Annotated in this window: 44 protein-coding genes, 1 tRNA gene, 1 other RNA gene and 5 pseudogenes; 24 read left to right on the top strand and 27 right to left on the bottom strand. The window is 64.5% G+C overall.

From position 1 onward, the window contains the following. Together BLS91_RS18075 and BLS91_RS18070 are read right to left on the bottom strand one after the other, a co-directional pair. Positions 1–558 (bottom strand): annotated as a pseudogene (locus BLS91_RS18075) (transposase); the annotation flags it as partial. Positions 559–572: 14 nt separating this feature from the next. Then, complete coding sequence (locus BLS91_RS18070) at positions 573–1,493, bottom strand: LCP family protein (RefSeq protein ID WP_159433904.1); 921 nt, start codon at positions 1,491–1,493, stop codon at positions 573–575. 308 nt (positions 1,494–1,801) lie between these two features. Between BLS91_RS18070 and BLS91_RS21070 the strand changes: the two genes are divergently transcribed. Together BLS91_RS21070 and BLS91_RS21065 are read left to right on the top strand one after the other, a co-directional pair. Then, on the top strand, positions 1,802–1,969 hold the full coding sequence (locus tag BLS91_RS21070; protein WP_338061608.1) for a VOC family protein: 168 nt from the start codon (positions 1,802–1,804) through the stop codon (positions 1,967–1,969). Positions 1,970–2,019: 50 nt separating this feature from the next. Beyond that, positions 2,020–2,208 carry a VOC family protein gene (locus BLS91_RS21065; protein ID WP_338061607.1) on the top strand — a complete coding sequence of 63 codons (189 nt, stop codon included), beginning with the start codon at positions 2,020–2,022 and terminating at the stop codon, positions 2,206–2,208. A 52-nt stretch (positions 2,209–2,260) separates the two neighbouring features. Here BLS91_RS21065 and BLS91_RS18060 read toward each other — a convergent pair whose 3' ends face one another. Next, positions 2,261–3,316, bottom strand: a complete 1,056-nt coding sequence (locus tag BLS91_RS18060; RefSeq protein ID WP_092342259.1) for a hypothetical protein — start codon at positions 3,314–3,316, stop codon at positions 2,261–2,263. A gap of 102 nt (positions 3,317–3,418) precedes the next feature. Next, the gene (locus BLS91_RS18055) at positions 3,419–4,333 is read right to left on the bottom strand and encodes a DUF808 domain-containing protein (protein WP_092342257.1); all 915 of its coding nucleotides are present in this window, start codon (positions 4,331–4,333) and stop codon (positions 3,419–3,421) included. A gap of 281 nt (positions 4,334–4,614) precedes the next feature. On the opposite strand from BLS91_RS18055, the gene BLS91_RS20835 reads away from it, so the two are divergent. The 3 genes and pseudogenes from BLS91_RS20835 (at position 4,615) to BLS91_RS18045 (ending at position 5,650) form a co-directional block, all read left to right on the top strand. Then, the gene (locus tag BLS91_RS20835; protein WP_241983143.1) at positions 4,615–4,905 is read left to right on the top strand and encodes a hypothetical protein; all 291 of its coding nucleotides are present in this window, start codon (positions 4,615–4,617) and stop codon (positions 4,903–4,905) included. A gap of 57 nt (positions 4,906–4,962) precedes the next feature. Next, positions 4,963–5,175: pseudogene (locus BLS91_RS20830) on the top strand (dienelactone hydrolase family protein); the annotation flags it as partial. Positions 5,176–5,239: 64 nt separating this feature from the next. Next, the gene (locus BLS91_RS18045) at positions 5,240–5,650 is read left to right on the top strand and encodes a hypothetical protein (RefSeq protein ID WP_092342255.1); all 411 of its coding nucleotides are present in this window, start codon (positions 5,240–5,242) and stop codon (positions 5,648–5,650) included. A 136-nt stretch (positions 5,651–5,786) separates the two neighbouring features. Here BLS91_RS18045 and BLS91_RS18040 read toward each other — a convergent pair whose 3' ends face one another. Then, positions 5,787–6,230 carry a YdeI/OmpD-associated family protein gene (locus tag BLS91_RS18040; protein ID WP_092342253.1) on the bottom strand — a complete coding sequence of 148 codons (444 nt, stop codon included), beginning with the start codon at positions 6,228–6,230 and terminating at the stop codon, positions 5,787–5,789. A gap of 94 nt (positions 6,231–6,324) precedes the next feature. Here BLS91_RS18040 and BLS91_RS18035 point away from each other — a divergent pair, with 94 nt between their 5' ends. After that, positions 6,325–6,966 (top strand): NADPH-dependent F420 reductase, encoded by a 642-nt coding sequence (locus BLS91_RS18035; protein ID WP_092342251.1) that lies wholly within the window; start codon positions 6,325–6,327, stop codon positions 6,964–6,966. 9 nt (positions 6,967–6,975) lie between these two features. Next, positions 6,976–7,548: pseudogene (locus tag BLS91_RS20825) on the top strand (hypothetical protein); the annotation flags it as partial. Here the strand turns inward: BLS91_RS20825 and BLS91_RS18030 are convergent. The 4 genes and pseudogenes from BLS91_RS18030 to BLS91_RS18015 all read right to left on the bottom strand — a co-directional run bounded on the left by BLS91_RS18030 (position 7,512) and on the right by BLS91_RS18015 (position 9,698). Next, complete coding sequence (locus BLS91_RS18030) at positions 7,512–8,222, bottom strand: response regulator transcription factor (RefSeq protein WP_092342249.1); 711 nt, start codon at positions 8,220–8,222, stop codon at positions 7,512–7,514. The pseudogene BLS91_RS20825 and the gene BLS91_RS18030 overlap by 37 nt on opposite strands. Then, a pseudogene (locus BLS91_RS18025) lies at positions 8,219–8,938 on the bottom strand (sensor histidine kinase); the annotation flags it as partial. The gene BLS91_RS18030 and the pseudogene BLS91_RS18025, both read right to left, overlap by 4 nt. Continuing rightward, a pseudogene (locus BLS91_RS18020) lies at positions 8,938–9,609 on the bottom strand (potassium-transporting ATPase subunit KdpA); the annotation flags it as partial. The pseudogenes BLS91_RS18020 and BLS91_RS18025, both read right to left, overlap by 1 nt. Further along, positions 9,609–9,698, bottom strand: coding sequence for a potassium-transporting ATPase subunit F (locus tag BLS91_RS18015; protein WP_092342245.1), 90 nt, complete (start codon positions 9,696–9,698; stop codon positions 9,609–9,611). The gene BLS91_RS18015 and the pseudogene BLS91_RS18020, both read right to left, overlap by 1 nt. Before the next feature lie 399 nt (positions 9,699–10,097). On the opposite strand from BLS91_RS18015, the gene BLS91_RS18010 reads away from it, so the two are divergent. Both BLS91_RS18010 and BLS91_RS18005 read left to right on the top strand, forming a co-directional pair. Further along, a complete protein-coding gene (locus tag BLS91_RS18010) occupies positions 10,098–10,598 on the top strand; it encodes a COG4315 family predicted lipoprotein (RefSeq protein WP_092342267.1) in 501 nt (166 codons plus the stop codon). Between the two features lie 94 nt (positions 10,599–10,692). Further along, entirely contained in the window at positions 10,693–12,558 is a 1,866-nt protein-coding gene (locus BLS91_RS18005) for a bifunctional 3'-5' exonuclease/DNA polymerase (protein WP_241983141.1), read from the top strand. A 139-nt stretch (positions 12,559–12,697) separates the two neighbouring features. Here the strand turns inward: BLS91_RS18005 and BLS91_RS21005 are convergent, their stop codons facing one another. Then, on the bottom strand, positions 12,698–13,987 hold the full coding sequence (locus BLS91_RS21005) for a hypothetical protein (RefSeq protein ID WP_092342241.1): 1,290 nt from the start codon (positions 13,985–13,987) through the stop codon (positions 12,698–12,700). 527 nt (positions 13,988–14,514) lie between these two features. Between BLS91_RS21005 and BLS91_RS17995 the strand changes: the two genes are divergently transcribed. Further along, positions 14,515–15,036 carry a DUF3145 domain-containing protein gene (locus tag BLS91_RS17995; protein ID WP_092342239.1) on the top strand — a complete coding sequence of 174 codons (522 nt, stop codon included), beginning with the start codon at positions 14,515–14,517 and terminating at the stop codon, positions 15,034–15,036. Positions 15,037–15,218: 182 nt separating this feature from the next. Here BLS91_RS17995 and BLS91_RS17990 read toward each other — a convergent pair whose 3' ends face one another. The 6 genes from BLS91_RS17990 to aceE form a co-directional block, all read right to left on the bottom strand. Beyond that, positions 15,219–16,454: a beta-ketoacyl-[acyl-carrier-protein] synthase family protein gene (locus BLS91_RS17990; protein WP_092342238.1), complete on the bottom strand. Its 1,236-nt coding sequence runs from the start codon at positions 16,452–16,454 to the stop codon at positions 15,219–15,221. A 104-nt stretch (positions 16,455–16,558) separates the two neighbouring features. Next, complete coding sequence (locus BLS91_RS17985; protein WP_092108059.1) at positions 16,559–16,807, bottom strand: acyl carrier protein; 249 nt, start codon at positions 16,805–16,807, stop codon at positions 16,559–16,561. Positions 16,808–16,866: 59 nt separating this feature from the next. Next, positions 16,867–17,871, bottom strand: coding sequence for a beta-ketoacyl-ACP synthase III (locus tag BLS91_RS17980; RefSeq protein WP_092342236.1), 1,005 nt, complete (start codon positions 17,869–17,871; stop codon positions 16,867–16,869). A 46-nt stretch (positions 17,872–17,917) separates the two neighbouring features. Then, positions 17,918–18,838 (bottom strand): ACP S-malonyltransferase, encoded by a 921-nt coding sequence (locus tag BLS91_RS17975; protein WP_092342234.1) that lies wholly within the window; start codon positions 18,836–18,838, stop codon positions 17,918–17,920. 106 nt (positions 18,839–18,944) lie between these two features. Beyond that, the gene (locus BLS91_RS17970; protein WP_092342232.1) at positions 18,945–20,147 is read right to left on the bottom strand and encodes a PucR family transcriptional regulator; all 1,203 of its coding nucleotides are present in this window, start codon (positions 20,145–20,147) and stop codon (positions 18,945–18,947) included. A gap of 6 nt (positions 20,148–20,153) precedes the next feature. After that, on the bottom strand, positions 20,154–22,880 hold the full coding sequence (aceE, locus tag BLS91_RS17965) for a pyruvate dehydrogenase (acetyl-transferring), homodimeric type (RefSeq protein WP_092342230.1): 2,727 nt from the start codon (positions 22,878–22,880) through the stop codon (positions 20,154–20,156). Between the two features lie 274 nt (positions 22,881–23,154). Here aceE and BLS91_RS17960 point away from each other — a divergent pair, with 274 nt between their 5' ends. The 8 genes from BLS91_RS17960 (at position 23,155) to rnpB (ending at position 27,893) form a co-directional block, all read left to right on the top strand. Beyond that, the gene (locus tag BLS91_RS17960) at positions 23,155–23,625 is read left to right on the top strand and encodes a peroxiredoxin (protein ID WP_092342228.1); all 471 of its coding nucleotides are present in this window, start codon (positions 23,155–23,157) and stop codon (positions 23,623–23,625) included. A gap of 71 nt (positions 23,626–23,696) precedes the next feature. Then, positions 23,697–23,769, top strand: a tRNA-Val gene (locus tag BLS91_RS17955). Positions 23,770–23,850: 81 nt separating this feature from the next. Further along, on the top strand, positions 23,851–24,552 hold the full coding sequence (locus tag BLS91_RS17950) for a GAF and ANTAR domain-containing protein (protein WP_092342226.1): 702 nt from the start codon (positions 23,851–23,853) through the stop codon (positions 24,550–24,552). 9 nt (positions 24,553–24,561) lie between these two features. Continuing rightward, positions 24,562–25,275: a GAF and ANTAR domain-containing protein gene (locus BLS91_RS17945; protein WP_174774985.1), complete on the top strand. Its 714-nt coding sequence runs from the start codon at positions 24,562–24,564 to the stop codon at positions 25,273–25,275. Positions 25,276–25,407: 132 nt separating this feature from the next. Beyond that, positions 25,408–25,743, top strand: coding sequence for a hypothetical protein (locus tag BLS91_RS17940; RefSeq protein ID WP_092342224.1), 336 nt, complete (start codon positions 25,408–25,410; stop codon positions 25,741–25,743). A gap of 81 nt (positions 25,744–25,824) precedes the next feature. Continuing rightward, the gene (locus BLS91_RS17935) at positions 25,825–26,643 is read left to right on the top strand and encodes a Nif3-like dinuclear metal center hexameric protein (RefSeq protein WP_092342222.1); all 819 of its coding nucleotides are present in this window, start codon (positions 25,825–25,827) and stop codon (positions 26,641–26,643) included. A gap of 73 nt (positions 26,644–26,716) precedes the next feature. After that, the gene (locus BLS91_RS17930) at positions 26,717–27,454 is read left to right on the top strand and encodes a zinc ribbon domain-containing protein (RefSeq protein ID WP_092342220.1); all 738 of its coding nucleotides are present in this window, start codon (positions 26,717–26,719) and stop codon (positions 27,452–27,454) included. A 59-nt stretch (positions 27,455–27,513) separates the two neighbouring features. After that, positions 27,514–27,893, top strand: an RNA gene (gene rnpB, locus BLS91_RS17925) — RNase P RNA component class A. Positions 27,894–27,918: 25 nt separating this feature from the next. Here the strand turns inward: rnpB and BLS91_RS17920 are convergent. Genes BLS91_RS17920 through BLS91_RS20815 form a run of 3 tightly spaced genes read right to left on the bottom strand, consistent with a single transcriptional unit; the run spans position 27,919 to position 29,136 of the window. Beyond that, complete coding sequence (locus tag BLS91_RS17920) at positions 27,919–28,488, bottom strand: response regulator (protein WP_134505313.1); 570 nt, start codon at positions 28,486–28,488, stop codon at positions 27,919–27,921. After that, complete coding sequence (locus tag BLS91_RS17915; RefSeq protein WP_092342216.1) at positions 28,473–28,721, bottom strand: hypothetical protein; 249 nt, start codon at positions 28,719–28,721, stop codon at positions 28,473–28,475. Before BLS91_RS17915 ends, BLS91_RS17920 begins: the two co-directional genes overlap by 16 nt. Then, the gene (locus BLS91_RS20815) at positions 28,669–29,136 is read right to left on the bottom strand and encodes a hypothetical protein (RefSeq protein WP_241983140.1); all 468 of its coding nucleotides are present in this window, start codon (positions 29,134–29,136) and stop codon (positions 28,669–28,671) included. The genes BLS91_RS17915 and BLS91_RS20815 overlap by 53 nt, the downstream gene beginning before the upstream one ends. Between BLS91_RS20815 and BLS91_RS20810 the strand changes: the two genes are divergently transcribed. Then, positions 29,123–29,593 (top strand): tripartite tricarboxylate transporter permease, encoded by a 471-nt coding sequence (locus tag BLS91_RS20810; protein ID WP_233206219.1) that lies wholly within the window; start codon positions 29,123–29,125, stop codon positions 29,591–29,593. The two genes, BLS91_RS20815 and BLS91_RS20810, sit on opposite strands and share 14 nt — an antisense overlap. A gap of 76 nt (positions 29,594–29,669) precedes the next feature. On the opposite strand, the gene ppgK is transcribed toward BLS91_RS20810, so the two are convergent. Together ppgK and map are read right to left on the bottom strand one after the other, a co-directional pair. After that, positions 29,670–30,428: a polyphosphate--glucose phosphotransferase gene (ppgK, locus tag BLS91_RS17905; protein ID WP_092342212.1), complete on the bottom strand. Its 759-nt coding sequence runs from the start codon at positions 30,426–30,428 to the stop codon at positions 29,670–29,672. A gap of 32 nt (positions 30,429–30,460) precedes the next feature. Beyond that, positions 30,461–31,324: a type I methionyl aminopeptidase gene (map, locus tag BLS91_RS17900; protein ID WP_092342210.1), complete on the bottom strand. Its 864-nt coding sequence runs from the start codon at positions 31,322–31,324 to the stop codon at positions 30,461–30,463. Between the two features lie 12 nt (positions 31,325–31,336). Between map and BLS91_RS17895 the strand changes: the two genes are divergently transcribed. Then, positions 31,337–31,525 carry an SPOR domain-containing protein gene (locus BLS91_RS17895; RefSeq protein ID WP_092342208.1) on the top strand — a complete coding sequence of 63 codons (189 nt, stop codon included), beginning with the start codon at positions 31,337–31,339 and terminating at the stop codon, positions 31,523–31,525. Positions 31,526–31,530: 5 nt separating this feature from the next. Here the strand turns inward: BLS91_RS17895 and panB are convergent, their stop codons facing one another. Beyond that, the gene (gene panB, locus BLS91_RS17890) at positions 31,531–32,415 is read right to left on the bottom strand and encodes a 3-methyl-2-oxobutanoate hydroxymethyltransferase (RefSeq protein ID WP_092342206.1); all 885 of its coding nucleotides are present in this window, start codon (positions 32,413–32,415) and stop codon (positions 31,531–31,533) included. Between the two features lie 115 nt (positions 32,416–32,530). On the opposite strand from panB, the gene BLS91_RS17885 reads away from it, so the two are divergent. Continuing rightward, entirely contained in the window at positions 32,531–33,868 is a 1,338-nt protein-coding gene (locus BLS91_RS17885) for a glutamine synthetase family protein (protein ID WP_092342204.1), read from the top strand. A 36-nt stretch (positions 33,869–33,904) separates the two neighbouring features. Next, entirely contained in the window at positions 33,905–36,988 is a 3,084-nt protein-coding gene (locus BLS91_RS17880; protein WP_092342203.1) for a bifunctional [glutamine synthetase] adenylyltransferase/[glutamine synthetase]-adenylyl-L-tyrosine phosphorylase, read from the top strand. 146 nt (positions 36,989–37,134) lie between these two features. Here BLS91_RS17880 and glnA read toward each other — a convergent pair whose 3' ends face one another. Beyond that, on the bottom strand, positions 37,135–38,559 hold the full coding sequence (gene glnA, locus BLS91_RS17875; RefSeq protein WP_092342201.1) for a type I glutamate--ammonia ligase: 1,425 nt from the start codon (positions 38,557–38,559) through the stop codon (positions 37,135–37,137). Between the two features lie 144 nt (positions 38,560–38,703). Between glnA and BLS91_RS17870 the strand changes: the two genes are divergently transcribed. Continuing rightward, positions 38,704–39,132 carry an RDD family protein gene (locus BLS91_RS17870; RefSeq protein ID WP_233197526.1) on the top strand — a complete coding sequence of 143 codons (429 nt, stop codon included), beginning with the start codon at positions 38,704–38,706 and terminating at the stop codon, positions 39,130–39,132. 64 nt (positions 39,133–39,196) lie between these two features. Here the strand turns inward: BLS91_RS17870 and BLS91_RS17865 are convergent, their stop codons facing one another. The 3 genes from BLS91_RS17865 to lipB are packed head-to-tail and all read right to left on the bottom strand — an operon-like array spanning position 39,197 to position 41,646. Next, positions 39,197–39,904 (bottom strand): DUF4191 domain-containing protein, encoded by a 708-nt coding sequence (locus BLS91_RS17865; protein WP_092342197.1) that lies wholly within the window; start codon positions 39,902–39,904, stop codon positions 39,197–39,199. Positions 39,905–39,964: 60 nt separating this feature from the next. After that, positions 39,965–40,954: a lipoyl synthase gene (lipA, locus tag BLS91_RS17860; RefSeq protein WP_092342195.1), complete on the bottom strand. Its 990-nt coding sequence runs from the start codon at positions 40,952–40,954 to the stop codon at positions 39,965–39,967. Beyond that, on the bottom strand, positions 40,951–41,646 hold the full coding sequence (gene lipB / locus BLS91_RS17855) for a lipoyl(octanoyl) transferase LipB (RefSeq protein ID WP_092342193.1): 696 nt from the start codon (positions 41,644–41,646) through the stop codon (positions 40,951–40,953). Before lipB ends, lipA begins: the two co-directional genes overlap by 4 nt. 185 nt (positions 41,647–41,831) lie before the next feature. Here lipB and BLS91_RS17850 point away from each other — a divergent pair, with 185 nt between their 5' ends. Further along, positions 41,832–43,619: a protein kinase domain-containing protein gene (locus BLS91_RS17850; protein WP_159433903.1), complete on the top strand. Its 1,788-nt coding sequence runs from the start codon at positions 41,832–41,834 to the stop codon at positions 43,617–43,619. A 36-nt stretch (positions 43,620–43,655) separates the two neighbouring features. On the opposite strand, the gene BLS91_RS17845 is transcribed toward BLS91_RS17850, so the two are convergent. Next, positions 43,656–45,074: 2-oxo acid dehydrogenase subunit E2 (locus tag BLS91_RS17845; RefSeq protein ID WP_139165829.1), on the bottom strand; the 1,419-nt coding region annotated here is incomplete at its 5' end.

Raw genomic sequence — 45,074 nt, 5'->3', positions numbered from 1 at the left:
GCCGCACCAGCTCGGGCGAGCACTCGGTCTGCTCGGCACCCAGGTCGGCGTGGATCCGGCGGTATCCGTAGGTGCCGTCGGACTCCTCGAAGAAGTACTGAATCCGGGCGATCAGGGCCTCTCGGCGGGCCGCGGTCGCGGACTGCGGCCGCATTGCCCAGTGGTAGAAACCGGACGTGGAGACGGCCAACCAGAGGCACATTTTCACGACCGAATTCTGGTTGGCGGGGTCCGATTTTTGGGAGTCGATGTATTCGTACTTGCTCACTACCGCTGCTCCCGCGCGAAGTAAGCGCTGGCTTTTTTCAAGAATGCGGTCTCCGCCCGCAGCTCCTGAACTTCCCGCTCGAGCTCCTTAAGTCGGGCCCGTTCCGAGACGGTCAGGTCCGCTTCGGTACCGCCGTTCTCCTCGCGGTATTTGTTGAGCCAGTTCCGAAGAGACTCAGCGCCGACGCCATACGCGGTGGCGACGTCCTTGATCGGTTTGGAGGTGTTGATCACCTCACGGCACAGCTCGTCCTTGAACTCCTGAGTGAAACGCCTACGTGCTGCGGTCATGCTGATCTCTACTTTCAGTGATCCCTCATTTTAAGAGGGCCCACTGTCCGAGATATCCGCAGCAGGTCAGTGGTGCCGGGATATTGCACGAACAGCAGTCGGTCCAGATCGATGTCCTTAAGCGCCAGGGCCATCGATACCATCGTGTCGATGTCGGCCAACGAGGTCGACAACTGAATGTTGGTGGCTGCAGCATTGGCTAGTCTGACCAGGGTGGGGATGCTGGTCAGGGTTCCGTTGCCCTGCACGGTGCGCATGAGTGAGGCCATGTAGATTTGCTGCGAGGAGATTCGTGCCAGATCGCTGCGGTCGCCGACGCCCTTGCGGCTGCGCAGGAACGCGAGCGCGGTGTCTCCGGCGACGATGCTGGTGCCCGAGGGCAGGTCCAGTCCCGCAGCGGGGTCGTTGATGGCTGCATTCAGGCAGATGGGAACGCCGCCGACGGCGTCGCTCATCTGCACGACCCCGTCGAACGAGATCAGCCCGGCGTAGGGGATGGTCAGCCCGGTCAACTCGGACACTGTTTTGACCACGCAGGGGAGTCCGCCACGAGACATCGCCTCGTTGACGGGCCGTGCGGCCATCGCCGAAAACTCGGTGCCGCTCGCGGCATCCGTGCAGGCGGGGTGCGCCACGATGAGATCGCGGGGGATGCTCACAACGACCGCGTTGCTGTGGTCGGCAGACACGTGCACGAGAATGTTCACATCGTTGAGAGTGCCGTCACGTTCACCGTACGCCGCGCTTTGCGTTGCATCGTTGTCGATGCCGACCAGGAGAATGTTGAAACCGTTTTCGTAGCTTTCGAGCTGTGGCACGGGCGCGGCCGTGTCACCCGTGGTGATGTCGATCGCGTTGTCGTCGACCGTCTTGCTGAAGCTCCACACCGCCACCGTAACCACCGCTGACGTGCTCGCTACGACAACGGCCAGCACGGTCGCCACCAGTCTGAGGGCGGCAGCATATGGATTCGAGCGTGTCAGCCGCCCGTGACGTGCTACTCCGACGATCCGCTTGCTTCGCCTGCCCGCGTCAACCACAGAGCTCCGTTCGTTGTATCCGATCAAGCCCCTCGACGTTGCGCTGGACCATTCCGAGGGTATCGCGCCTCCCGGGGATGACCGTGTTCACGCCCGCCCGGACTTCTGTGCGTCATGATTCCGCTGTAGGCTCCCTTCGTCTGTGCAGAAAGAACATCTGGAGGCTGCCCATGCCGCGAATCAAGCGGTTCGATCATGTTGGTGTGACCGTTCAGGATCTCGACCAGATGACGGCGTTCTTTGTTGGACTGGGCCTCGAGATCGAGGGCCGCACCTTCGTGGAGGGCAACTCTATATACATCGTCACCGCGATTCCCAACTCACGTTCAGAAATGGTCATGCTGAAGACGCCTGAGTGGGGACGGCGGTAGAGCTTTCCAGTTTTGTTCGACCGCATCCCGTACCGGGATCGCCCGACGCCATGGCCAACGAGCTCGGGCTCCGCAGCCTGTCGTTCGAAGTCGAGAATCTTCAAGCGCTGGTCGACCGGCTGGCCACGGAAGGGTACAGTCTGGTCGGCGGCATCGGCGAGTATGAGGGTGTCTGGCGCTTGGCGTACGTGCGAGGCCCGGAGGGAATCATTGTGGCTTTGGCGGAGCGGATGCGCTGACGCAGACGCGGCGTACCGGTTTACCGCGATAGCCAGCCAGCGGGCAGCTTGACTACGGTGCGACGTAGGCGGACACTGTTGGCACGTGCGGCGAGGTACTAGACATGACCATGCCGTCGGCCAACCATGTTGCCGTCAGATCGAGAAGCACGCGTGGCCCGGTCGCCTCGGGGTCGAGGGTACCCAAAACCACGGCGTTGAGGCGCAGGCCGTTCTCGGCAATCTCGCTGGCAGCCGCGCAGATACTCGTCGCGGTGAGGTCGACCTGTTGCACCACGAGGCAGTACGGGCCGGAACCGAGCCGGGCCAGGTAAATTCCGTAGGAGCCTCGAGGCGTGAGTCCGGAGGGTCGCACCATGCTGTAAGACGGTCCGAGGTCGGCCAATTCACCGGCCGAGGGGTCGACCGGTTGGTCGAAAAGCCCGGCAATGGCGCCGACCGCCGCTTCGTTCGGCAGCACGCCGGGTGTGTTCTCAGCTGAGCTGGGGCCGGCAGTGGCCGAAGAGCCGTTCTCGAACGTGGCCATGATGCCCTGCTGCAGCGCCTGGGCACCGAGCGTGCCCAAGACGCCAGCGGCCACCCCTGCGGCCAGCAAGATTGAACGCCAACGCACTCGGCCGGCCAGCGGCCGGTCATCGGTGACCGCGTTCGTGGATCCGTCGGCGGGTGGGGGAGCGGCGACACCGGACGCGAGATCCTTGGTGACCGCCATCGTGGTGGCACCCGCATCAGTCAGGTCGGTACCGAACCGTTCCAGCAACTGGGCGACGGCATCCGCGCGCGCAGCGAGGTGCACGGTGAGCTGCCGCAGTCGGTGCTCGCTGGCTGTCGCACGCACGGTCGATCCAGCCTCCGTGCGTTCGAGCTGCGGCTCGGGCATTGCTGCGCGGGAGAAAACACTGGACTGCAGCTCCACCAGGTGCACTGCCGGGTCGATCTCGCCGGCGGGTGTCGGCTGTAACGGATGCGCGGCCCACCACAGCGCGTCCATCACGTCGTGTGCGTCCCGGTTGGTACCGATCAGGGTGGCAAATTCCTGGTCGAGATCCGCTCGCAGGGCATCGTTTCTTTCCGCGGCCGCTCGTAACTGGAGCGCCAGATTGTTCACTCGTCCCCGCATCGTTTACTTCACCCTATCGCTCGGCCGCCTGCCCCTTGGTAGCTCGGCACTGCCGTCCAGGCGCTACGTGGCGTGCTGTACGGATGAAGGCTAGATATTCGGGGTGGAGACTTCCTTGGTCGTAACGGGAGGTTTACTGCGTTTTAGGAGACCCGACAGTGCGAAAGTGATCCCGGCGATGATGAGCCCGAGAGTCAGGCCGAACACGGCCGACAAGCCAGTGTCGGTGAGCCAGACGACAGCCGGGCCGGCGGATTCGACCGAGTGCGTGACGACATGGAGCAGGTCGTAGGGGCCGTGCCAGAACGTCTCTGCGAGGTTTGCGATGACCAAGTGGCCGCCGACCCAGAGCATGGCGACCGTTCCAATGATGCCGATCACACGGAACACGGTGGGCATCGATGCCACGATGCGTGCGCCGGTACGTCGCACCTGGCGGGCGGGGTTCTCCATCAAAGCCAGGCCAATGTCGTCGATCTTGACCAATAGTGCGACGGCACCGTAGACGAGCGCGGTCATGCCGAGACCGATGACCACCAGGGCGCCGAGGGTCATCCAGATGCCGAAGTCGGGGTCGAGGCTGGCCAGCGCGATCAGCATGATCTCGGTGCTGAGGATGAGGTCGGTGCGGATTGCGCCGAAAATGAGCTTGCCCTCATCGCGGGATTCCGTCTCGTCGGCGACGTGATGGGTGCCGAACCATTCGGTGACTTTCTCCGCACCTTCGAAGCATAGGTAGGTCCCGCCGAAGATCAGCAGAAACGGCAACACCCACGGTGCGAACGCGGACAGAAGAAGCGCGAGCGGGATGATAATGACGAACTTGTTGAACAGGCTGCCCAGCGCGATGCGCCAGACAACATGGAGTTCGCGTGCCGGCGAGAGCCCCTGCACATACTGCGGCGTGACGGCCGCATCGTCGATGACGACGCCCGCGGTCTTTGCGCTCGCCTTGAGGGCGGCCGTGAGTATGTCATCGACGACAGCAAGCAGGCCGACAGACATGTGGTACTCCTCGGGTGGGGCATCGCGCTCGCACGATGCAATGGCGGTGAGGTCCAGATTACCGTGGGGAGGTGAGCGAGAGTCGTCATGGTGGATTCAGGCGAGCGGATGCTCACGCTCGGCACCGCTCGCCGCCGCCAAGTGGTGGTCACCCGACCTGCTTGCGGGGTCAGAAGTCGAGTCGGCGGCCGAAGCTCCGTTGGCTCGGGGGCGGGCAGAGCAGAAGGCCTCACGGCCGAGCTGCACCATCTCATGGGGCTGGAGCCCGGCTGAATGCGCGGATGCGTCCTCGAGCACCGCTCGACACGGAAACATCCCTCTTTGCCGACGAACTGCGCAGGGCCGGGCATGTCGTTCACACACCCGACCTGTTCGATGGCCGTACCTTTGAAACCATAGACGAGGGCGTTGGCTACGCCGAGCAGGTCGGCTTCGGCGACCTGATTGACCGCGGCGCACAGGCGGTCGCGGGCCTACCCGGAGACCTGATCTATGCGGGATTCTCCCTCGGGGTGCTCCCCGCCCAGAAGCTGGCGCAGACGCGCTCGGGCGCACGCGGGGCGCTGCTGTAGTATTCCTGCGTTCCAGTATCCGAATTCAGCGCAGCCTGGCCGGATGACGTTCCGGTACAAGTGCACGGCATGGACGCCGACCCGATCTTCGTTGGCGAGGGTGACATCGATGCTGCCCGTGCGCTCGTCGAGTCGACGGACGCGGCGGAACTATTTCTCTACCCCGGAGACCAGCACTATTTCGCCGACAGCTCGTTGCCGTCGTATGACGCGGAGGCCGCCGCGCTGTCGCTGCACCGCACGCTCGTGTTTCTTCACTCAACCGCATAAAACGGATGTCCGAGACGCCGCCTACACTAAATGGCGTAGATCGGCCCCTGGAAAGGAACAAACCATGAGCACCACCTTCAGCAAAGAGGAAAAGGCAGCCATGCGGGCGGCTGTGGCCGAGGAGAAGGCCGCCAAGGCCGGTGCCGACCTGGCGGCAGCCTGCCTCGCTGCAATCGCCGACTTGACCGGCACAGACAAGGAGTTGGCCGAGACCCTGCACACGCTGGTTACGAGCCACACGAATCTGGCCGGGAAGACCTGGTACGGCATGCCGGCCTACGCCGATGGCGATGGCAAGGTGGTGGTGTTCTTTCAGAGCGCCGCGAAGTTCAAGGTGCGCTACGCCACCATCGGCTTTCAGCCAGACGCGCACCTTGACGACGGCGATTTCTGGCCGACCTCCTACGCCGTCACCAAACTGACCAACGCCGATCAGGATCGGCTGGTGGCATTGCTCAAGAAAGCCGTTGGCTAGCGCGACTTCACGCGCGCCCAGATCTGCGCCGTCCCGCGCAGGTCAGGCATCAAGCTTGACGCCGCGCGCGAGTCGGCAGACGGCCAGCATCGACAGAAAGGTTACCTGATCGCCCAGGAACCGATCGTCAGAGGGCTCAGGACACCCCACGAAGGTCGGCGATCGTCTTCCCGACGCGACGCGCGCGGGTGTCGTCACCCTTCGCATCCGCGATGGCCCGAGCATATTCTTTGCGGCGGCTGTAGGACAGCCTGTTCCAGGCGGCAGTAGCGTCGGAATCCTCCGCGAGCGCCAGTGCGAGCGGCGGCGGCACCTCGACCTCCCGCGGCTCGTCGTCACGCACAATAGTGACCTCCACGGCGTCTCCGCCGCCGAGTCCAGAGGCAGCCCGGTGTTCAGCACTCAGTCCCACGAGATTGAGCCCGCCCATGACAGCGGTCGTGTTGCGATAGCTGTACGTGCCGTTGAGCGTGATCAACACGGGAACGCGTTTGCCGCCGAGTTCTGCGACGACCGCGTCCGGGATCACGATGCCGATGTTGTTGCCGTTTTGCAATAAATTCGTGGTGAATCGAGGCATCAGTTGCGTACCGTTCCCTTCTCAGCGCCGACCCCGCCTCTCCGCGCGGCCGCACGGCGGGAACATTTTTGGGGTCGCTATCGTTGTCGCCAGTATGACAACTATTGGAATCATCGGTGCAGGAAACATTGGCAGCCAGGTCGCGCGAAAGGCGATTGAGAGTGGCTATGACGTCGTAATCAGCAATTCCCGAGGACCGGAAACCCTGGCAGACCTCGTGGCGGAACTGGGTCCGAAAGCGAGCGCTGGGTCCGCAGCGCAGGCCGCCGAGGCCGCCGACGTGGCGGTCGTCACCGTGCCGCTGAAGGCCTACGCGAACGTGCCCGTCGAACCCCTGTCCGGCAAGATCGTCATCGACACCAATAACTACTATTTCGAACGCGATGGACACATCGACGCCCTCGACAATGGCCAGGCGACCGTGACGGGCATGTTGCAGAAGCACCTGCCAACGTCTCGCGTGGCCAAGGGATTTAACCACATCACGGCCGCCGACATCACCGCGGATTCCTTCCCGACCGGGGACTCCGAGCGGCGCGCGCTGGCCACGTCCTCTGACTTTGCGGATGCCTCTGCCTTCGTTACCAAGCTCTACGACGAATTCGGCTTCGACACCGTCAATATCGGCCCCCTCGCCGAAAGCTGGCGCGTCGAGCGTGACCGCCCCGCCTATGGCGTGCGTCAGAACATCGCAGAGCTCGAGGCCAACCTGGCGAAGGCGCCGCGCACCGTCTGACCCAGCCCGGTGAACGGAGAAGTCACCTGGATCCGCACACGTCCGCCGACGAAGATTCCCACACTTGGTGGACCCACAGTGTTGGCGAGCGGCCTGTTTCTGCCGCTCAGTCTGGGCGTCGGGGCGGGCGGCACAGCCTATGTCTCGCAGAACGCACTGGGGGTGCTCACCAAGGTCAGTCCCGACGGCACGACGTTGCGAGTGCCAACCCCGGCGATGAACTCGGGGCCGTCTCCGTGCGTAACGGCACCGTTTACTACTCGACCAACACGCACCGCATCGGCGCTGTACTCGATGCCGGCGGGCGGTGTGGCCGCACCGTTGGCCGATCTCTTCGCCTATGAGAGCACGGCGAACCCGGCCGAGGTCAACACCTATGGGTTCGTCGACCTGCGGCAGTCCTGCCTCGACCAGTTCGATCCAGCGGCACCTACCGGCCCAGCCACCTATGCCGGAATCGTCGATACCCACCCCTACGCCAGCCTTCCTTTGGATGACGGCGTGTATGTAGCGGATGCCGGTGCTAACGCCGTTCTCAAGGTCGGTTACGACGGAACGGTGAGCACGGCCGCCGTACTCCCGGCCGGTGACCCGATCGTGGTCACTCCCGAGATCGCTGCCGGAGTCGGCTTCCCCGCCGGCACCGCCTCGAGTTTCTTGCGCAGCTGCGCAACGCAGAGCCGCAGATAGCCGGAGTCGTTGGTGTGGTGGGGCCCCCACACCTCGCTCAGCAGGAGCTCGCGGGTGACCAGCTTGCCGGGGTTGCGCAGCAGAACTTCTAGAATGCGCCACTCGGTTGGGGCGAGTCGAATGACCTCCGATGCCGCACCGGTCACCCGCTTGGCGGCGAGATCGACGGTGACGGCGCCGAACTGCACCACCGGTTCGTCGCCGACCGACGGCACGCGCCGGGTGAGAGCGCGGATTCGGGCGAGCAGTTCCTCGATGGAGAACGGTTTCGTAACGTAATCGTCGGCGCCGAGGTCGAGGGCGTCGACCTTGTCGGCGGCCCCGGTGCGGCCGGAGACCACGAGAATCGGCACCTGACTCCACCCCCGCACCGCCTCGATCACGGCCAGACCGTCGAGGCGCGGCATTCCGAGGTCGAGCATGACCAGGTCGGGGTGCTGTTCGATGACGGCATTGAGCGCGTCGGCGCCATCGCCGGCCGTGATGATCTCGTAGCCGCGCGCGCCGAGCGTGATGCGCAGAGCGCGCAGAATTTGCGGATCGTCGTCGGCGATGAGAATCTTCATTTGGGTTCCTCCCCGGCCGGGCCGTCCGGAATAGCCGTCAGGGCGATCACCATGGTGACTCCGCCACCGGGCGTGTCATCGGCGTCGAGCGTGCCGCCCCTGCCCTCGACGAACCCCTTGGCGATGGCCAGGCCGAGACCGAGACCGGTCAGGTTGTCGGTGTCGCCCAGTCTCTGGAACGGTACGAAGACATCCGCTCGCCGCCCGGCGGGAATTCCCGGTCCGTGGTCGGTCACTCGAATTTCCACCTGACCGGCGAACTCGCTGGCCGAGATCCGCACGCGCGTTCCGGCGGGAGCAAAGCGGATGCCGTTGGCCACGACGTTCACGATGGCCCGCTGCAACAGCCCCGCGTCGGCTAGAACCATGCTGAGCTGGGGGCCGAGGTCCAGGTCGACCTGCTCGGGACCGAGTTCGAGCTCGTCGAGGGCCGGAAGAACCACGACGGCCACATCGACCGGGCCCCGCCGCACGGCCAGCGCGCCGGCCTGCAGTCGGCTCACATCGAGCAGGTTCGTGATGAGCGCCGAGAGCGATTCCAGACTTTCGTCGGCGGTCGCGAGCAACTCGGCGCGGTCGTCGGCGCTCAGCGCAACGTCGGTGGCGCGCAGCCCGCTCACGGCCGCGGTGGCCGACGCGAACGGGCGACGCAGGTCATGTCCGACGGCAGCGAGCAGGGCGCTCCGCACCCGGTCGGCCTCGGCTAGCGGCGCGATCGCATCGCCTCCTGTGAAGCGACCGGCCCACCGGGCAGCGACTGGGTCGCGCCGCTCAGGGTCGTGATGGTTGTGAAGCCGCTCACGTTCTGAATCATGCCGGCAGCGATGAGCACGATCGCGGCCACAATGGACAACGGCAACAGCAGGCGCAGGATGCCGCGGGTCAGGTCCACCCAGAAATTGCCGATCGTGCCTGCCCGTACGGCAGCGAACGCCCGCACGAGGGCTATGGCCACGCACAGCCCGACCGCGGCCGAAACGAAGTTCTGCACGGCCAGGCCGAGAAGCTGCACCGAATACCCCATGGTGACGTCGGGGGAGTAGGACTGCCAGTTGGCGTTGGTGACAAACGAGATGGCGGTATTGAACGAGAGCCCTTCCGGGATAGCCGGAAAGCCGAGGGCGTAGGGCAATACGGCCTGCAGCCGCTGGAGGCCGTAGAGCAGCAGTACTCCGACGAAGGAGATCGCCAGCGCACTGCGCAGATAGGATTGCCAGGTCTGTTCGGAGCGCGGATCGACACCGATCAGTCGGTAGAAGCCGCGCTCGATGCGCAGGTTCCGCCGGCTGGTGTAGATGAGCGCTATGTAGTCACCGAGCGGGCGATAGATGAGGGCGAGAACCAGAGCCACGGTTGCCGCCTGCAGGGCAACCAACCAGTTATCCATTAGAACGACTCCGGCTTTATTAGGGCAACGAGCAGGTAGACGATGGCGGCCACGGTCAGACCGGCGGCAATGACCGAGAACACGATCACAGTTTCTCGACCCCCCAGGCGACAAACGCGACGAGGGCGAACAGGGCACAGACGCCCAGGAGATAGACAAGGTCGAGCATGAAAGCTCCTTCTGCGGCGGCGAGAGATAGACGTGGCGGCGCGGGTTGTGTGCTGCACCGGAGAAAGTAGACACCCGCCGGGAACGGGACGGGACGATCCTCACGACTTCCATACGCCGCACGCCGCAAAGCTAACGACATTGCCGCGGGCAAAGGTCGTCGGACAAATCCTTCTGGCCACTGAACCATTCCCCGTGGTAACTCGTGGTAGCTCCAAGGACCCCTCTGCCTCGCACCACAGCACCGATACCACTCATCGAATAGCAACACTTCATCACGCACCAATTCGAAAAGCGTGCACCGAGAGAAGGAAGCAATCATGAACAGCAGAATTTGGCTCAAGGTCGGGCCCGTCGTCGGGGCGGTTGCGCTCAGCGTTCTTGCGCTGACCGCATGCTCGCAGGGAACGACGGCACCGGCTGCCGACACATCAAGTTCATCCAGTGCGACGAGTGACGCCGCCGACAAGCCGGCTCTGGCCACCGCGGACAGTTCGCTCGGCACGATCGTCGTCGATACCGCCGGGATGACCCTGTATGTGTTCGACAAGGACGTCGCCGACTCCGGCAAGAGTACCTGCGAGGGCGAATGCCTCGTCAAATGGCCAGCCGTCATCGCCGAATCCGACACCCCCACCGTTGACGGTGTGACCGGCACGGTCGGTGTCATCACCCGCACCGACGGCACCAAGCAAGTCACCCTCAATGGGCTTCCGCTCTACTACTGGGCGGGCGACGCTGCTGCCGGTGACACCACCGGCGAGGGTGTTGGCGGCGTTTGGTGGGTTGTCGCTCCCAACGGCGACAAGATCGCTGGATAACGTCCTCAATCAGGCGTCGTCTCGCAGACCCCGTACCTGTCGGCACCGCGAAGCCGAGGGGTACGGGTGCTCCGGCACCGGGCAGAATAGACGAGTGTATGTTCTGGTGCGGCAAGCGAGCGGGGGCGACGTGCTCGTCGACCCGCTGGACGATGCCGGCTTCCCGCTCGAGACTGCCCGCCGACTCACCATGAGCGAGTTTCACTCGTTCGTGAAGTCCCGCGAGCCGACAACGCGCGTGCCAGCGGGGCAAAACGCCGCTGCGCCCCGCTGGGTCTGGGAAGACACCGCCCGAATCTATCCCGTTCTGCTCGCGGCCGGGATCCGTGTGGACCGTTGCCATGATCTCCGCCTCTGCCACGTGATCCTGAAGAATTCCGCCCTCACGATGACGAGCCCACTCGCGCTGGCCGCACCAGGTCGCTGGGATGTGGCGAGCTTGGGACCGATCGACGAGGCGGAACCTCGGGCGACGCTGTTCGACCTCGACGTCGACGGTGACGCGGCCGATGAATTTGACGCTGACGGCTCCGGTGGTGCCGCTGCCGATGACTCCGGCGCAGCGCGCGAGTTTCGACGCCAGCTCGACGCCGTGGCATCCGCTGGCGAACCGGGACGACTGCGGCTGCTGCTGGCGGCCGAATCCGCCGGTGCCCTCGTAGCCGCGGAGATGCGTTATGCCGGACTGCCCTGGCGCACCGACGTGCACGATGTGCTCCTCACCCGGGAACTGGGGCCGCGGGTCGCGCCCGGGGTACGGCCGGAGCGTCTGGAGCTGCTGGCCCAGCGCATCCGTTTCGAACTGGATGATCCGGACCTCAACCCTGACTCCCCGCAGGATTTGTTCAAGGCGCTGCAGCGAGTGGGCCTCAGCGTCACGTCCACGCGCGGGTGGGAGCTGCAGAAGCTGGAGCATCCGGTCATCGAACCGTTGCTGCAGTATAAGAAACTGGCTCGGCTGCTCAGCGCCAACGGCTGGACCTGGATGGAATCCTGGGTCATCGACGGCCGATTCCACCCCGACTACGTACCCGGAGGTGTCGTGACCGGTCGCTGGGCCACCCGCGGTGGGGGAGCGCTGCAGTTGCCCAAACAGATTCGCGGTGCCGTGGTCGCCGACGTCGGCTGGAAACTCGTCGTAGCGGATGCCGCCCAACTCGAGCCGCGAATCCTCGCGGCGCTCGCACAGGACACGAGCATGGCCACGGCCGGGCGCGGAACCGACCTGTATGCCGGAATTGTGTCGAGCGGCGTCGTCGAAACTCGAGACCACGCCAAGGTCGCCATGCTCGGTGCCATGTACGGCGCCACGACCGGGGAAAGCGGTCGACTGATGCCCCGCCTCGCTCGCGCGTATCCCCGGGCGATTGCTCTGACCGAGTCGGCCGCCCGTGCCGGAGAACGTGGTGAGGTCGTCACGACCAGACTCGGGCGATCGTCGCCGATCCCGGGGCCGGGTTGGCACGAAGCCCAGGCGCAAGCCTATGATCCGGCGGCAACGGCGAGCGATGAGCGGCGCGCCCGCAGTCAGGCCCGCGACTGGGGACGCTTCACCCGCAACTTTATCGTGCAGGGTAGTGCCGCTGAATGGGCCCTGTGCTGGATGGCCGAGATCCGCCGCGAGCTCATGGCCTTGCCAGGCCTTGCACGCCGCGATCGCGCGGTAGCGGCCCGCTCCGAAGCGGATGCCGCCCCCGGCACAGCCCCCGAGTCCGGTTCTCTCGACGAGCGGTCGACGTCGCAGGCTCCGGGGGCCCGCCCGCCCTTCGACGCCGAACCGCATCTGGTGTTCTTTCTGCACGACGAAGTGATCGTGCACACGCCGGCGGAGCAGGCCGACGCTGTGGCTCAGATCATCGTCACGGCCGCCGAGACGGCGGGGCGGCTGCTCTTCGGCGACTTTCCGGTCGACTTCATGCTCACGGTGGCCACCGTAGACAACTACGCCCAGGCCAAGTAGCCGGTCAAAGTCGACCTGCGTGACGTGTGTGCGGTGCGGGTATGCGGGTCTGGGCGCGCAGAAAGGCGGGCCCCGCGCTGTGTGCGTGGGGCCCGCCTGGTGTTCCTGCGAGGGAATTCTGTGGGGGTTGGTCTGGTGGTTAGCCCTTTTTGATGACGACGGTGGTGTTGTCGGTGTAGTAGTTGCGTTGGAAGTCGATGATGGTGGTGGTTTTTGCGATCACGGCGCAGTTGGCGACCTTGGTGTCTCTGCCGAATTTGTTGTCTTTGATGATCGTTCCCTTGAGTGGGCCGTAGGCTTTTTCGGCGATGTTGACGGTGCAGGCGCCGTTGTTGGCGAAGTTGTCGGTGAAGCTGAAGTTGGAGACGACTCCGCGGTCCTGGGTGATTTGCACGGCGGCGCTGTGTGAGTCGGTGAGGCGGTTGCCGGTGACTGTGACGTTGTTGCCGATCTGTACTTGGATGGAGTCGTCGTGGCTGGGTGATCCGCCCTGGTTGGGGTCGTTGAGGTAGTGCATGTTGTCGTGGATCCAGCTTTTTTGAATGAGTACGTTGCTGCCGGTGACGTGGATGCCGTCGATGACGTTGTGGATGTTCAGGCGGGTGGCGGTGAAGTTGTAGCCGTAGATGCCGTTGGCGTCGGGTGAGGCGACGGTGGGGAACAGTTCGGTGTCGGTGATCACGAGGTTGCTGTAGCCGCCGAGGTTGTTGATCAGGGCGCCGGGACCGTTCATGGTGCGGCCGCGGATGATGGAGTTTTTGATGGTGACGTTGGCGGCGCTGATTTTGATCAGGCCGCGCACGTCGAGGCCGTTCAGGACGGTGCCGGGGGTGGTGACGTTGATGTCCCCGTTGACGACCTTCAGGCTGGTGCCGGCGGGAACACCGGTGTTCGTCGCGGTCGGCGTGCCCGCCGTCGGCTGAGCTGGAGTCGGTGTGGGCGTCGGCGTCGGGGTAGGAGCCGGTGCCGGGGTGGGTGCGGGGACGGTTTTGGCGGTGTAGCCGACGATGGTCATGTCGACGGTGACGTTGGCGGTGGCGCTGGCGACGGTGAGGGTGCCGTCGGATTTGCTGGTGACGGGGACGGTGTAGGTGCGTGCGGGGCCGTCGCCGGTGGGGGCGGTGAAGTAGTAGCGCTGGGTGTTTTCCGGGCCGACGAGAACTTTGATGTCGGTGCGGGCGGCGGCGGTGGTGTCGAACATGACCTGCACGGAGGCGGCATCGGCGGGGATGGTGCCGAGGTCTGTGGTGACCTTGCTGCCGGCGGGGACAGCGACCGTGGTGGTGTTCATGGCGGCTTGGGCCGGCAGCACGGCGAGGCCGCTGAACGCGACGGCGAACGCGCCGGCGGCGGCGATCAGGGCCAGGCGGCGCGACGGACGAGCGGTGGAAGGAAGGGTGGAGCGTGAAGCGAAAGCAGTGTTGGACATGGGTCACATTTCGTCTAGTTCACGGATTCGGGGGGTGCGGGTGAGCGGCTGTGGAGGGGGCCGCGTCGTGTGAAATGAGTATTGCCCACTATGGGCATTGTCACAATCGAATACGGGTTTTTCTCAGGTTCACCCCCCGTTCCGGGGTAGACGAGAACCTGGAAACGGGCACAAAAAAGCGGCCGGACCTGCGATAACAGGGCCGACCGCATCCGTATAACGAATGTGGAGTCTGTGCACGATTCCCCGTACGCGCTGTCCCAATGCGGACTCTGGTGGTCACAGATGTGCGTTCGAGGCCGACGAAGCCTCGCCTACACCGGGCCCCGGGAAGGCCCGTCAGGTGCTTGTCAATGCGCAGGTGGCTGGGGCATAATGGCGCTATCGGCTCGCTGAGCTCTGGCGGTCGAACAATTTCACATTCACCATCGTGCCCACAGCAGTGAGTTGAAAGTAGCTCAGCGTTGCAAGCGCGGTCGTTCCGAGGTCGTTGGGGAAGACGCACCTACTAGGAACGGAGAAACACGATGGATGCAACACCTAACCGTCGGACGCGGATTGCGCGGGGGGTGCTTTTTGTGCACTCCTCTCCGCGGGCCGTCTGCCCGCATGTCGAGTGGTCGGCTGGCCGTGCGCTCGGCGAGGCTGTCAACTTTGCCTGGTCAGAACAACCGGCTCTGCCCGGATCCCATCGGGCCGAATACTACTGGGAGGGATCCCCGGGTACCGGCGCGGCACTCGCATCCGCTCTGCGAGGGTGGGAGCAGTTGCGCTTTGAAGTCACCGAAGACGCCGGACCGGGTTCGGATGGCGGTCGCTGGCTGCACACGCCTGAGCTGGGAATCTTCTACGCACAGACCGACAGCGTGGGTAATGTCGTCGTGCCGGAAGATCGCATTCGATCGGCGATGGAGCGTGCCGGAGCCAACGCGATCGAATTGCACCGGGAACTGCGCCTGGCCCTCGGGCAAACCTGGGACGACGAGCTTGAACCGTTCCGGCAGGCCAGCGATCTGAACGCCGTGGTGTGGCTGCACCAGGTCGGCTGATCAGACCGGTTCCCCAATGCGTGCGGTTCGCCCGTGATGGCGTGGCCTGTCGACCGGTGACACTCCCGGTGGCAATCCCACGAAGTCGACGTCTGTTCCCGTGAACACGGCCAGATTCGGCGAATCGCCTTACAGAAATGACCCCGTCCGAATCCGGACGGGGTCATTCTCATCTGCAGTACTTAGACGGAACGGAATGCCACGACCGCGTTGTGCCCGCCGAACCCGAAGGAGTTGCTCAGCGCGAGCAGGTCTCCGGCAGGGAGCGCCCGCGGAGTGGTCACCACGTCGAGCGGAATTTCCGGGTCCTGCGACGTGAGGTTGATCGTTGGCGGTGCGGTGCGCTCGGCGAGAGCCTTCACCGTGAAGAACGCCTCGAGGGCACCGGCACCTCCGAGCAGGTGGCCGGTTGATGCCTTCGTGGCCGACACCGGGATACCGTCGAGCAGGTTACCGAACACTCGCTTGAGAGCGTTGTACTCGGCGATGTCTCCGACCGGGGTGCTCGTGGCGTGAGCGTTGATGTGGGATACCTCAGCGAGGGTCGCACCGGCATTTTGCACCGTCGACACCATGGCGCGGGCAGCCGCGGTTCCCTCAGGGTCAGGCGCGGTGACGTGGTACGCGTCGCTGTTGACGACGCCGCCGACGAGCTCAGCGTAGATGTGCGCTCCACGTGCCTTGGCGTGCTCTTCGGTCTCGATGACGAGGGCGGCAGCGCCCTCGCCGAGAACGAAACCATCGCGGGTCACATCGTAGGGGCGGCTCGCGGTGGCCGGGTCGTCGTTGCGGGTCGACAGGGCGTGCATCGCCGCGAACGAGGCAATCGGCAGCGGGTGAATCGCGGCTTCGGAGCCGCCAGCAATAACGACATCGGCCAATCCGGCCTGCAGGCGGTTGTAGGCGTTGACCAGAGCTTCGGTGCTCGAGGCACAGGCGGAAACAACCGTGGTGATACCGGCACGGGCGTGCAGGTCCATGCCAATGGCCGCTCCCGGGCCGTTGGGCATGAGCATCGGCACGGTCATCGGCAGCACGCGGCGCGGGCCGCGTTCGCGCAGCGTGTCCCACGCGTCCAGCAGGGTCCACACGCCACCGATTCCGGTGGCCCAGTCCACGGCGAGGCGCTCAGGCTCGACCTCGGGAGTGCCGGCATCGGCCCAGGCTTCGCGCCCGGCGATCAGCGCGAACTGGCTGGACGGGTCGAGGCGTTTGACCTCAAAGCGCTGCAGCACATCTGCGGTCTTCACGCGCGCCTGTGCGGCAAAAGTTACGGGAATAGCTGTTTCAGCGACCCAGGCCTGCTCGAGGGTGGTGGTGCCCGATTCGCCGGCCAGAAGGGCCGCCCAGGTGTCGACCGCCGTGCCGCCCAACGGCGTAGTGGCACCGATACCGGTGATAACGATTTTCTTGGTCATAAGTCAACTCTCCATGGAACGACAAACGAGTGGGCCGGCGCGTTCCAGCACCAGCCCAGTGAACAGGTCGGCCGTTTGCCGGCCGACCTGGTTCAGGCTTTGGCCTAGTCCTGGGCCTTCACGATGAACTCGACGGCGTCGCCGACGGTCTTGAGGTTCTTGACCTCTTCGTCGGGGATCTTCACGTCGAACTTCTCTTCTGCGTTGACGACAATGGTCATCATCGAGATGGAGTCGATGTCCAAGTCGTCGGTGAACGACTTGCCCAGTTCAACCGTGTCGGTTGCGATTCCGGTCTCGTCGTTGATGAGCTCGGCCAGGCCGGTCAGAACTTCTTCGGTGGACAATGCCATGATATTTCTCCTTGAGGGGTGTCTCGGTTGACCGAGACCTAGTTTAGGGGGTGGGTAGGTTAGGGCAGCACAACGACTTGCGCACCGAACACGAGTCCGGCTCCGAAGCCGATCTGCAGTGCGAGTCCGCCGCTGAGCTCTGGGTGTTCCTCGAGCAGGCGGTGGGTGGCGAGAGGGATCGAAGCCGAGGAGGTGTTACCGGTCGTGGCGACATCGCGGGCGATGACCACGGACTCCGGCAGCTTGAGCTGCTTGGCGAACTCATCGATGATGCGCATGTTGGCCTGGTGCGGAATGAACGCCGCCAGGTCGGCGCTCTCGATCCCGGCGACTTCGAGGGCCTTCTTAGCCACCTTCGCCATGTCCCAGACGGCCCAACGGAAGACAGTCTGTCCTTCCTGACGCAGGGTGGGCCAGTCGGCTTCGCCGCGACGGTACTCCTGCAGGGTGTGATTCATGGTGATCGCGTCTGCTTTGGAGCCGTCCGAGCCCCACACTGTGGTAGAGATTCCGGGGTAGTCGCTCGGGCCGATGACGATGGCGCCGGCGCCGTCGCCGAGGAGGAAGGAGATGCTGCGGTCGGTCGGGTCGACGAGGTCTGAGAGCTTCTCTGCGCCGATGACGAGCGCGTAGTGCGCAGCCCCCGTGCGAATCAGGGCATCGGCCTGGGCTACGGCATAGGCGTAGCCGGCGCAGGCCGCGTTGATGTCGTAGGCGGCGGCCGGATTGGTGCCGACGCGGTCGGCCACGACGGCCGCAATCGATGGGGTCTGGCGGCTGTTGCTGATGGTGGCAACGATGACGGCGTCGATCAGGGCCGGGTCGACGCCGCTCTTCTCGATGGCCTCGCGGGCGGCATCCGTTGCGAGATCGACGGCGCTGATGTCCTGGCTGGCCCGGGCACGTGTGATGATTCCGGTGCGCTGCTGAATCCATTCGTCCGAGGAATCGATGGCTTCAACGAGATCGTCGTTGGGTACGAGGTTTTCACCGCGGGCAGCGCCCACGGACAGAATGCGGGTGTACTGCGGTCCGTGGGACTGCTGGAGTGTTGGCTTTGGCATTGTCTCTTTCGTCACATTCTCTCGTGCTTCAATACTGCTGGCACAGTTAGGACTGCTGGTCGATCATGGCCCAGGCGGCGGGCAGGTCGTCCGGGGTTTTGATGGCGACGCTGGGGACGCCTTTCAGGGCTCGTTTCGCGAGCCCCACGAGGGCGCCGGCGGGCGCCACCTCGATGATTCCGGTGACTCCTGCTTGAGCGAAAGCCTCCATGCACCTGTCCCACCGTACCGGCGACGACACCTGACCGACGAGCAGATCCACAAAATGGATGCCGTCGCTCACCTGGCTGCCGTCGCGGTTGGTCCAGATCGGGAGCGTCGGATCGGCGGGGCTGAGCGAGTCGGCGACCATGGTCATCCGTTCGACGGCTGGCTTCATATACCGGGTGTGGAATGCACCGGCGACCTGCAGCGGGATGACTCGGGCCCGGTGTGGGGGAGTCGCGGCGAGGTCCGCGAGGGCATTGAGGGCCCCGGCGACGACGATCTGCCCGCTCCCGTTGAAGTTGGCCGGTTCGAGACCCAGTTCGGCGACCTGCGCGAGCAGTTCGCTCTCATCGGCGCCGATCACGGCACTCATGCCGGTAGGCTCCAGCGCGGAAGCGGCCTGCATGGCGAGGCCCCGTTCTCGCACAAAGCGCACGGCTTCAGCGTTCGTCAGGATGCCGGCGCCAGCGGCCGCGGTCAGCTCGCCGACCGAGTGCCCAGCGATACCGGCAATGCGGTCGCGGCGTCCATCGGTCAGCAGGGCTTCGAGGGTGAGGATGCCGGCAGCGACGATCAGAGGCTGGGCGATCGCCGTGTCGCGAATGGTGTCGGCGTCACTGACCGTGCCGTGGGCGACGAGGTCGAGCCCGACCTCGTCGGAAATTTGGCGGAGGCCCGCTTCGAAGGCGGGCAGAGCCAGCCAGGGTTCAAGGAATCCGGGAGTTTGGGAGCCCTGACCCGGGCAGACGACAGCGATCACTTAGTTAGTCTTCCAATCTGGTGACGTAAATGAATGTGCAGATCGCACTAAGTATCCAGGAAAGCTTTGTCGACAGTAGTACATTTGCCGGTTTCCCCGGGCTGGATCAGCGGCGTCGGCTGGATCCGTCGTGGTCGCTGATCGAGCCGATGATCAGCGCGGACTGCAGAATGAGTGCCTCGCGGGCTCCCGTGGCGTCGTAGCCGATGACCTCGGACACGCGTTTGAGGCGATACCGAACGGTGTTCGGGTGCACGAAGAGTTCGCGAGCGGTCGCCTCCAGCGAGCGGCCATTGTCGAGATAGCACCAGAGCGTGGTGAGCAGCTCGGTGGAGTGGGCCTGCAGTGGCCGATAGATGCGATGGATGAGCGTGGCCCGGGCGAGCGGATCGCCAGCGAGGGCACGTTCGGGGAGCAGATCGTCGGCCTGCACCGGGCGAGGCGCATTGCGCCAGGAGCGAGCGACCGCGAAACCGGCCAGCGCGGCCTTCGCGCTTTTCGACGCGTCCACGAGGTTGGGGACCTCGTGGCCGAGCACCAGGTGACCGGGGCCGAAGATCGGCTCGAGCTGCATGGCGATTTCCATGAAGGTGAGGGCAGCGGCCGTACCGACGTCCTCGCTGTCGACCGGCGCCGGACGGGCCCGACCGATCACGAGCACGAGGCGGTTGCCCTGAACTCCGATCAAAACGTCAGCAGCCATGTGCCGGGCGGCCCGTCGCAGCTGGTCGACGTCGAGCATTTGCGGCGTCGTGCCGACCAAAACGCAGACCTCGCCGTGGCCGTGCCAGCCGAGGGCCGCGATGCGACTGGGGAGTTCGTCGTCATATTCCCCGCTGAGAATAGAGTCGACGACGAGCGCTTCGAGTCGTGCGTCCCAGAGCCCGCGTGCCTCGGCGGCGCGAGCGTAGACATCCGCTGCCCCAAAAGCGATCTCCCGGGAGTAGAGCAGAATGGCCTCGCGCAGGGCCTCCCCGCCGTCCTTGACCCGTTCCTCGACAACTTCAACCGTCACGCGAATGAGCTGCAGCGTCTGCTGCAGGCTCACCGAGCGCAGCAGTTCGCGGGGGGCGGCGCCGAAGACGTCAGCGGCGATCCACGGCGTCGACCGGGGGTCGTCGAACCACGAGATGAAACTCGTGATTCCGGCCTGGGCGACGAGGCCGACCGCCGACCGCCGTCCTGGTGGCATATCGCCATACCAGGACAGCGTGTCCTCGAGCCGCTTGAGCGTCTGGGTCGACAGCTCGCCGGAGATGGTGCGCAGCCAGTTGAGAGTCTGCTCTTTCGTCTTGGGCGCCGGTGCCACGGTTTCTTAGCTCTCGCCCCCGGCAGAGCCGGTGGTGCCCGCGCTCACATCGTGCAGGCGATACTTGGCGATCGCCTGGCCGGCGAGGCTCCGGTCAACTTCACCGCGACGGGCGAGCAGCTCCAGGGTGCGCACGACCATGGACGGACCGTCGATCTTGAAGAATCGACGTGCCGCCGGACGGGTGTCCGAGAAGCCGAAGCTGTCGGCGCCGAGCGTTGCAAAGTCGCTCGGAACGAACTGCCGAATCTGATCCGGAACGGCGTGCATGAAGTCGGACACAGCCACGAACGGACCGGCTGCTCCCTCGAGCTTCGCCGTGACATACGGAACGCGCGGCTCGTCGTCGGGGTTGAGGAAGTTGTGCTCCTCGGCGGCAAGACCATCGCGGCGAAGCTCGGTCCAGGACGTGACCGACCAAACATCGGCCGACACACCCCAGTCGTCGGCGAGCAGTTTTTGCGCCTCAAGCGCCCACGGCACGGCGACGCCGGAGGCCAGCAGCTGAGCCTTCGGACCACTCACAGCGGATGCGCTCACCCGGTGGATACCGTGCAGGATTCCGTCCACGTCGACATCGTCGGGCTCGGCCGGCTGAACGGCCGGCTCGTTGTAGACCGTGATGTAGTACATGACGTTCGGGTCGGTGTGGGTTCCGCCGTACATGCGATCGAGTCCGGCGCGCACGATGTGGCCAATCTCGTAACCGTACGCAGGGTCGTAGGAGACCACGGCCGGGTTGGTCGACGCCAGCAGCGGCGAGTGACCATCGGCGTGCTGCAGCCCCTCACCGGTCAGCGTGGTGCGACCGGCCGTGGCTCCAATGATGAACCCGCGGGCCATCATGTCGCCGGCCGCCCAGAGGGCGTCGCCGGTGCGCTGGAATCCGAACATGGAGTAGAAGACGTAGACCGGAATGAGCGGTTCACCCTGGGTGGCATACGAGGTACCCACGTTGGTGAACGCCGCGGCAGCCCCGGCTTCATTGATGCCCACGTGCAGAATCTGGCCCTGCGGACTCTCCTTATAGGAGAGCAGCTGGGCGTGGTCAACAGACGTGTAGTGCTGGCCGTTGGGGTTGTAGATCTTGGCGGTGGGGAAGAACGCGTCGATGCCGAAGGTGCGGGCCTCGTCGGGGATGATCGGAACGATACGGTTGCCGAAGTCCTTGGCCCGCACGAGCTCCTTGAGCAGCCGCACGAAGGACATCGTCGTGGCGATTTCCTGGGTTCCGGAACCCTTTTTGGCGACCTTGTACGTCTCGTCGCCAGGCAGATTGAGCGCGGTGTGCCGGGTGCGACGCTCCGGCAGGTAGCCGCCGAGCGCACGACGCCGCTCGTGCATGTACTCGATCGCTTCGTCCTTGTCGCCGGGGGAGTAGTACGGCGGCAGGTACGGGTTTTCCTCGAGCTGAGCATCCGTGATCGGCACGTGCATGCTGTCACGGAAGGACTTGAGGTTGTCGAGGGTCATTTTCTTCATCTGGTGGGTCGCGTTGCGGCCCTCGAAGCTCGGGCCGAGGCCGTAGCCCTTGATCGTCTTTGCCAGAATGACGGTGGGCTGTCCCTTGTGCTCCGATGCGGCCTTGAACGCGGCGTAGACCTTGCGGTAGTCGTGGCCGCCGCGCTTGAGGTTCCAGACCTCGTCGTCGCTCAGGTGTTCGACCAGCTTGAGGGCGCGCGGGTCGCGGCCAAAGAAGTTCTCACGTACGTAGGCGCCGCTCTCGGCCTTGTAGGTCTGATAGTCGCCGTCGGGCGTGACGTTCATGAGGTTGATCAGGGCGCCGTCGACGTCGTTCTTGAGCAGGTTGTCCCACTCGCGGCCCCAGACCACCTTGATGACGTTCCAGCCGGCACCGCGGAAGAAGCTCTCCAGCTCCTGGATGATCTTGCCGTTACCGCGCACCGGGCCGTCGAGACGCTGCAGGTTGCAGTTGATCACGAAGTTGAGGTTGTCGAGGCCTTCGTTGGCTGCGACCTGCAGCTGGCCACGGCTTTCCACCTCGTCCATTTCGCCGTCGCCGAGGAACGCCCAGACCTGCTGGTCGCTCGCGTCCTTGATGCCACGGTTGGTCACGTAGCGGTTGAGCTGCGCCTGGTAGATGGCGTTGATGGGGCCGAGCCCCATCGACACGGTCGGGAACTGCCAGAATTCCGGCATGAGGCGAGGGTGCGGGTAGGACGAGATGCCGTCGGGAGCGTGCGACTTCTCCTGGCGAAACCCGTCGAGCTGGTTCTCGGTCAGGCGGCCCTCGAGGAAGGCACGAGCATAGGTGCCGGGGGAGGCGTGTCCCTGGATGAAGATCTGGTCGCCACCGCCCGGGTGATCCTGGCCGCGGAAGAAGTGGTTGAACCCGACTTCATAGAGAGCAGCGGATGACGCATAGGTCGCGATGTGCCCGCCGACAGCGATGCCGGGGCGCTGAGCGCGGTGCACCAGAACGGCAGCGTTCCAGCGAATCCAGGCGCGGTAGCGGCGCTCGATGTCTTCGTCACCGGGAAAGTCGGGTTCGTTCTCCGTGGCGATGGTGTTGATGTAGTCCGTCGTCGGCACCATGGGAACGCCGAGGTGCAGCTCTTTCGAACGCTTCAACAGGCTGAGCATGATCTCGCGTCCGCGTTCGTGACCGTGTTCGGCAACGAGCGAATCGAGGGATTGCGACCACTCGGCGGTCTCCTCCGGATCGGAGTCGGCGTTGTTCGTAGAGTACGGGTCCTGGTCGTTGACCGTCACAGTCGACCTCTCCTTGGGGTTTATGCAGCGATGGTGCTTCGTGGGGGCATTCTTTCGCCACTACGAAGGCACGTGCCGTAAATGAGCAGGTTGGATTGCAACCAGCGGCACCACGTAAGCCTACAGATTTTTACTCGTCGTCCGCAGACGGAGGGTTCACCAGCCAAATTTCACGAGGACGGATCCACGCGGTCTGTGAATCCGCGCACATTGCGGGGCTAGAGTGTGTCACCGGCCAATCCGTGCGCGCAGGCGCACCAGGAAAGGAGCATTTATGGCTCTCGAAAACGACACCCAGGCACCCGACTTCAAACTGATCAACCAGTTCGGCGAAAGCGTTCAGCTCAGCCAGTACCGGGGAACGAAGTCGGTCGCGCTCGTCTTCTTTCCGCTGGCCTTCTCCGGAATCTGCAGCGGTGAGCTGTGTGAGTTGCGCGACAACCTCGCTCTGTTCGACGATGGCGGCGTTGAACTGATTGGCATTTCGGTCGACTCCCGACACGCCCTGCGGGCCTTTGGTGAGCAGGAAAAATATACCTTTGACCTGGTCGCGGATTTCTGGCCGCACGGCGCCGTCGCGAAGGAATATGGCGTCTTTCTCGAGGAGAAGGGCTTCGCCAATCGCGCGACTTTTCTGATCGACCCGAGCGGCATCATCCGTTCCAGTTTCATCACCGCACCGGGCGAGGCGCGGTCGATTGAGTCGTATCGGGCCGCGCTCGAGCAGTTGGCACCGGTTCTCTGAACCCGTCGGGTCGCCAATCGCGCAGCGACTCTGACCTATACTGAGAACGCCCGCGACAAACGTCGTCGCCGGGGCCTTTAGCTCAGTTGGTAGAGCGCCACGTTTACACCGTGGATGTCATCGGTTCGAGCCCGGTAGGGCCCACAGAGATTTCTCCCACAGCTTGTGATCGTGAGGTCGAATGACACGCACGATGCAGGTGCGTCCGGATTGGGTGCGTGCTCAGTGACTGATCGGCTGGCCTTCGGTGCCGCGGTGGAACAGCTGTCGCTCGCTCACGAGAGTCGCGCGAGCATCTGTGAGCCTTTTCTTCAGGTGCTGCCGGTCAACGCCGCAGCCGTCTGCACGCTCGTGAATCCATTTGGACGCGAAACAGTCTGCGCGAGCAATCCGATGGCCGCGCTCTTTGATGAGCTGCAATTGGACCTGGGTGAAGGGCCATCCTGGGACGCGCTGCACACTCGGCGCCCCTTGCTCGTTAATAATTTTCAGACGTCCACGGGCGCGACCTGGCCGACACTAATGAAGGCCTCCAGGCACACCGGTGTGCATGCCGTCTACGCCTTTCCGCTGAGCTTGGGGTCGCTCGATATCGGTGCCGTTTCCCTGTTTTCGAACCATTCCGACGGGCTGTCTCCCGCACAGATTCTCGATGCGCAAGTGCTCGTGCACATTGCTTCCGTGCAGGTTTTACGTGGTTCCCTCGCGTCGCAAACACTTAAAACGAATCTGGAAGATAATGAAGGATATTCGAGGCGTGTCGTTCATCAAGCGACCGGAATGGTTCTGGCCCAGCTCAATCTTTCCGCCGCCGACGCGCTTCTGATAATTCATGGACATGCTTTTGCTCATGGACGAACTGTTCGGGAAGTCGCCGCTGATGTAGTGACACGACAGCTGGATTTTTCGTCGATTCCCGAGTCTTAGAATGGAAATATGGTGACAAAAACCCGGGAAGGTCAACTCCTTGAGACCTTCGTTACCCTGGCCGACACACTCGTCGCCGATTACGACGTTGTCGACCTCTTGCACACGCTGGTGGAGAAATGTGTCGCACTATTAGAAGCCTCGGCGGCGGGCATCATCCTCTCAGCTGGCGACGGTGAACTCGAAGTCATGGCGTCGACCAACGAACGCAGCCGCTTGGTGGAAATTTTGCAGTTGCGTGCCGGAAGCGGCCCCTGCGTCGAAAGCTTCACGACCGGGCTGGCTGTGGCTATTCCGGACATCGACAACACCGGTGACAAATGGCCCAAGTTTCGGCAGGGAGCTCTAGCTCAGGGATTCGCGTCGATGCATGCCGTACCGCTGCGCCTGCGCGCGACGACGATCGGTTCGCTCAACCTCTTCTGGGATCGCACCGGCGGGCTGAGCACTGCAGACACCAACACGGTGCAGGCCCTCGCTGACGTCGCGACCATCGGTATCCTGCAGGAACGGGCTATTCGGGAGAGCGATATTGTTCGCCAGCAACTCCAGCATGCTCTCAGCAGTCGGGTGCTGATCGAGCAGGCCAAGGGGGTGGTGGCCTATACCCACGGGGTGCACATGGGCGATGCGTTTGACAAGATTCGCGGATATGCCCGCAACAACGGCCTTCCCCTCGCGGACGTCGCCGAGCGGATCGTGAATCGCGCACTCACGCTGTAACACTGCGGTCCAGTGCGTTTATGCGAGATAGCCGAGTTTCCATCGTCGTGGGGGTAGACCGGGCATATACTGCTAGAGCGACCCCGGACCCTGGAAGCACCTGAATTTTCCGTGAGCTTTCGAGGGGCGATCATGAAACGCATATTTCACCCGGGCGGTTCAGTAATAACCGGCAGCGATCTGGCTGATGCCGTTCTCCTTTACGCCGAAGCACTGTGTAACCGCCGGCAGGTCGACGTCGTCGACATCCCGGTGATGGGAGATGACGGACACCTGCTGCGTGCCCAGTTCCTGATTGGTTCGGCCAGCCAGCTGGTCAGCGTGACGGCCGACAGTCCGTCGCCGGAGTTGGTTGAACCGGAGACCACCGATTTTCTGCACCGCAAAGCCCAAACCGGGGCCATGATTCCCGCGGCCTGGACCCGTGAGGAATCGGCCGTCGCCCAGTTCGACGACTTCGACTACTGACTTATCTTTCGCCGGACCGGAGCATTGGGTTGCACCGTGTCCGGCGAAGCCCCAGCGCCGGGCGCCCGGTAGGCTGAACGAGTGTCATTCTCGCTAGCCGACGTTATCCGCGTCGCTCATACCCTGTGGCCCCCGGGCGGTGCCGAGGCCTGGGACGCACCTGGCCTGGTCAGCGGAGATCCGAGCCGGCCGATTCGCAGCATCCACTTGGCTGTCGATGCCGTCTCCGACACCGTCGACGAGGCCGTCGAGGCCGGCGCCGACCTGCTGCTGACGCATCATCCGTTGCTGCTGCGCGGTGTCACGAGCATTGCCGAAGACGGCTACAAGGGCGCCCTGCTCAGTCGCCTGATTCGCGCAAACTGCGCACTGCTCGCCGCGCACACCAACGCCGACGTCGTCGCTGACGGCGTGTCCGACGTGATCGCTACCCGGCTGGGACTGATCGACGCCCTACCCATCACCGACAGTGCCGCGCCCGAAACCGGCATCGGTCGCGTTGGACGCCTGGCCGAGCCAACAACCGTGGGGCACCTCGCGCACACCGTGCTGGCCCTGCTGCCTGCGACTGCGTCGGGCGTGCGCGTCGCGGGCGACTATTTGACACCGGTCACCACCGTCGCGTTGTGCGGCGGTGCAGGCGATTCATTGCTGCGCCACCCCAGAGTGCTGACAGCGGATGTCTACATCACCTCCGATCTGCGTCATCACCCCTCCTCCGAAGCGCGAGAGCAAGCGCTCTGCACGGGCGGCCCCGCGCTCATGGACGTGTCGCACTGGGCCAGTGAGTGGCTCTGGCTGGAACCGGCGGCCGAGCAGTTGCGAACAGCTCTTCCCGGGATCGTAGTCACCGTCAGCGAACTGAACACCGATCCGTGGTCCTTCGCCGTCGTGCACTGACTAGTGCACTAATCTCCGAGTCATCCCCATTTTTTCGTACCACATCTCATCAAAAGCGTTAGGTCAGGACATCGTGAAGGCATCACCACTCCAGCAGAAGGAACTTCTGCGGCTTCAGGCCCTGGACATCAAGGTTCTTCAGCTCAGCCACCAGTCAAAATCGCTCGTGCAGCACGCCGAACTGGCCGACCTCAATCGTGAAGCCGAGGCCAGCCGCATGAAACTGCTCGGTCGGTCGGGCGAGCTTGACGACGTGCGCACCGAACTGGGACGCATCGAGAGCGACGTCGAGGTCGTGGAGAAGCGAATCGCGCGCGACACCGACCGCCTGCAGCACACCTCGTCGATCAAGGACATCCAGGCTCTGGACTCCGAAGTCGCCTCGCTCAAGAAACGCCTGTTCGACCTCGAAGAGATCGAGATCGCTGTGCTGGAGCGCCAGGAAGAGCACGAGGCTGCCGTCGTCGTGGTGGAAAAGGAGCGTGACGCCATCGCCGAACGTGTGAGCGCGACCGAATCCGCGCGCGACGAGGTGTTGGTCGACCTCACCCGCCAACTCACCGAACTCACGCGCGACCGGGCCACCGTAGCGGCCACCATCCCCGACGACCTCGCGGCGCTGTACGAGCGTCTGCGCATCACCGGCCACGGCAACGCCGCGGCCCTGCTGCGCGCCCGAACCTGCAGTGGCTGCACCATGACCCTCACCGGCAGCGACCTCGCCGATGCCCGCCAGGCACCGGCCGACGAGGTCATTTTTTGCCCCGATTGTGGCGCAGTGCTGGTGCGCACCGAAGAGTCCGGAATCTAGTACCGATGGGGCGTGCGTTCGGCGGCAGCCCGCGCGCCCGGTAGACTCAATTTACGGAATGGGTCGGCAAGACGGTCGCGTCGTTCGTTAGATCTTCGGATCGAGCGGATGCCGAGGAACGTCCGGGCTCCATAGAGCAGGATGGTGGGTAACGCCCACCCGGGGCAACCCGCGAGACAGTGCCACAGAAAGTAGACCGCCACCAGCGCGAGTTGGTGGTAAGGGTGAAACGGTGGTGTAAGAGACCACCAGAGGCCAGGGTGACCTGGTCGGCTCGGTAAACCTCGTCCGGAGCAAGGTCAGACAGAAAGCGTTGAGGCGGCTCGCCGAGCTTTCGGGTAGACCGCTAGAGGGCTGCGGCAACGTAGTCACGAGATAGATGGCCGTCGACGGTGTGCGAACACCTGGACAGAACCCGGCGTACTAGCCGGCCCATTCCACTTCTTTGCTGGCCAGGCGGCCGATCAACCGGCCGCGGTCCAGTGGTAGAGCTTTTCCGGCCGCCCGGCCCGGCCACACTCCTGGGTGATGTCGGCGCGTTCGGCGGCGAGCAGATATTCGAGATACCGGCGGGCGCTGAGCCGGGCCAGGCCCAGATGCTGGGCCACATCGCTCGCCGAGATGCCCACCACGACGCGCTGGAGTGTTGCCACAACGGCATCGAGGGTCACCTCGGACAGCCCCTTGGAGAGCGACAACCCGGTGGAGTCAGCGGGAACGGTCGGTGCAGCTGCACCGGCGGCAAGGGCGGCGGGCGCGAGCGCGCCGGGTTGCAGCATCCGGTCGATGCGGGCCTGATCGAGCATCGATGGTGCGATCGCGGCGTGATCTCGGAGTTCCTGCCGGTGCTGAACGTACTGGTCGAGTCGCTCAAGCAGAACGGTCGAGGTGAATAGCTTGACCAGGTAATGCATGACGCCGCCGGCCATCGCGGCCCGCACGGTGTCGAGTTCCCGGGCCGCGGTGATAGCGATGATATCGACCGGGTCGGCTGGATTCTCGTGTGGACTGGCCGGACTCAAAGATTCGCACACGGTCCTTCTCCTTGATTCCCGGACCGTCGTCGGAGACGACGAAGGTAGTGCCGGTGCCTGTCGGTGCCGAGGCGCACCAGGATGGTACCGTCGGCGCAGATTGCTTCCATCGCGTTGTCGATGAGGTTGCCGAGCACAGTGACCGGATCGGTCGTGCCGTCGGGCGCGAGGATTGACCCTTCATCGATGACCAAACGGATGCCCTTCTCGGCCGCGATAGTGCTCTTGGCCATGAGCAGGCTCGCAACATCCGGGTGGGTGATGCCGGGGGAGAGCGCCGGGACACCACGGAACCGCCATGGCCGGACCGAGCACCTCCGTCGCCGGGCTCGCCACCGAGTCATCGTCGGCACCGAGCAGCCTCCGTGCCTCATCGTTGACCAGGGCGACTGCGCCGAGGACGTCAACCGCGACGACGCCTTCGCCGATGCCGTGCAGCATCGCATCGTGCGTCTCCAACAGGGAAGCGATCTCCTCAGGCTCCAACCGGTGGATCCGGCGCCACACCATGCGGGATATGACCATCGCCCCAGCCGTTCCCACTAGGGCAGCACCGACGAGCCAGATCACGAGTTCGGGCAGTACCTTGTACAGGTCGGCGCGGAGGGCCTCCTCCAGAATGCCCACCGAAGCCATGCCGAAGATCATTGCCAGCCTGTACGTCGGCAACCTGATGCTGCTGATTCTGAACCTGCCGCTGGTCGGTATCTGGGTGAAGATTCTGCAGATCCCGCGCCCGTACCTGCACGCCGGAATTCTGGTGTTCGCCGGGCTCGGTGCATTCTCGCTCAACTTCACGCAGGTCGATGTGGTAATCCTGCTCGTGGATGGCGTGCCGGGCTTCTTCATGCGGCGCTACGGCTACCCGATCGCTCCCATGATGGTCGGGCTGATTCTCGGCCCGATCTTGGAAAACCAGCTGCGACACACGCTCGCGATCTCGCAGGGAGACCCGCCGGCGCTCATCGCGTCGCCGATCGCGGCCACCATCTATGTGTCGCTGATCGTGATCTTCGCTCTGTCGTACTGGATGAAGTGCCGCCAGCGGACCTCGGTATCCGAGGCCGTGGCAGTAGACGAGGTCGCCGAACCGATGGCTCGGTAACGCTCGACTGACCTAACGACAGCAGGACCGACACCACTTACGTGGAGTCGGTCCTGCTGTCGTTAAGCTTCGAAAATCAGCCCGGGAAGCGCGCGGCGAGGGCGGCCGCGCCGAGGATACCGGCGTTGTTCCGATGCACAGCAGGGATGATGCGGGTCTTCAGATTGAGCAGGGGCAGAAAGTGCTCGTGGTGCTTGGAGACTCCTCCGCCGACGATGAACAGGTCGGGGGAGAAGAGCAGTTCGAGGGTCGAGTAATACTTCTGCAAGCGTGCGGCCCATTTGTCCCAGCTGAGGTCGTCACGTTCCTTGGCGGAGTATGCCGCACGGGTTTCATAGTCGTAGCCGTCGATCTGCAGATGGCCCAGCTCAGTGTTGGGCACGAGCACGCCGTCGTTCAGCAGCGCCGAACCGATCCCGGTACCGAGCGTGGTCAGCAGCACGACGCCGCCGACGTCTTTGGCCGCACCGAACTGTGATTCGGCGTAGCCTGCAGCATCCGCATCGTTAACGAAGTGAATCGGCAGGCCGAGACCCTTTTCGAACAGGGCTTCCGCGGCGAGCCCGATCCACTTCGACGATACGTTCGCGGCCGACATGGTGTGACCGTTCTTCACGACCGCGGGAAAGCACACGCCCACCGGGAGGTCTCCGACGTCCTTCGAGACGGTGGCGAGCAGGGTTCGGGTGGTCTCGACAATGTCCTGCGGCCGACCACCCTTGGGAGTGGGCAACTTCACGCGGTCAGAGAGGAGCGCGCCGGTGGCCAGATCTACTACCGCACCCTTGATTCCCGTGCCACCGATGTCGATGCCGATTGCGGTCTGTGCCGTCATGTGTTGATCCTCTATCCGTTCGAAAAGGTCGGTCAGACCAGGGTCAAAATCTCGGCACCGCGCTCGGTTACAACGAGGGTGTGTTCGAACTGTGCGGTCATGCTGCGGTCACGGGTCAGCACGGTCCAGTCATCGCTCCAGATGTCCCAGTCGCTCGTGCCGAGGGTCAGCATCGGCTCGATGGTGAAGACCATCCCGACCTCCATCACCGTGTCGTACTGCGGTGCGTCATAGTGCGGAATGATCAGACCGGAGTGGAAGGCTTCGCCCACCCCGTGGCCGGTGTAGTCGCGCACGACGCCGTAGTTGAAGCGCTTGGCGTAGGACTCGATGGTTCGTCCGATCACGTTGACCTGACGCCCAGGGGCGACGGCCTTGATACCGCGGGCGAGCGCTTCCCTGGTGCGTTCGACCAGCAGCGTCACCTCGTCGGTGGCTTCGCCCACGATGAAGGTGACGTTGGTATCGCCGTGTACGCCATTCTTGTACGCGGTGATGTCGATGTTGACGATGTCGCCGTTTTCGAGCACCGTGTTGTCCGGGATTCCGTGGCAGATGACCTCGTTCACCGAGCTGCACAACGATTTGGGGTATCCGCGGTAACCGAGGGTCGAGGGGTAGGCATCGTTGGCCACCAGGTAGTCGTGACCGATCTGGTCCAGTTGCTCGGTGGTGACGCCGGGAACGATGGCTCGGCCGACAGCGGCGATCGCCTCGGCGGCGATGCGGCCGGACTCGCGAATGAGGTCGATTTTCTCGGTCGAATAGACGTCAGAGCCGGTGAAGGGGCTCGGCCCCTTCTTGCCCACGTACTCCGGGCGAACGATGTGAGATGGAACGGAACGGGTCGGTGACACCGTTCCCGGGATGAGGTGACCGATTGAATCCTTAGGCATAGGATCAAGCTTATGGCCGACGACAAAGAACACGCATTCTGGTACAACATGCGCACCGGGGAGGTGGAGCACGGCCTCCAGTCGACATCGCTGGATCGGGTCGGGCCGTTCGCCACCCGTGACGAGGCAGCCCACGCTCTGGAGAAGCTGCGTGCGAACAGCGCCAAGTGGTCGGAAGACGACGCTCAGGACGCCCGCTAGCCGTTCTACTCGTAACTGTGCTCTGGCGCGGGGTACGCGCCAGAGGCGACGTCCGCGGTGAACCGCTGCACAGCATCCGTCAGTACCGCCCGAACGTCGGCGTACTGCCGCACAAACTTGGGCACCCGGCCGCTGGTCATACCGGCGAAGTCGGTCCACACCAGGAGTTGGCCGTCAACGGATGGTCCCGCCCCGACCCCGATCGTCGGGATCGACAGTCGTTTGGTCACGCGAGCTGCGACGGAAGCCGGCACCATCTCCAGGACGACGGCGAAAGCGCCGGCGTCCTGCACGGCGAGAGCGTCAGCGATAAGCTCGTCGGCGGCATCCCCTCGGCCCTGAATGATGTGGCCGCCCAAACCGTGTTCACTCTGCGGGGTGAAACCGACGTGTCCCATCACGGGAATTCCGGCCGAGACGATACGCCTGATCTGCTTGTGGCTGCGCTGGCCGCCCTCGAGCTTCACTGCGTGGGCCTGGGCTTCCTTCATGAACCGTACGGCGGTCGCCAGGGCTTGGTCCGGCCCGTTCTCGTACGACCCGAACGGCATATCGGCCACGACCAGGGCGCGAGTCACCGCACGGGCAACGGCACGGGTCAGCGGGATGAGCTCGTCCACCGTGACCGGCAGCGTGGTCTCATACCCGAAGACGTTGTTGCCGGCTGAGTCGCCCACGAGCAGAAAATCGATTCCGGCCTCGTCAAAAATCTGGGCGGTCAACATGTCGTAGCTGGTCAGGCCGGTGATGGGGATGCCCTGCGCCTTGGCGTTCTTAAAGTGGCGGGTGCGCACTCGCTTCGGCCCGGAAGCCGCGTTGTAGGGATGCTGCACTGCGGCATCGGCGGAAGAAACCGTGGAATCGGGCTCGGGTGCTGTCAACTCTGGCATGCGACAAGTGTAGTCAGGCAAGCAATCGTGCCTGGAGCCAGTAGCCTAGACAGTAGTTATTGGGGTCGGTAGTTGTTTTGCTGGCTACCTGTTTGAGCAATCAGAGAGAGCGTGAATGGACAAGCAGCGCGACTTCGTTCTTCGGACCATCGAGGAGCGAGGAATCAAGTTCGTTCGACTTTGGTTCACCGATGTCGTCGGCACCCTCAAATCCGTGGCGATCGCGCCAGCCGAAGTTGAAGGTGCCTTCAACGAGGGCCTCGGCTTCGACGGTTCAGCCATCGAAGGCCTCACCCGCTCGTTTGAAGCGGATGTCCTGGCGCACCCGGATCCCACGACCTTCCAGATCCTGCCCTGGCGCGGCGAGGTCGACCCCACCGCCCGCATGTTCTGCGACATCACCACCCCCGACGGTCAGCCAGCCGTGGCCGATCCGCGCAACGTGCTCAAGCGCACCCTCGCCAAGGCAGCCGACCGCGGGTTCACGTTCTACACTCACCCCGAGGTGGAGTTCTACCTGCTCAAGTCGTCGAAATACGGCAAGAACGGGCCGGTTCCGGTCGACTCGGCCGGCTACTTCGACAACGTTCCCGGCGGCACCGCCCACGACTTCCGCCGCCGGTCGGTGCGCATGCTCGAAGACCTCGGTATTTCTGTCGAGTTCAGTCACCACGAAGCCGGTCCGGGCCAGAACGAAATCGACCTGCGCTATGCCGACGCGCTCACCACCGCAGACAACATCATGACCTTCCGTACCGTGGTGAAGGAAGTCGCGATCGAGCAGGGCGTGTACGCGACGTTCATGCCCAAGCCCATGTCGGAACACCCCGGATCGGGCATGCACACGCACATGTCGCTGTTCGAGGGGGACGCGAACGCGTTCTACGAGGCCGGTGCCCAGTACCAGCTTTCCAAGATTGGCCGTCAGTTCATCGCCGGGCTGCTCAAGCACGCCCCGGAGATCACTGCGGTGACCAACCAGTTCGTCAACTCGTACAAGCGGCTGTGGGGCGGTGACGAGGCCCCGAGCTTTGTCTGCTGGGGCCACAACAACCGCTCCGCGCTGGTTCGCGTACCGCTCTACAAGCCGAACAAAGGCCAGAGCGCCCGCGTCGAGTACCGCGCCATTGACTCCGCAGCCAACCCATACCTCGCGTATTCGCTTATGCTGGCCGCCGGCCTCAAGGGCATCGAGGAAGGCTACGAGCTGCCGCCGGAGGCCGAAGACAACGTGTGGAGCCTCAGCGACACCGAACGTCGTGCGCTTGGGTACACGCAACTGCCGGCCAGCCTCGATCACGCCATCCAGTTCATGGAGGAGTCAGAGCTCGTCGCCGAGACCCTCGGCGAACAGGTCTTCAACTATGTTCTGCTGAACAAACGGCAGGAGTGGCGCGACTACCGCTCGCAGGTTACCCCGTTCGAACTGGAAAAAAACCTGGAGATGCTCTAACTCACCAGTGGTCGATGACCGAAGGAATCACCCGCGATGGAGCGTTTGCAGTTGACCCTGACCGAACTCGTTCGGGCGGGTTTCGTCGACCTTGCCGAGGTGCGTGCCCGCCTCGATGAGGTCGCCCAGCTCGGTGCGGTCAGCCCGCACACTGACCCGGATTCGGCCGGGAGGCTGACCGAGACGCGGGCGCTTCTGCCGCTCCTCGCGGTGACGGCCAGCCCGGATGCCGCGCTGGTAGCGCTGGTCGCCCTGCTGCGACCGGGGTCGCCCGAACTGTTTGAGCTCTTGCAGTCAGCCACGGCGACCGGGCGGCTTCTGAAGGTTCTTGGAGCCTCCAGCGGACTCACCGAATTCTTCCTCAGGCATCCGGTGGAACTCTCGGTTTTGGCAACGCCTCTTGTGGTGCTACCCAGCCTCGACGAACTGGTCAGCGACCTGTTGGACTCGGTCGGTGCGACCGGGGGATTCTCGGAGCTGGTCGACGACGCGGCCTGGATTGCCCTGCGGGTGCGCTATCGTCGCCGACTGGCGCAGCTGGCGGCCTTCGACCTCGAACAGGCCGACCCCGTGGCGGGGCTCGACGGCGTTGCCCGCACCCTGTCCGACCTCGCCACCGCAGCGCTCGAAGCCGCCCTCGCGGTCGCCCGTACCATGTCGAGCGGTAACACGGCCGGGCGCGGTGTTTTTCCAACCGAACAGGTGCGTGCCACCCGCCTGGCCATTATCGGAATGGGCAAGGCCGGCGCGAGCGAACTCAACTATGTGAGCGACGTCGACGTCATCTTCGTCGCCGATGGGGACGAAGCGGCCGGGCTGGAAAGCTCCCGAGCCGTTGAGATCGCCACCCGCCTGGCCGTGCTCATCATGCGCGGCCTGGGCGAATCCGGCATCGAACCTGAGCTGTGGGAGGTCGACCCCAACCTGCGCCCTGAGGGCAAGAGCGGTGCACTCGTACGGTCGATCGAATCACACCTGGCCTACTACGACCGCTGGGCCAAAAGTTGGGAGTTCCAGGCACTGCTCAAGGCCCGCACACTGGCCGGTGACCGCGCGCTGGGGGCGCGTTATCTCGATGCGGTCACGCCCAAGGTCTGGAGCAGCGCCAGCCGGGAGAATTTCGTCGAATCGGTGCAGCGGATGCGTGAGCGCGTCACCGACAACATTCCCGACGACGAGGTCGACGTTCAGCTCAAGCTGGGCCCTGGCGGGCTGCGCGATATCGAGTTCACGGTGCAACTGCTCCAGCTCGTGCATGGCCAGACCGACCCCGACGTTCGACAGGCCGGTACCCTGCCGGCGCTGACCGCCCTGGCCACCGCCGGGTATGTGGGCCGGGCCGAAGCCACCGAATTTGCCCAGGACTACCGCATGCTGCGCCTGATGGAGCATCGGCTGCAGCTGCAAAAGCTTCGCCGTACCCACCTGGTGCCGCGGGACGAAGCGAACCTGCGGGTATTGGCTCGCTCGACCGGTCTGGCCACGAGCGCTGACGGGCTGACCATCCGCTGGTCGGAGACCAAACAACGGGTGCGCGGCCTGCATGAGCGGCTGTTCTACCGGCCCCTGCTGTCGGCGGTGGCGTCGCTGCCCGCCGACGGCCTCAACCTGACGAGCGCACAGGCCGAGGCCCGTCTCGCCGCAATCGGCTTCCTCAATACCAAGGGTGCACTGGCCCACATCGCCGCTCTCTCCGGCGGGGTGTCCCGGCGTGCGGCGATCCAGCGGCACCTGCTTCCCGTGCTGTTGCAGTGGCTGTCCCAGGGAGCTGACCCCGACTACGGCTTTCTGGCCTTTCGTCGCCTGAGCGACAACCTCGGCTCGACCTACTGGTTTTTGCGCATGCTTCGGGATTCCTCCGGCGCCGCCGAGCGACTCACCCGGGTCTTGTCCGGAAGCCGGTACATCGGCGAGCTCCTGGAAAAGATCCCGGAGGCGGTGGCCTGGCTAGAGGACGAGGCCGACCTGCAGCCACGGCCGCGGAAATCCCTGCAGGATGAGACCCGAGCCGTGCTGGGCCGGCATGAAAGCCCAGATGCTGCCGCCACCATCCTGCGCGCCGCCCGTCGCCGTGAGATGCTGCGTCTGGCATTCGCCTCGCTACTCGGCCAGATCGATCTCGACCAGCTTGGCCAGGGCCTGACCGACGTCAACGCGACCTATATTCAGGGCGTGATCGCCGCCATCCGTGGGGGAGACCTGAACGATCAGGGCGGCGCCGACGGGTCGTCCGGCGGCGACGGTATTGAGTTCGGTGTGATCGGCATGGGCCGGTTTGGCGGCGCCGAGCTGGGTTTCGGCTCCGACGCCGACGTCATGTACGTCTTCCGTGCCGGCACCCTCGACGGCGAAGCTGCCAATGATCGGGCCCGCTACATTGTGCGCGAGCTCAACCGGCTCACCGAGGACTCGCGTCTGCCACTGGACCTGGACATTGGGCTGCGGCCCGAGGGCAGCAATGGCCCTGTCGTTCGGTCACTGGAGTCCTACCAGGCCTACTACCGGCGCTGGTCGCTCACCTGGGAGGCGCAGGCGCTTCTTCGCGGCCGTGGGGTCGCCGGCGACGCTGCTCTATTGCGCGACTTCACGGCCGTCGCCGACGAGGTGCGGTATCCCCCCGCGATCAGCGAACAGGCCGTGCGCGAGGTGCGCCGCATCAAGGCGCGGGTGGAGAACGAGCGGCTGCCGCAGGCCGCCGACCCCAACCGGCACCTGAAGCTCGGGCGCGGCTCGCTCAGCGACGTGGAGTGGCTGGTGCAGCTTTTGCAGTTGCAGCACGCGGCAGCGATTCCGGCGCTCCGCACGACGTCGACGCTGTCGGCTTTGGCCGAGGTGGTCCGTGCCGGCCTGATTCCGGCAGCGGATGCCGCGGTGCTGCGCAGCGCGTGGATCTTCGCGTCCCGTGCGCGGTCGGCCATCACCCTGTGGACCAATCACACCTCGAACGTCTTGCCGACCGATCGTGCGGCCCTCGAAGGAATCGCCCGGGTCATGGAATACCCGCCCGGCTCGGGCAATCAGCTCGAGGACGACTATCTTGCTGTGACCCGCCGGGCACGTGCCGTGTTCGAGCGACTGTTCTACGGCCCCGTGGAGCGTCCGGGGCCCACTGTCGGCTGATCCGGCACGAGGCGCGTGACAGGAGTGCACTCGGCAACACAGCACGCGGCAACGCGTCACCTTGCAACACAGAAGGGACCGCATCCGAAGATGCAGTCCCTTCCCAGTCACGCGGGCCCGATGAACGGATCGCGCGCATCTACTGCTTAGACGCCGTAGTAGAGCTCGAACTCGAACGGGTGCGGACGCTGGGCGAGCGGCTTGATCTCGTTTTCGCGCTTGTACTCGATCCAGGTCTCGATCAATTCGGGTGTGAAGACGTTTCCGGCCATCAGGAAGTCGTGGTCGGCTTCGAGGGCCTGCAGGGCCTCCTCGAGTGACGCGGGCACCTGGGGGATGTTCTTGGCTTCTTCGGGCGGCAGCTCGTAGAGGTCCTTGTCGACCGGCTCGTGCGGCTCAATGCGGTTCTTAATACCGTCGAGGCCGGCCATGAGCTGAGCGGCGAAGGCGAGGTACGGGTTACCAGACGCGTCGGGGGCGCGGAACTCGAGACGCTTGGCCTTGGGGTTGGTGCCGGTGATCGGGATACGGATCGACGCCGAACGGTTACCGGCCGAGTAGACCAAGTTGACCGGGGCTTCGAAGCCGGGGACGAGACGGTGGTACGAGTTGACCGTGGGGTTGGTGAAGGCGAGCACGGCGGGGGCGTGCTTGAGCAGACCTCCGATGTACCAGCGCGCCACGTCGGACAGTCCGCCGTAGCCGGCCTCATCGTAGAACAGCGGTTTGCCGTCGGCCCACAGGGACTGGTGGGTGTGCATACCGGAGCCGTTGTCGCCGAAGAGCGGCTTAGGCATGAAGGTCGCGGTCTTGTTCCAGTCATGCGCCGTGTTCTTGACGATGTACTTGAATTTGAGCAGGTCGTCGGCCGCGTGCACCATGGTGTCGAACTTGTAGTTGATCTCGCCCTGGCCGCCGGTGCCGACCTCGTGGTGGCTGCGCTCGAGCACGAGGCCCGATTCGATCAGCTTGAGGCAGATGTCATCGCGCATGTCGACGTGCTGGTCGACCGGGCTGACCGGAAAGTAGCCGCCCTTGAACGGGGTCTTGTTGGCGAGGTTTCCGCCGTCTTCCTTACGACCCGAGTTCCAGGCACCCTCGCTGGAGTCGACCTTGTAGTAGCTGGTGTGCTGGTTCACTTCGTAGCGCACGTCGTCGAAGATGTAGAACTCGGCTTCGGAGCCGAAGAAGGCGGTGTCGCCGATGCCGGTGGAGGCGAGGTACTTCTCGGCCTTCTTGGCTACCTGGCGCGGGTCCTTGGAGTAGATCTCACCGTTGCGCGGGTTGTAGATGTCGAAGAGCATGATGAGCGTCTTCTCGGTGCGGAACGGGTCCAGGTATGCGGTCGACACGTCGGGGATGAGCTGCATGTCGGATTCGTGGATCGACGCGAAACCGCGGATCGAGGAACCATCGAACATTTGGCCAACGGTGAAGAACTCTTCATCGACGGTGGATGCCGGAATGTTGAAGTGCTGCTGCACACCGGGGAGATCGGTGAAACGGATGTCAAGAAACTTGACGTCATTGTCTTTGATGAATTTAAGCACTTCGGACGAATCGCGGAACATGCGGAATAACTCCAGACGACGAGGGCGTGGAAACGGCCGAATCGGACACATCGGCTTCATTGAGATTAGTAGCGCTGCGTTACTTGTCCGTGACGCTTATGTTTCGCCCATGTTACAGGCAGGCCCCATCGGTAGACTCATCGGGTGCCAGCCTCCGACTCCCGCCCGAACACTTTTGGTCAGCTTCCACCCAGTAGATGGCCGGGGGAGCGGCTCGGATTACCCCAGATCGGGCCGAGTTCCATCGGCCGCCCCGGTCGACGGATGCTCGGCTTCGCCATCGACTGGGCCATCGCCATCGGCGTCTCAGCGATCTTCTTCAACTATGACCCGGCGGCGAACCTGATCATCTTCGTCATCCTGCAGATCGTCTTCATCCCGACCATCGGTGCCAGCATCGGTCACCGCTTGGTGGGCCTCCGACTTATCTCTATCCACGGGGGCTGGATTGGTCTCTGGCGACCCGTGGTGCGGTCGCTGTTGCTCGGAATTGCCCTCCCGGCGTTGGTCTGGGATTCCGACCAGCGTGGCTTCCACGACAAAATTGCCGGAACGGCGCTCATCCGGCAGTAATAGCACTGCGATGACGAAGAACGGCCGGGCGATGGACGCCCGGCCGTTCTGTTGTCTGTTGAGGTCAGCCGCGCTGGGGGCGCGCCTTCATGGGGTCGACGCCCTTGGGAATGGGAAGTTTCGTGCCCATAGAGTTGAGGCGGTTGTTTACAGCGAGCACCTCGGCCTTAGTCAGCGTGGGCTTGATCCTGGTCAGGCGGCGAGCCAGCTTGTGCAGTGGCACGGCGTCCTCGTCGGGTCCGACGGAAATAACCGTGATGCCGACGTTGCCGCCGATGCGCACAATCTTGCGTTTTTCTTCGTCGAGCATACGGGCAGTGCGCGTCTTGGGTCCCTCGCTGATCAGCACGACGCCGCCGCGACCGACCGCACGATAGACCGCATCCTGCGTCTTGCCGTTGACCGCTACCGGCATTTCACTGCCGACCCAGCCACGCTTCAGTGAACTGCGCAATACCGCCCCCACGGCACCGGGCTGACCCTCGATCTGGGAATACGCGGCCTTCTCGGCCCGACGACCGAGGATGATTAGCATGGCCAGAATACCGGCGAGCACGCCGGCGACGATCCAGAGCACCATCGTGAAGACGTTGCTCCCCGGGATCAGCAGGGCGAGGGCCAGGCTGATCAGAACGGGGACGACGAAGGCCAAAACGAGAATCCAGACGATGTTCGAGTCGTAGCGTCTCGTCATCTGGAATACCTGCCACATTTGCTTCAAGCGGCCGGGCTGTTTTGGTTTTTTGGGGGACTTTTCCTTGCTGCGTGCCATGGGTATAAGACTACCCAGTCACTCGAATGCCCCGTGACCGAATTCGCCTGTGTGCTCGCATCAGGAGACGGCCTGGGCGAACCCAAGTTGGGCATCCGCCAGCTGGCGCAATTCGGCCGGGATCTGGCGACCGGTTGCGACCATGGACTGGGCCCACAGCCGACCGGCGCGGTAGGACGAACGCACCAGCGGACCGGACAGGACGCCGAGAAAGCCGATCTCCTTGGCTTCCTCATTGAGCTCGACGAATTCCTCTGGGCGCACCCAGCGGGCCACCGGAAGATGCCGGGCGCTCGGGCGAAGGTACTGGGTGATGGTGATGATGTCGGTACCGGCCTCATACAGGTCGTGCAGTGCCTGGGTGATTTCTGCGCGTTCTTCACCCATGCCGAGGATGAGGTTGGACTTGGTGATCAGCCCGGCGTTGCGGCCCTGGGTGAGCACGTCGAGCGAGCGGTCATAGCGAAAGGCCGGGCGGATGCGCTTGAAAATGCGTGGCACGGTCTCCACGTTGTGGGCGAAGACCTCGGGTTTGGCGTCGAAGACTTGGGCGAGGTGTTCCGGATTGCCGGAGAAGTCTGGGACCAGAATCTCGACACCGGTGCCGGGGCTCTGCTGGTGGATCTGACGAATCGTCTCGGCGTAGAGCCAGGCGCCTTCATCGGGGAGGTCGTCGCGGGCGACGCCGGTCACGGTGGCGTAGCGGAGGTTCATCGACACGACGGACTCGCCGACGCGACGCGGCTCGTCCGTGTCATAGTCTGCGGGCTTGCCGGTGTCGATCTGGCAGAAGTCGCAACGGCGGGTGCACTGTGAACCCCCGATGAGGAAGGTCGCTTCGCGATCTTCCCAACATTCAAAGATATTCGGGCAGCCGGCCTCCTGACACACCGTGTGCAGGTTTTCGCTCTTCACCAGCGCCTGTAGCTTCTGGTATTCCGGCCCCATCTTGGCGACGGTCTTGATCCAGGCGGGCTTCCGCTCGATCGGCGTTTCCGCGTTGCGAATTTCCAGCCGCAGCAGTTTGCGGCCTTCGGGTACTGCGCTCATGCGTTCGTCCTGACGGTATCGAGGCTGGCTGGGGTCATGCTTGCAGGGGCCACCGGGGCGGCATTCAGGCTCATCGTGCGACGGAAAGCGGCCGTGATCGGATCGATCAATTCGCTCGGGTCGACGGTGCGGCCGAGCACACGGGTCATCGTGGTCACCCCGGCATCGCGAATTCCGCAGGCGATGATGCGCGAATAGGCATCCAGCGAGTTGCTGCAGTTGAGCGCGAAACCGTGCATGGTCACTCCCTGGGCAACTCGGATTCCGATCGCGGCTATTTTATCTTCGTGGCCGTCGGGTCCCACCCACACCCCTGAGCGTCCCGCAACGCGTACGGCATCGATCCCGAAGTCGATCAGGACCTCGATCAGGATTGCCTCAAGGGACCGAACGTAGCCGACGACGTCGACGGGTTCCGCGAGGTGCAGTATGGGATACCCGACGAGCTGGCCCGGGCCGTGCCAGGTGATCTTGCCGCCCCGGTCGACGTCGATAACCGGCGTGTCGTCGACGGGGCGTTCCTCCGGCAGAGTGCGTTTTCCGGCGGTATACACGGCCGGATGCTCCAGGAGGAGGACGGTGTCCGGTCGCTCGTGGGCGACGACGGAACGATGGACTGCGCGTTGGAGCTCTAGGCCCTCAACATACGGCACGGAGTTGGCGCTTAGCCCCGCGACGACAAAGTCGAGCATCTGCCCAGTCTAGGGGCGTCGCCGGCATTTTGGGCGCAGCGAGCACCCGGGCGCAGCGAGCACCCGGGCGCAGCCGGCGCCGGTGCCACCCGGACCGGCTCCTCCACAGCGGCACAGATCGCCTGTTCTGCACGAGAGCGGGGGACCTGAGCGCTCTGGCCGGCCCAGCGGCCGATCATGGGCAGGTGAGACGACGCTCTGAACAACCTCCGACTTCGGCCGATGACACAGCTGGCCGCGACTCCCGTCCCGGCCAGCGCGCGGCATACCTTAAGGCCGACGGCGCTTCCGCCACGACAGAACCGGTGCACCCGGAGGGGATTGTCGCCGGACACCGCGTGATCCGTTTGCTGGGCACCGGGGATCGAGCCGTGGTGTACCTGGGTCATTCCGGTGCGGCAAGCGCGGTGGCCCTCAAGGTCTTCCGCGCCGACACCGAGTCGACGAGCATCGAACTCGACATTGCCGTGCTGACCTCGGGGGCAGCGCCGGGACTCGTGCGCCTGCTCGACGTTGCGCAGCTCGGGGATGGTCGCATTTGTCTAGTCCTGGAACGACTCACCGGAGGATCCCTGGCCAGGTACTTGGTCGAACACCCTCGACTGTCTGCCGGCGAAGCCGTGACCCTGTTGGCACCGATCATCGTCGCCCTGCGCGCCATGCACACGGCCGGGTTCGCGCACGGGGCCATCAGCCAGGCGACAATTCTGCTGGATGCCAGCGGCCGGGCGGTGGTGAACGGTTTCGGTGCGGTTGCGCGGCTCACTGACATACCCAGGGAGCGGATGCGGCGGCTCCGCGCCGACTACGAACGCCTGGCTATCGTGATGGAAGCCCTCGTCGAGGCCGTCGATGTAACGGACACGCACCGCGCGAGCGGCGCGGCGCTCCTGCGGCGCTTTCGGGGCGCCATCGACCCGGCCGTTTCTCCGAAATCTTCAGACGGGGCAGCTGGCGCGGCAGGGGTCGGTTCGGTCCTCGGCACACTGGAGCATGACCTTTTCGATTGGGCCGACGCCGAACCGCTTGACGCCTTTCGCCTCACCCACCGATTGGAGGCCCAAACACAGAACGTGAACGCTGACGCGTTCGAGGCGGGGACTGGTCAGGTGAACGTGGTGCAACTCCGCCGCCACGAATTCGACGACGGATCCGATCACGGGTTCGACGATACGTCCAACGATGAGTTCACCGACACGATCGACGAGCTGTTCGACGACAGGTCGTTACCCGCGCGATTCGGCGTCGGTGGCGATGCCTTCACCAGTCTCATGGCTTGGGGCGCAGCCAGCCTGCGCCGGCTCCAGCCGCAGTCGCGTCCTGGTCGGTCGTTCGCGACCGTCGTTGATTCTGTGATCGACTCGCATCCGCTCAAGGCTGTGGCGCACGCCCTGCGCAAACGACTGTATGGGCACCACCGGCCGCTTTTGGTGGCAGCACTGGGCGGCGCCAGCATTCTCGTGCTCGCCCTGACCCTGTTCCCGGTATCGGGCCGTGCCGGTGACAGCGCGTTACCCGGCGCGTCGGGTGCCGACGGCACGTCGAGGAACAGTGCAGGGGCCACCGGCACTCCGGCCCCCGTACCAACGGTCGCGGGCTCCGCGGATGCCGCTCGTACGGCAGGCTTGGCGGCGATAGCGGGGGACAACCCGGTATCGGCCGTGCCGGTGCTCCTCGTGCGCCGGGCGGCGTGCCTGGTCGCTGCCTCCCTGGTCTGCCTGGTCGACGTGGATCAGACCGGCTCGGCCATTCTGGCCGCGGACAGCTACGATGCCCGCGAACGGCAGCAGGGCGGATCCGGCCGGGAGGTCGCCGACTACGCGCCCTACCTGCCGTCCCTGGCAGAACGGAGCGGTGACCTGGCCGTGGTCGTGTTGACTCCGGCGTCCGGGCAGCAAAAAAGCCAGCCGGCCTCGGTCCTGGTGGTCAAGGGCGAGGGCGGCTGGCGTCTTCGTGAGATCTTCGACTACTGAGGTGTCCCAGGCCGAAACTTCCGACAGCTCGTACTGTTAGATTCCGAGGTTGCCCTCGAACGCACCGGCTTCGAGCCGCGCCTTCATCGTGGTGAGGAAGCGGGCTGCATCCGCTCCGTCGATGATGCGGTGGTCGTAGGACAGCGCGAGGTACACGCTGGAACGGATCGCGATCGAGTCGAGACCGTCGTTGGTGACAACGAGCGGTTTCTTGTACACGATGCCTGTGCCCAGAATGGCGCTCTGCGGCAGGAACACGACGGGCGTGTCGAACAGCGCGCCGCGCGAACCGGTGTTGGTCAGCGTGAACGTTCCGCCACTCAGTTCATCGGGCTTCAGCTTGTTGTCGCGGGTGCGAGCGGCGAGGTCGGCGATCTGGGCGGCGAAACCGGCCAAGTCGAGATCCCCGGCGTTACGCACAACGGGGGTCAGCAGGCCACGCTCGGTGTCAACGGCAATGCTGATGTTCTCCTGCGCCGGGTAGACAATCGTGTCGCCCTCGATCGTGGCGTTCACAATCGGGATGGCACGGAGGGCCTCAGCGGCAGCGAGGGCGAAGAACGGCAGGAAGGACAGCTTGTTGCCGGTCTTCTCGGCGAAAGCGCCCTTGACCCGGTCGCGGAGCAGAGCGACGCGGGTGACGTCGACCTCGACCACGGTCGTGAGCTGAGCGGATGACTGCATCGAGATGACAGCACGCTCGGCGACGACCTTGCGCAGGCGCGACATCGGCTGGGTGGTGCCACGCAGCGGCGAGACCTCGACGACCGGTGCGGCAGCGGTCGTGCCGAAGGCCGAGGCCGCCTGCACGATGTCTTCCTTGCGGATACGTCCGCCCACTCCGGTGCCGCTGATCGTCGCCAGGTCGACGCCGGCTTCGTTGGCGAGCTTGCGCACGATCGGCGTGACGTAGCCGCTGGTGCCAGCGTGTGAACCGCGTGCCGCGGGGGCGGCTGCGACGGGTGCGGGTGCTGCTGCCGGGGCTGCAGCGACCGGTTCTGGTTCTGCTGCAACGGGCGCTGGTGCAGCGACTGGTGCCGCGACGGGTGCGGGTGCGGGTGCTGCAACCGGTGCCGCAACGGGCTCGGGTGCTGCAACTGGTGCCGCGACGGGTGCGGGTGCTGCAACTGGTGCCGCGACGGGCTCGGGTGCTGCAACCGGCGCGGGTGCCTCGGCAACGGGCGCCTCAGCAACCGGCGCGGGTGCCTCGGCAACGGGCGCCTCAGCAACCGGCGCGGGTGCCTCGGCAACGGGCGCCTCAGCAACCGGCGCTTCTGCAGCCGGTGCCTCAGCGACGGGTGCGGCCGCGCCCGATCCGTCGCCGATGGTGACCAGGGGGGTGCCGACCTCGACGGTCTCATCTTCCTGCACCAGGATGGCTTCAATAATGCCGGCGACCGGAGACGGGATTTCCGTGTCCACCTTGTCGGTCGATACCTCGAGCAACGGCTCGTC

Origin of the sequence: Cryobacterium flavum, assembly GCF_900103805.1 — a bacterium.
GTDB classification, from domain to species: domain Bacteria; phylum Actinomycetota; class Actinomycetes; order Actinomycetales; family Microbacteriaceae; genus Cryobacterium; species Cryobacterium flavum.
Note: the sequence above shows the minus strand (reverse complement) of the source record. Positions and strands in the feature narration are given on the sequence as shown.

What these genes read in the sequence shown, in the direction of transcription:
- BLS91_RS21065 (WP_338061607.1), top strand. Translation starts at nt 2,020, where the DNA reads ATGGCCAACGAGCTCGGGCTCCGCAGCCTGTCGTTCGAAGTCGAGAAT.
- BLS91_RS18055 (WP_092342257.1), bottom strand. Translation starts at nt 4,333, where the DNA reads ATGTCTGTCGGCCTGCTTGCTGTCGTCGATGACATACTCACGGCCGCC.
- BLS91_RS20835 (WP_241983143.1), top strand. Translation starts at nt 4,615, where the DNA reads ATGCGTCCTCGAGCACCGCTCGACACGGAAACATCCCTCTTTGCCGAC.
- BLS91_RS18045 (WP_092342255.1), top strand. Translation starts at nt 5,240, where the DNA reads ATGAGCACCACCTTCAGCAAAGAGGAAAAGGCAGCCATGCGGGCGGCT.
- BLS91_RS18040 (WP_092342253.1), bottom strand. Translation starts at nt 6,230, where the DNA reads ATGCCTCGATTCACCACGAATTTATTGCAAAACGGCAACAACATCGGC.
- BLS91_RS18035 (WP_092342251.1), top strand. Translation starts at nt 6,325, where the DNA reads ATGACAACTATTGGAATCATCGGTGCAGGAAACATTGGCAGCCAGGTC.
- BLS91_RS18030 (WP_092342249.1), bottom strand. Translation starts at nt 8,222, where the DNA reads ATGAAGATTCTCATCGCCGACGACGATCCGCAAATTCTGCGCGCTCTG.
- BLS91_RS18010 (WP_092342267.1), top strand. Translation starts at nt 10,098, where the DNA reads ATGAACAGCAGAATTTGGCTCAAGGTCGGGCCCGTCGTCGGGGCGGTT.
- BLS91_RS21005 (WP_092342241.1), bottom strand. Translation starts at nt 13,987, where the DNA reads ATGTCCAACACTGCTTTCGCTTCACGCTCCACCCTTCCTTCCACCGCT.
- BLS91_RS17995 (WP_092342239.1), top strand. Translation starts at nt 14,515, where the DNA reads ATGGATGCAACACCTAACCGTCGGACGCGGATTGCGCGGGGGGTGCTT.
- BLS91_RS17990 (WP_092342238.1), bottom strand. Translation starts at nt 16,454, where the DNA reads ATGACCAAGAAAATCGTTATCACCGGTATCGGTGCCACTACGCCGTTG.
- BLS91_RS17985 (WP_092108059.1), bottom strand. Translation starts at nt 16,807, where the DNA reads ATGGCATTGTCCACCGAAGAAGTTCTGACCGGCCTGGCCGAGCTCATC.
- BLS91_RS17980 (WP_092342236.1), bottom strand. Translation starts at nt 17,871, where the DNA reads ATGCCAAAGCCAACACTCCAGCAGTCCCACGGACCGCAGTACACCCGC.
- BLS91_RS17960 (WP_092342228.1), top strand. Translation starts at nt 23,155, where the DNA reads ATGGCTCTCGAAAACGACACCCAGGCACCCGACTTCAAACTGATCAAC.
- BLS91_RS17945 (WP_174774985.1), top strand. Translation starts at nt 24,562, where the DNA reads ATGGTGACAAAAACCCGGGAAGGTCAACTCCTTGAGACCTTCGTTACC.
- BLS91_RS17940 (WP_092342224.1), top strand. Translation starts at nt 25,408, where the DNA reads ATGAAACGCATATTTCACCCGGGCGGTTCAGTAATAACCGGCAGCGAT.
- BLS91_RS17915 (WP_092342216.1), bottom strand. Translation starts at nt 28,721, where the DNA reads ATGGCCAAGAGCACTATCGCGGCCGAGAAGGGCATCCGTTTGGTCATC.
- BLS91_RS20810 (WP_233206219.1), top strand. Translation starts at nt 29,123, where the DNA reads ATGCCGAAGATCATTGCCAGCCTGTACGTCGGCAACCTGATGCTGCTG.
- BLS91_RS20815 (WP_241983140.1), bottom strand. Translation starts at nt 29,136, where the DNA reads ATGATCTTCGGCATGGCTTCGGTGGGCATTCTGGAGGAGGCCCTCCGC.
- ppgK (WP_092342212.1), bottom strand. Translation starts at nt 30,428, where the DNA reads ATGACGGCACAGACCGCAATCGGCATCGACATCGGTGGCACGGGAATC.
- map (WP_092342210.1), bottom strand. Translation starts at nt 31,324, where the DNA reads ATGCCTAAGGATTCAATCGGTCACCTCATCCCGGGAACGGTGTCACCG.
- BLS91_RS17895 (WP_092342208.1), top strand. Translation starts at nt 31,337, where the DNA reads ATGGCCGACGACAAAGAACACGCATTCTGGTACAACATGCGCACCGGG.
- panB (WP_092342206.1), bottom strand. Translation starts at nt 32,415, where the DNA reads ATGCCAGAGTTGACAGCACCCGAGCCCGATTCCACGGTTTCTTCCGCC.
- BLS91_RS17885 (WP_092342204.1), top strand. Translation starts at nt 32,531, where the DNA reads ATGGACAAGCAGCGCGACTTCGTTCTTCGGACCATCGAGGAGCGAGGA.
- BLS91_RS17880 (WP_092342203.1), top strand. Translation starts at nt 33,905, where the DNA reads ATGGAGCGTTTGCAGTTGACCCTGACCGAACTCGTTCGGGCGGGTTTC.
- glnA (WP_092342201.1), bottom strand. Translation starts at nt 38,559, where the DNA reads ATGTTCCGCGATTCGTCCGAAGTGCTTAAATTCATCAAAGACAATGAC.
- BLS91_RS17865 (WP_092342197.1), bottom strand. Translation starts at nt 39,904, where the DNA reads ATGGCACGCAGCAAGGAAAAGTCCCCCAAAAAACCAAAACAGCCCGGC.
- lipA (WP_092342195.1), bottom strand. Translation starts at nt 40,954, where the DNA reads ATGAGCGCAGTACCCGAAGGCCGCAAACTGCTGCGGCTGGAAATTCGC.
- lipB (WP_092342193.1), bottom strand. Translation starts at nt 41,646, where the DNA reads ATGCTCGACTTTGTCGTCGCGGGGCTAAGCGCCAACTCCGTGCCGTAT.